General features: G+C 44.3%; 51 protein-coding genes (1 of these 51 running past the window's edge). 20 read left to right on the top strand and 31 right to left on the bottom strand.

Annotated elements, in window-relative coordinates; genetic code table 11:
- From CXF82_RS20210 to CXF82_RS20165, 10 genes are all read right to left on the bottom strand, one after another.
- A protein-coding gene (locus tag CXF82_RS20210; RefSeq protein ID WP_101091261.1) for a DUF2878 domain-containing protein crosses the window boundary here: on the bottom strand, positions 1-407 show its 5' portion. Its footprint begins 109 nt before the window's first position; the window shows 407 of its 516 coding nt (coding positions 1-407); its start codon is at positions 405-407; its stop codon lies off the left edge, out of view.
- Position 408: 1 nt separating this feature from the next.
- Entirely contained in the window at positions 409-1,659 is a 1,251-nt protein-coding gene (locus CXF82_RS20205; RefSeq protein WP_101091260.1) for an SAM-dependent methyltransferase, read from the bottom strand.
- A 2-nt stretch (positions 1,660-1,661) separates the two neighbouring features.
- On the bottom strand, positions 1,662-2,429 hold the full coding sequence (locus tag CXF82_RS20200) for a DUF1365 domain-containing protein (RefSeq protein ID WP_102038422.1): 768 nt from the start codon (positions 2,427-2,429) through the stop codon (positions 1,662-1,664).
- The gene (locus CXF82_RS20195) at positions 2,426-3,703 is read right to left on the bottom strand and encodes an NAD(P)/FAD-dependent oxidoreductase (protein ID WP_102044834.1); all 1,278 of its coding nucleotides are present in this window, start codon (positions 3,701-3,703) and stop codon (positions 2,426-2,428) included. Before CXF82_RS20195 ends, CXF82_RS20200 begins: the two co-directional genes overlap by 4 nt.
- Positions 3,703-4,530: an SDR family NAD(P)-dependent oxidoreductase gene (locus CXF82_RS20190; RefSeq protein ID WP_101091257.1), complete on the bottom strand. Its 828-nt coding sequence runs from the start codon at positions 4,528-4,530 to the stop codon at positions 3,703-3,705. The genes CXF82_RS20195 and CXF82_RS20190 overlap by 1 nt, the downstream gene beginning before the upstream one ends.
- The gene (locus tag CXF82_RS20185) at positions 4,527-5,060 is read right to left on the bottom strand and encodes a nuclear transport factor 2 family protein (RefSeq protein WP_232775039.1); all 534 of its coding nucleotides are present in this window, start codon (positions 5,058-5,060) and stop codon (positions 4,527-4,529) included. The genes CXF82_RS20190 and CXF82_RS20185 overlap by 4 nt, the downstream gene beginning before the upstream one ends.
- Positions 5,057-6,529, bottom strand: coding sequence for a deoxyribodipyrimidine photo-lyase (gene phrB, locus CXF82_RS20180; RefSeq protein WP_102044833.1), 1,473 nt, complete (start codon positions 6,527-6,529; stop codon positions 5,057-5,059). The genes CXF82_RS20185 and phrB overlap by 4 nt, the downstream gene beginning before the upstream one ends.
- Before the next feature lie 2 nt (positions 6,530-6,531).
- Entirely contained in the window at positions 6,532-7,515 is a 984-nt protein-coding gene (locus CXF82_RS20175) for a MerR family transcriptional regulator (RefSeq protein WP_102044832.1), read from the bottom strand.
- Positions 7,516-7,531: 16 nt separating this feature from the next.
- On the bottom strand, positions 7,532-8,488 hold the full coding sequence (locus CXF82_RS20170) for a YbgA family protein (RefSeq protein ID WP_101091254.1): 957 nt from the start codon (positions 8,486-8,488) through the stop codon (positions 7,532-7,534).
- A gap of 201 nt (positions 8,489-8,689) precedes the next feature.
- Positions 8,690-9,607 (bottom strand): polyprenyl-phosphate transporter, encoded by a 918-nt coding sequence (locus CXF82_RS20165; protein ID WP_101091253.1) that lies wholly within the window; start codon positions 9,605-9,607, stop codon positions 8,690-8,692.
- Positions 9,608-9,775: 168 nt separating this feature from the next.
- Here CXF82_RS20165 and CXF82_RS20160 point away from each other — a divergent pair, with 168 nt between their 5' ends.
- Both CXF82_RS20160 and CXF82_RS20155 read left to right on the top strand, forming a co-directional pair.
- A complete protein-coding gene (locus CXF82_RS20160) occupies positions 9,776-10,267 on the top strand; it encodes a hotdog fold domain-containing protein (protein ID WP_101091252.1) in 492 nt (163 codons plus the stop codon).
- Positions 10,268-10,394: 127 nt separating this feature from the next.
- Positions 10,395-10,688, top strand: a complete 294-nt coding sequence (locus CXF82_RS20155; protein WP_101091251.1) for an ArsR/SmtB family transcription factor — start codon at positions 10,395-10,397, stop codon at positions 10,686-10,688.
- A gap of 18 nt (positions 10,689-10,706) precedes the next feature.
- On the opposite strand, the gene CXF82_RS20150 is transcribed toward CXF82_RS20155, so the two are convergent.
- Entirely contained in the window at positions 10,707-11,363 is a 657-nt protein-coding gene (locus tag CXF82_RS20150) for a cupin domain-containing protein (RefSeq protein WP_101091250.1), read from the bottom strand.
- Between the two features lie 33 nt (positions 11,364-11,396).
- Positions 11,397-12,158: an SDR family NAD(P)-dependent oxidoreductase gene (locus tag CXF82_RS20145; RefSeq protein ID WP_101091249.1), complete on the bottom strand. Its 762-nt coding sequence runs from the start codon at positions 12,156-12,158 to the stop codon at positions 11,397-11,399.
- A 113-nt stretch (positions 12,159-12,271) separates the two neighbouring features.
- On the opposite strand from CXF82_RS20145, the gene CXF82_RS20140 reads away from it, so the two are divergent.
- The 3 genes from CXF82_RS20140 (at position 12,272) to CXF82_RS20130 (ending at position 13,813) form a co-directional block, all read left to right on the top strand.
- Positions 12,272-12,607, top strand: a complete 336-nt coding sequence (locus CXF82_RS20140) for a winged helix-turn-helix transcriptional regulator (protein ID WP_102038429.1) — start codon at positions 12,272-12,274, stop codon at positions 12,605-12,607.
- Positions 12,608-12,618: 11 nt separating this feature from the next.
- Positions 12,619-13,242, top strand: a complete 624-nt coding sequence (locus tag CXF82_RS20135) for a DUF1294 domain-containing protein (RefSeq protein ID WP_102044831.1) — start codon at positions 12,619-12,621, stop codon at positions 13,240-13,242.
- 100 nt (positions 13,243-13,342) lie between these two features.
- On the top strand, positions 13,343-13,813 hold the full coding sequence (locus CXF82_RS20130) for a BamJ family beta-barrel-assembly machinery protein (protein ID WP_101091246.1): 471 nt from the start codon (positions 13,343-13,345) through the stop codon (positions 13,811-13,813).
- A gap of 82 nt (positions 13,814-13,895) precedes the next feature.
- Here the strand turns inward: CXF82_RS20130 and CXF82_RS20125 are convergent, their stop codons facing one another.
- Together CXF82_RS20125 and CXF82_RS20120 are read right to left on the bottom strand one after the other, a co-directional pair.
- Positions 13,896-15,113, bottom strand: coding sequence for a M24 family metallopeptidase (locus CXF82_RS20125; protein ID WP_101091245.1), 1,218 nt, complete (start codon positions 15,111-15,113; stop codon positions 13,896-13,898).
- Positions 15,114-15,637: 524 nt separating this feature from the next.
- A complete protein-coding gene (locus CXF82_RS20120) occupies positions 15,638-16,831 on the bottom strand; it encodes an MFS transporter (RefSeq protein WP_102044830.1) in 1,194 nt (397 codons plus the stop codon).
- A 288-nt stretch (positions 16,832-17,119) separates the two neighbouring features.
- Here CXF82_RS20120 and CXF82_RS20115 point away from each other — a divergent pair, with 288 nt between their 5' ends.
- Both CXF82_RS20115 and CXF82_RS20110 read left to right on the top strand, forming a co-directional pair.
- Positions 17,120-18,907, top strand: a complete 1,788-nt coding sequence (locus tag CXF82_RS20115; protein WP_102044829.1) for an aminopeptidase P family protein — start codon at positions 17,120-17,122, stop codon at positions 18,905-18,907.
- Positions 18,908-19,206: 299 nt separating this feature from the next.
- Positions 19,207-20,505: a DEAD/DEAH box helicase gene (locus CXF82_RS20110; protein ID WP_101091242.1), complete on the top strand. Its 1,299-nt coding sequence runs from the start codon at positions 19,207-19,209 to the stop codon at positions 20,503-20,505.
- Positions 20,506-20,682: 177 nt separating this feature from the next.
- On the opposite strand, the gene CXF82_RS20105 is transcribed toward CXF82_RS20110, so the two are convergent.
- The gene (locus CXF82_RS20105) at positions 20,683-21,066 is read right to left on the bottom strand and encodes a VOC family protein (protein WP_101091241.1); all 384 of its coding nucleotides are present in this window, start codon (positions 21,064-21,066) and stop codon (positions 20,683-20,685) included.
- 177 nt (positions 21,067-21,243) lie between these two features.
- The gene (cyaB, locus tag CXF82_RS20100; protein ID WP_102044828.1) at positions 21,244-21,795 is read right to left on the bottom strand and encodes a class IV adenylate cyclase; all 552 of its coding nucleotides are present in this window, start codon (positions 21,793-21,795) and stop codon (positions 21,244-21,246) included.
- Between the two features lie 207 nt (positions 21,796-22,002).
- Between cyaB and CXF82_RS20095 the strand changes: the two genes are divergently transcribed.
- Entirely contained in the window at positions 22,003-22,644 is a 642-nt protein-coding gene (locus tag CXF82_RS20095; RefSeq protein ID WP_374702322.1) for a peroxiredoxin-like family protein, read from the top strand.
- Positions 22,645-22,734: 90 nt separating this feature from the next.
- Positions 22,735-23,382: a DUF2913 family protein gene (locus tag CXF82_RS20090; RefSeq protein ID WP_102044827.1), complete on the top strand. Its 648-nt coding sequence runs from the start codon at positions 22,735-22,737 to the stop codon at positions 23,380-23,382.
- Positions 23,383-23,447: 65 nt separating this feature from the next.
- On the opposite strand, the gene CXF82_RS20085 is transcribed toward CXF82_RS20090, so the two are convergent.
- The 3 genes from CXF82_RS20085 to CXF82_RS20075 all read right to left on the bottom strand — a co-directional run bounded on the left by CXF82_RS20085 (position 23,448) and on the right by CXF82_RS20075 (position 27,384).
- Complete coding sequence (locus CXF82_RS20085) at positions 23,448-25,286, bottom strand: S8 family serine peptidase (RefSeq protein WP_102044826.1); 1,839 nt, start codon at positions 25,284-25,286, stop codon at positions 23,448-23,450.
- Positions 25,287-26,059: 773 nt separating this feature from the next.
- Positions 26,060-26,683, bottom strand: a complete 624-nt coding sequence (locus CXF82_RS20080) for an OB-fold-containig protein (RefSeq protein ID WP_102044825.1) — start codon at positions 26,681-26,683, stop codon at positions 26,060-26,062.
- 152 nt (positions 26,684-26,835) lie between these two features.
- Positions 26,836-27,384, bottom strand: a complete 549-nt coding sequence (locus CXF82_RS20075) for a DsrE family protein (RefSeq protein WP_257982830.1) — start codon at positions 27,382-27,384, stop codon at positions 26,836-26,838.
- Between the two features lie 116 nt (positions 27,385-27,500).
- Between CXF82_RS20075 and CXF82_RS20070 the strand changes: the two genes are divergently transcribed.
- The 4 genes from CXF82_RS20070 to CXF82_RS20055 all read left to right on the top strand — a co-directional run bounded on the left by CXF82_RS20070 (position 27,501) and on the right by CXF82_RS20055 (position 30,385).
- Positions 27,501-28,988 carry a carboxypeptidase M32 gene (locus tag CXF82_RS20070; RefSeq protein WP_102044824.1) on the top strand — a complete coding sequence of 496 codons (1,488 nt, stop codon included), beginning with the start codon at positions 27,501-27,503 and terminating at the stop codon, positions 28,986-28,988.
- 46 nt (positions 28,989-29,034) lie between these two features.
- Positions 29,035-29,514, top strand: coding sequence for a GNAT family N-acetyltransferase (locus CXF82_RS20065; protein WP_102038438.1), 480 nt, complete (start codon positions 29,035-29,037; stop codon positions 29,512-29,514).
- 45 nt (positions 29,515-29,559) lie between these two features.
- Positions 29,560-29,814, top strand: coding sequence for a DUF2960 domain-containing protein (locus CXF82_RS20060; RefSeq protein ID WP_101091745.1), 255 nt, complete (start codon positions 29,560-29,562; stop codon positions 29,812-29,814).
- 61 nt (positions 29,815-29,875) lie between these two features.
- Positions 29,876-30,385: an RDD family protein gene (locus tag CXF82_RS20055; RefSeq protein ID WP_101091752.1), complete on the top strand. Its 510-nt coding sequence runs from the start codon at positions 29,876-29,878 to the stop codon at positions 30,383-30,385.
- 156 nt (positions 30,386-30,541) lie between these two features.
- Here the strand turns inward: CXF82_RS20055 and lptG are convergent, their stop codons facing one another.
- Positions 30,542-31,600 (bottom strand): LPS export ABC transporter permease LptG, encoded by a 1,059-nt coding sequence (lptG, locus tag CXF82_RS20050; RefSeq protein ID WP_102038439.1) that lies wholly within the window; start codon positions 31,598-31,600, stop codon positions 30,542-30,544.
- On the bottom strand, positions 31,597-32,712 hold the full coding sequence (gene lptF / locus CXF82_RS20045; RefSeq protein ID WP_101091743.1) for an LPS export ABC transporter permease LptF: 1,116 nt from the start codon (positions 32,710-32,712) through the stop codon (positions 31,597-31,599). Before lptF ends, lptG begins: the two co-directional genes overlap by 4 nt.
- Positions 32,713-32,935: 223 nt before the next feature.
- Here lptF and pepA point away from each other — a divergent pair, with 223 nt between their 5' ends.
- A complete protein-coding gene (gene pepA / locus CXF82_RS20040) occupies positions 32,936-34,444 on the top strand; it encodes a leucyl aminopeptidase (RefSeq protein ID WP_101091742.1) in 1,509 nt (502 codons plus the stop codon).
- Positions 34,445-35,612: 1,168 nt separating this feature from the next.
- Here pepA and recJ read toward each other — a convergent pair.
- From recJ to brnQ, 4 genes are all read right to left on the bottom strand, one after another.
- Entirely contained in the window at positions 35,613-37,337 is a 1,725-nt protein-coding gene (recJ, locus tag CXF82_RS20035) for a single-stranded-DNA-specific exonuclease RecJ (RefSeq protein WP_101091741.1), read from the bottom strand.
- A gap of 134 nt (positions 37,338-37,471) precedes the next feature.
- Positions 37,472-38,200, bottom strand: a complete 729-nt coding sequence (gene dsbC, locus CXF82_RS20030) for a bifunctional protein-disulfide isomerase/oxidoreductase DsbC (protein WP_101091740.1) — start codon at positions 38,198-38,200, stop codon at positions 37,472-37,474.
- A gap of 208 nt (positions 38,201-38,408) precedes the next feature.
- Positions 38,409-39,311, bottom strand: coding sequence for a site-specific tyrosine recombinase XerD (gene xerD / locus CXF82_RS20025; protein WP_102044823.1), 903 nt, complete (start codon positions 39,309-39,311; stop codon positions 38,409-38,411).
- A 126-nt stretch (positions 39,312-39,437) separates the two neighbouring features.
- Positions 39,438-40,781: a branched-chain amino acid transport system II carrier protein gene (gene brnQ, locus CXF82_RS20020; protein WP_101091738.1), complete on the bottom strand. Its 1,344-nt coding sequence runs from the start codon at positions 40,779-40,781 to the stop codon at positions 39,438-39,440.
- Between the two features lie 497 nt (positions 40,782-41,278).
- Between brnQ and CXF82_RS20015 the strand changes: the two genes are divergently transcribed.
- From CXF82_RS20015 to CXF82_RS19990, 6 genes are all read left to right on the top strand, one after another.
- Positions 41,279-42,010 carry a tRNA1(Val) (adenine(37)-N6)-methyltransferase gene (locus tag CXF82_RS20015; RefSeq protein WP_102038440.1) on the top strand — a complete coding sequence of 244 codons (732 nt, stop codon included), beginning with the start codon at positions 41,279-41,281 and terminating at the stop codon, positions 42,008-42,010.
- Positions 42,011-42,088: 78 nt separating this feature from the next.
- Complete coding sequence (gene srmB, locus CXF82_RS20010) at positions 42,089-43,315, top strand: ATP-dependent RNA helicase SrmB (protein ID WP_101091736.1); 1,227 nt, start codon at positions 42,089-42,091, stop codon at positions 43,313-43,315.
- Between the two features lie 256 nt (positions 43,316-43,571).
- Positions 43,572-44,786, top strand: coding sequence for an efflux RND transporter periplasmic adaptor subunit (locus CXF82_RS20005; protein WP_101091735.1), 1,215 nt, complete (start codon positions 43,572-43,574; stop codon positions 44,784-44,786).
- Positions 44,786-47,944 (top strand): efflux RND transporter permease subunit, encoded by a 3,159-nt coding sequence (locus tag CXF82_RS20000; protein ID WP_102044822.1) that lies wholly within the window; start codon positions 44,786-44,788, stop codon positions 47,942-47,944. The genes CXF82_RS20005 and CXF82_RS20000 overlap by 1 nt, the downstream gene beginning before the upstream one ends.
- Positions 47,945-48,133: 189 nt before the next feature.
- Positions 48,134-48,757 carry a TatD family nuclease-associated radical SAM protein gene (locus CXF82_RS19995; RefSeq protein WP_102038442.1) on the top strand — a complete coding sequence of 208 codons (624 nt, stop codon included), beginning with the start codon at positions 48,134-48,136 and terminating at the stop codon, positions 48,755-48,757.
- 167 nt (positions 48,758-48,924) lie between these two features.
- Positions 48,925-51,144, top strand: coding sequence for a PAS domain-containing protein (locus CXF82_RS19990; protein WP_101091732.1), 2,220 nt, complete (start codon positions 48,925-48,927; stop codon positions 51,142-51,144).
- A 17-nt stretch (positions 51,145-51,161) separates the two neighbouring features.
- Here CXF82_RS19990 and CXF82_RS19985 read toward each other — a convergent pair whose 3' ends face one another.
- The 6 genes from CXF82_RS19985 to CXF82_RS19960 form a co-directional block, all read right to left on the bottom strand.
- The gene (locus tag CXF82_RS19985; protein WP_101091731.1) at positions 51,162-52,616 is read right to left on the bottom strand and encodes a hypothetical protein; all 1,455 of its coding nucleotides are present in this window, start codon (positions 52,614-52,616) and stop codon (positions 51,162-51,164) included.
- Positions 52,617-52,762: 146 nt separating this feature from the next.
- Complete coding sequence (locus CXF82_RS19980; protein WP_101091730.1) at positions 52,763-53,305, bottom strand: hypothetical protein; 543 nt, start codon at positions 53,303-53,305, stop codon at positions 52,763-52,765.
- Entirely contained in the window at positions 53,298-54,026 is a 729-nt protein-coding gene (locus tag CXF82_RS19975; protein WP_145991707.1) for a helix-turn-helix domain-containing protein, read from the bottom strand. Before CXF82_RS19975 ends, CXF82_RS19980 begins: the two co-directional genes overlap by 8 nt.
- 304 nt (positions 54,027-54,330) lie before the next feature.
- Complete coding sequence (locus CXF82_RS19970; RefSeq protein ID WP_101091728.1) at positions 54,331-55,071, bottom strand: DUF481 domain-containing protein; 741 nt, start codon at positions 55,069-55,071, stop codon at positions 54,331-54,333.
- Positions 55,072-55,521: 450 nt separating this feature from the next.
- Complete coding sequence (fba, locus tag CXF82_RS19965; RefSeq protein ID WP_101091727.1) at positions 55,522-56,586, bottom strand: class II fructose-bisphosphate aldolase; 1,065 nt, start codon at positions 56,584-56,586, stop codon at positions 55,522-55,524.
- 233 nt (positions 56,587-56,819) lie between these two features.
- On the bottom strand, positions 56,820-57,671 hold an 852-nt coding region (locus CXF82_RS19960), incomplete at its 5' end, for a phosphoglycerate kinase (RefSeq protein ID WP_102044820.1).

Genomic DNA, 57,671 nt, shown 5'->3' with positions numbered 1-57,671 from the left:
GCATCAAAGCGCGCTCCGGCTAAATAGCTGATACAGCCAAACACGCCTCCGAGTAAAGCATTGATATACCATGGTAGTTTTTGAGTAAACGCCAAACTGTAACCTAGACTGATAGCAAAGTGACACCAAAGTAATATGAGCCAGTAAGGTGTCTCACTAAAATGAAAAACACCGCTAAAGATCAACCCAGAATCAACAGCGATCCCCAACAGCACCACTTTCAGCATTAGCATGAAATCAAGCTGCATCCGGCTTGATAAGATGAAATGAAACAACAACAAACCTAAGCTAAGTCCCAATGCGCTATTTTGGTACAAAATAGATAACCACCACACACATTGGAACATTAGCAAATTAACGACCGTTAAATATTGCGATGCTAACTTATCGACCCAAACCTGAAACATATTAACCCTGTTGCTGCGTAGGGCGATATTGCGGTCTAACCGCGACTAGGTGAACTGCACTGGTGGTGCGTTCAAGGAAGCCACCTTCACAATAACTTAGGTAGAATTTCCACATACGGATAAAATCATCGCCATAACCTAGCGCCTTAATTTTTGGTAACGCAGCGTCGAAATTGTCCTGCCAGTCCTTGACGGTTTTAGCATAGTCCAAGCCCATATCATCCACTGACCAAGTGACAAAATCAGTGTGTTTAGTCAGTTCATTGGTCATGCGCGTTACAGACGGTAAACAGCCGCCAGGGAAAATATAGCGCTGAATAAAATCAACACTCTTGCGATAACTGTTATAGCGCTGATCGACGATGGTGATCGCTTGAATTAATAGGCGTCCATTGGGCTTTAACAGTGCTTGTAGTTTCTTAAAGAATCCGGGTAAGTACTCATGCCCTACCGCCTCAATCATCTCAATAGAAACCACGCGATCATACTCTCCGGTTAAGATCCGGTAGTCGTCTTTAAGCAAGGTGACACTGTCCGTTAACCCTTCCTGTATCACTCGCGCTACTGCATATTCAAACTGGGCATCTGAAATGGTTGTCGTTGTCACTTTCACGCCGTAGTGCTTAGCAGCATAAATGGCGAGGGCTCCCCAACCAGTGCCGACCTCAAGCAGCGTTTGCCCAGCTTTCAAGTCGAGTCGCTCACAAATAGTCTTAAGTTTATGTTGCTGTGCTTCCTCTAATGAAGCGTCAGCATGCGGATACAACGCACTTGAATACAGCATTTCTTTATCAAGAAAGGCTTGGTACATGTCATTGCCTAAGTCGTAATGGGCCAAAATATTCTTCTTTGAGCCTGCTTGTGTATTACGCTTGAACAGATGAGCGACTCTGCTAAAAGGTGTGGTCAACCAAGATAACTTCTGCTCTAATTTATCCAGCAACGGCAAATTTTTGGCAAAGATCTGTACCACCTTGGTGAGATCGGGACTGGTCCAGTCGTTTTGAATGTAGGCTTCACCCGCACCAATAGAACCAGACAACAAGATCTGCCGATAGAAACGGGGATGCTTGACGATTAACGTTGCATGTAGATCTGAATCCTTGCTGCCGAACTCATAGCTATTATCGCCGTCGATCAAACTTAAGTGACCATCGGCTAGCCCTGGTAATACGCTTAGCAATAACTTTCTCGCTAAGCTATCGGGTAAAGCTGCGCTAGTCAGACTTTTCTTGGTTACAGTATTGTCCATTATTATCTCTCCGCTGACTTGTCTGGATGCCCAATAAAAGGCACGCGCTTTATAAATAGTTTCAGTGCTTGCCAATAGATCCCTTGCACTATTTTGAGTGTCATAAAGGGGAACTGCAGCAGCATTGTGCGTAAACTATGGTGGCTCATTTCCCGTCGAAATAGACACAAGTTAACATCAAATAATTTTTGCGTACTTCGGTTCTCAATCCCGACTTTGACAGACGAAGATGGCGGCTCTATGCGCCATATGTATTTCATGTTTAAGTCCATAAAGGGTGACACATGAAACGCCTTATCACTGGGCTGCGGATTATTAAGATCAACAAGGTAGTAATGACGTTGATTCCACGGCGTATTACTGACTTCAGCCAACATGTATCTGACGTCGCTACCTTGGTAGCAAAAGAAACAATTAATCGGGCTAAAATAGATGCCAAAGTGCCTTACCTGACCCACAAAAAGCACTCGTTCACACTCAATATCGCCGCCTAACTCATCGACTTTATTCAACACTCTTGCTTTGAGGTTATCCGCGATAATAGCGGAGTCAGAAGTCTTTACCTGTTCATTTAGATAATCTTTTTGATTAAACATCAGTGGTGCAAAACCTGTGGTTGAAAATAACCAACTCATCTGTTCGATCACGTTCAGCTCGTCAAGATCGAGCACCAACATTGCTATTTCATAATCAAAATTATGTTTGCGTGGACTATAACGTCGATGCTTAACATCTCCTTTATATATACCGCTATTTAGCTGGATATTCATAGGCGTAGCCCAAATGCTTCACACACATCAAATGCGCTGTGAACGCCATCTTCATGAAAGCCGTTATACCAGTAAGCACCAGCAAAATGAGTATGATTAACGCCTGAGATCAATGACTTTTGAGATTGAGCTAGCAAGGTTTGTTCATTAAATACCGGGTGTGAATAATTAAAGCTGCGCACTATTTTGTTTGTATCAATTAGCTCCGACTGGTTCAAGGTGACGCAAAAGGTGGGCGCATCGCTAGGTAGACACTGCAATATGTTCATATTGTAAGTCACTGAGGCTTGCTTCTTGGTATCACCATCTAAGCGATAATTCCAACTTGCCCAAGCGGCCTTACGCTTTGGTAATAAAGACTCATCACAGTGCAAAACCACTTCATTATTTTGATAAGTCAGTTTACTCAATACTTGTTGTTCATCCTCGCTGGCATCACTTAGCATCGCCAACGCTTGATCGCTATGACAGGCTAAGATCACCTCATCGAATTGCAACCACTGATCGTTGACCTTAATTTTCACGCCTGCATCATTGCGTTCAATCGCATTAACAGGGCTATTCAAATGAATAGAGGAGGCAAAAGGGGCGGTTAAGTCAGCAATATAGCTACGAGATCCGCCTTCAAGTACATACCATTGCGGTCTGTCGGCAATATTTAACAAGCCATGATTCTGAAAGAACTGAATAAAGAATCGTAGCGAAAAGGCTTTCACATCCTCTATGCTCGATGACCAAATAGCCGCGCCCATAGGCAGTATGTAATGCAAACTGAAGAACTCACTAAAACGCTCTTTATCGAGTAATTCACCTAATGTTTGATAAGCATAATGGTCGTCTGAGTATGCTTGCTTACATAACTTGTTAAACCGTAAAATCTCTCTAATAAACAGCCAAAAACGAGGGCGGAATAGATTGCGCTTCTGCGCAAAAAGGCTAGACAGGGTGTTGCCATTATATTCAAGTTTAGTCAGCGAGTTGTGTACGCTGAAACTCATTTCTGTGGCTATTGCCTTAACCTCAAGGCGAGCCAGTAACTGTTCGAATCGCGGATAGGTGCGATCATTAAACACGATAAAACCAGTATCGATAGCATAGCGTTTGCCATCCATATCGACATCGACAGTCGCGGTATGCCCACCAATATAATCATTAGCTTCAAAAACAATGACATCGTGCTTCTGCGATAAAATATACCCACACGTAAGACCTGAAATACCCGATCCAACAATGGCAATTTTTTTGCGTTTATTGCGGTTTGCTGCAGATTCCATTAGCGCACCTTCCTATTATCTGTCGGCTTATTTGAATGCGGGTTAGCCTCAGGCTCAGTCACTTGTTCCACAGCTGATGCTTGACTTGGCTGGACCATTTTTTGCCAAATACCGCGGGGCAACAAGGATATAAATTTTAAAATGAGGGTAAAGCGACGTGGAAAGTGTATCTCTTGACGGCCTTTATCAAGACCTTGTCTTATTGCTACTGACGCTTGAATAGGCGTTTGCTGCATTGGCATCGCAAAATTATTTTTATCAGTGAGTGGGGTCTTTACAAACCCAGGGCAAATAACACTCACGCCAATGCCATGAGGCTTTAGATCCAGCGACAAACTACTGGCCAAATATTGCACTGCCGCCTTTGATGCACCATATGCCTCAGCCCTTGGAAATGGCAGATATACCGCACTGGAGCCCATTAAGCCAATACGCCCTCCCGTTTTAATTAAGGGTATAAAAGCCGCTAAACAGTGCCCCATAGAGATCACATTGGTGCGAATGACTCGCTCGAATAACTGGCCGTCAAAATGGATAGCATCATCAACATACTCACAGGTCCCTGCATTCAAGATGACTAAGTCGAGCTGCATTTTATCTGCTTTTATCAAGTCGGCTTGTACGCCGATGGCGTCAGTATCATTAATATCAAATAACAGCTTCTTTGCGCCAGCAAGCGTGGCTAGCCCTTGCTCATTACGGCCACAGGCATAGACTTGCCAGCCTTGCGCTAAATAGTCATGAGCCAGTTGCAAGCCTATGCCTGAACTCGCACCTGTGATCAGCACGCTTTTTTGTGTTTGGGTTGCCTCTGTCAGAGTGGTCATTTAGCCACCTTTGACTTGATAAAACCAATTAATCCACCAACGATAGGCAGCTGTTCATAAAGCATTGCACCGAGATCAAAATAGTCTTGATGATGATGAATTTTATCGGTAAACATCAGTAAACTCATGCCATCAACGCTAATGCCGTTACCCGCATTCAGCTTAGGGTGAACTAAGTTCATGGTCCATTTTAATGCTGCAGCACCGTCATCTCGCACCACTTGATGTATAACAAAATCTATCGATTCAACATTTTGATAAAGCGTTTCAAAGTAACTTGTTAGTGCGGTTAACCCAGCAATTTTATGCAGTGGATCAATAAAACAAATGTCTTCCGAGTAGATATCACCAAGTAACCCTAGGTTGTCTTTATTGAGCTGTTGATAGACAGAGACAAAGCGCTCAATAATCTCTTGAGACAGGATATCGACACTGGCTTGTTGGCTGTCTAATATCGCATTAGCGCTATTATTGACGGCGCTCATTGCGGCGACCGAAACTTCCATGGTTGTATCTGCAGTGATTGTCATCCGAAAATCTCCTTATCTAAATCTATCGCTGCCACTGGGTTGTTACCGCGTTTCATCGCAGCCAACTCTTTTAACGCTCGCTCACGGGCAAGTTTGTGATCGACGATCGGGCAAATATAGTGACTATCTGAAAAAAGTTGCGCTTGGGTCGGTATTTTAAGTTTATGAATTAACTTCAAATCCACACCTTTAAGCTCTGGTAGATAGTTACGAATAAACTCACCAGTAGGATCAAACTTTTCACATTGTGAAATCGGATTAAATACTCTGAAATAGGGTTGAGCGTCACAACCTGTGCCCGCAGACCATTGCCAACCACCATTATTGGCGGCCAAGTCACCATCGATAAGTTTCTGCCTGAAGTAACGTTCGCCCCAGCGCCAATCAATCAGCAGATGTTTAGTCAGAAAGCTCGCGACTACCATCCTTAAACGGTTATGCATCCAACCTGTTTGATTTAGCTGGCGCATCGCCGCATCCACCAGTGGATATCCGGTGCGGCCATCACACCAAGCTTTAAACTCTGTTTCATTATTTCGCCAAACGATATTGTCGGCTAATGGGTTAAAGTTCTGCGCTTTTGAAAGCAGAGGAAAGGCCACCAGCAAGTGACGATAAAACTCTCGCCAGATGATCTCATTTAGCCAGCAACGGCCGGGGCTTTCATCGTGGACTAATGCATCGGGATAATGACTGAGCAGGGCCACAATGCATTGACGTGAACTGAGAATGCCGACAGCGAGATAGGCCGATATTTGGCTGGTGCCATCAATTGCAGGAAAGTCTCTAAACGCCTTATAGTCTGCCGCTTTAGTTAACGCGAATTCTCGTAATTGGGCTAACGCCGCATGTTCTCCAACAGCCCAAGCTTTGCTGCACACTTTTGCACACTGCAGTCGAACGGGCTCAGTCACCCTGATAGGCGCAGCGATTGCATTAGGAGTAACGAGTGTGTGTATTGGCTTAGATCTGGCTATTTCACGCCACTTTTTACCAAACGGGGTAAAGACCTTATACATCTTTCCCGCTAAGTTGAGCACGCTCAATGGGGCTAACAGGCAATGCTGTTGATATAGGCTTAAATTCACCTTTGCGGCGACAGCGAGATCGCGCTGACACTCATTAAACTCAGGCTCACTGCTGGCAAATACACTATCGACCTGCCACTGCTCAACATATTGTTTTAGATATGCTGGAATATCGTCAAAGGTATTAAGGTGATAAACGTCCAACGGGATCCCAAGGGCGGCAAGAGCGACAGCCAATTCATTTAGCTGCCGTTCGATAAAGTCCAACTGAATTGGCGCTACATCATGTTGCAGCCACTGCTGCGGCGTAGCAATAAAAATAGCCCGCAGCAACAGGCCCTTGCTTACTGCATGTTCGCAAGCCGCCATTAATGTTTGGTTATCTTGCACCCGCAGATCGCTTCGAAACCAAACCAGTGTATTTACCTTTTCAGCCGCCATAATTAGTCATCCTTGTTTCCACTTAATCTTGTCTCATTGTTCGGTGTCATTATTTCGATATCGGTATCAACAATGCTATTCGCTACCCCATCCTTAGCCACAATGTCTTTAATACTGAGATGACTTAGGCCCAAGCGTTGATTCACGCTTTTGGCATAGATCCCCACCAGATTGATACTGCCAAAGTTGGATTGCATCAGCAGCTCAAACTCTCGAGTATCGACATTATTAAACTGGGGGTGAGCGATCAGCAGTATCTGTCTCGAGGGTATTCGTTGAGCAATAAACCCCAACTCACTAACCTTGGTAATATTAATCTGTTGATGTTTCACTTTATAGGCACTCAGTTCAGCAGAAAACATCAATGGACTCCAATGGGGTTCCTTGCCAATACAGACCAATAGCGTCATGGCTAAGCTATCTTCTTGTAGCAATGCCAACCGCCGCGCCGAAAAATGGGCTGCCAATTCATTACTGAGCCAAGCTTGAATACTTGCAGCATCCTTTCGCTCTCCCATCGTTGCTTCATGTCCACTTAACCAGGGCCAGTAAAGGCATGTTTTTAAAACGCTAAATGGGTAGAGCGCTGTTAATACGTTTAATTTTTTATGTAAGTCAGTGGCATTAAAATCAATACAGCACTGATTCAGAAAGATGATATTTCCCTGCCAAAAACTCATCTCAACAGCACTCAGCGAGGTATTGTTAGCCAGAGGTTTGGCCGCCGCTTTGATAACTGAAGCCTTAAGAAAGGGTTTTACTTTACTAATAGAGACCCCTTTATTGAGCCAATAAAGGATCTCTTCGATTTGCATTAAGTGTGCGTGGCTATAAAGCCGGTGCCCCTTTACTGTTCGCTTAGGGACAACTAAACCATAACGGCGTTGCCACGCTCTTAATGTCACTGGATTAACCCCAGTACGGTCAGCGGCTTCACCTATAGTGAGCCACTTATCTTCCGCAATGAAAGGCTTAACCTGAGTCATAATTGTGCCCGCTAACTTAGTACGCGTAACGCAGTTTAAGCTCTTCTGGATGCGGATTCAGATAGACTTGATTCTCAATATAAGGCGTTGGAAACTCACGGATATAATGGTTAATCAAGGTCATTGGTACCAAGATGGGTTGCAAACCTTGGTTATACTTTAAGATTGATTCAGCTAGTTCCTCTTTCTGCGCACTCGATAAGTGTTTTTTAAAGTAGCCTTGCATGTGCTGTAGCGCACTGGTGTGATTCTTTCGAGTCGCTTTAATCTTAAGGATCTGCATAAAGCCAGTGAAATACTCTTCAGCAATTTTCTCTAAATCACCGGTCATATCCGCTAGTAACGGTCCCAGCTCGCGATACAGTTTCGGACTATGCGCCATTAGCATGTATTTATAACGCACGTGGAAATTTAAGACATTACTCTTAGTAAAACCAGACGCCTGCAGGCAATGCCAATCATGATATGCGTAAACGCGAGTGAAAAAATTCTCACGAATAACCAGATCATGTAGCCTGCCCTCCTCCTCAACAGGTAATAGAGGGTAACGTTCCATCAACTTACGCGCATAAACGCCAATGCCTGATTTCCAGCCATTATTAGTCCCGAGCTTGTATTCCGTCACACGTTCCATACCGCACGTTGGCGATTTAGCACACAGAATGTACCCCCCCAAAAAGCCAAGTTGTTCCACTTTTTTTGTGCTGAATTCATTTAGTTTATCGGTAACATCAATTGAGCCATCGGCACTTTTAACATAAATAACGTCACCGTCTTTTTCAAGTCGAACCGACTTTCTTGGCGCGCCCATACCTATCGCCATTTCAGGGCATACAGGGACATAATCAAAATGAGGGGCTATCTCTTTGCGGCAATAGCCTGATGCTTTATGTCCGCCGTCGAAACGGACTTTCTCTCCAAGTAAGCAGGCGCTAATCCCGATTTGAATTTTGTCTGAATTAAAATGGCTCATGATATTACTCCCTTAATTTTGAAGTCATTACGCAGCATACTTGTACAAGGATCACTTTTTTGTACAAGTGTGAAATTCAGTATGGCACTCCTTTGAATTTTGGCAATAAAAACGCCAGCTAATTGCTGGCGTTTTTATTGATTAATAAGCAGATTTGAGTTTGTTAGCCTTATTCTTAGCGCTCTTTATTTACAATCCTTCTTAACGTTCTTTATTAGCAAAGCGTTCTAAACCCCATACCACTAAGATACCGGCTAACATGGCGATAACGGCATAGGTAAGCAATGACGCTTGTCCCGTTAGGTGTTCATACTGCAATGGCGATAGGATACGTTCATCCAGCGGCACCATCTCTCCTTTAGAGTTTTCTCGAAAACTGAGCACCTCTTTCCAAGGCCAGATCTTACCTAACGTCCCCAGCATTAACCCGGTTAAAAACACTAACGTTGCGTCATGGTATTTACGTAGCAATAGCGATAACACCCGGCTAAAGCTTAATAACCCAATAACGGCGCCTACAGCAAAGGTGACTATAATGCCTATATCAAAACTCTTCACCGCGCCCATAACCGAGGTATACAACCCCAATAGCAATAAGATAAAGCTCCCTGAGATCCCCGGTAAAATCATCGCTGTAATCGCGATACAGCCACCAAAAAATACATTTAAGTAGGTCATTTCAAGGGCAATAGGCTTTAGCATGGTTATCCCCCATGCGATAACAAAACCTAGGCCAAATAACACCACTCTTGCCGCTGTAACACCTTTGACCTGCTTGAGCATATGTACGACTGAGATAAGGATAAGCCCAAAGAAGAAAGACCAAACAGGAATGGGGTGGTTATGCAGCAGATAAGTAATTAGCCGCGCCAAGGTAAAAATACTGGTTAGGATCCCACCGAAAACACAGACCAAAAAAGGCCCATTGATATGTGAAAAAGCCGCTTTAACACCCTGTTTTCTAATAATTGAAATCAAAGAGGGGCTGATCCTGCCAATACTCTCTAGCAAGGTATCTAAAATACCTGTAATAAAGGCGATAGTACCGCCCGAAACACCCGGTACAACATCTGCTGCGCCCATTGCCATCCCTTTAAGGTAGGTCTTTAAATAATTCACTTTATTCCCTAATTCAATCAAAACTAATTACCCGCAAAATTATACGTCTCAATCCCATACAAAGGGAAATGAAGTTTGCCATTTCCCTTTGTATATAATCTGACGCTAGTAATTGATGTTAATTCAATGTTAATCTCATCCGACCAGTAAAGGTTCACAAGGAAGAAGATGAGCAACTCAGTCCACAACAACAAGCCGACAAAAGTGATGTCACTCTACAGGCGTGTGACCCGATTGCCCTTTGGCAATAAGATATTTTCACTCATGGTCTGCCGAATGGCGCCTTACTTCGGTACAGTTAACCCTTTTATTAGTGAATTAAAAGTGAATAAATGCGTTTGTCTCATTAAAAAACGCAAATCAGTTCAAAATCATATTAAAACGGTACATGTTATAGCGATCTGTAACGGCCTTGAGATGGCGATGGGCACGATGGCCGAAGCCTCTATTCCAAACCATTTACGCTGGATCCCAAAGGGGATGAGTGTTGATTACACCGCTAAAGCGGGTAGCGACATCACCTGTGTGGCAGAAGTTACGCCTGAGCAATGGGCTGTGGGTGATATGTTAGTCGCTGTCACGGCTTACGACACAGAAGGTGTAGTTGTGGTGCGGGGATCGATTAAATTATGGATCTCAGAGAAACCACCGAGAAAATAACGCGCCTTAATCGCCGGCGAATGAAATAACCCTTCATTGGCCGAGTATATCCTGCTATTATTTCGGTAATTACCGAAACATAGACACTTCAATCAAGTGTCTAGCGTAAACCAACTGAATTGAGCTTATGAACATTGACGTCGCGGCCAAAGCACTAAAAGAACTTGGACACCCAACGAGATTGACGTTGTTTCGCTGTCTTGTAAAAGCGGGATATGCAGGCTTACCAGTCGGGCAACTGCAAGAAACATTACAGATCCCTAATTCAACCTTGTCACATCACCTCTCAAGCTTAATGTCTGCGGGACTCGTGAAACAGCAAAGAGAAGGACGAGTGTTGCATTGTATCCCTCAATTTGATTGCTTAGACGGGCTAATTTCATTTCTGCAAGAAGAGTGTTGTACCGACGAGAAATGTTAAGCACTGAACAGTTAACACTTACTCTGCAAGGTAGAGATGCCCCGTTTTGACAAAAATAATGGTGTCCTGTTCAACAAAAGGAAAATGCTCACTCATATGTGGGCTCCGCAACCAAGTGTATTGCGGGTAAGTGCCATGCTCATCGTTAAACTCACCGCTAATAACAAAGATCTCCTCGCCGCCAAAATGACGATGTACTTGAAAACGCTCTCCGGCAGGCCATTTTACCAATGCCACATGTTCATGCTCAAACTCATGCAGAGGCATCACCTGTAAACCGCCCATTCCTTGACGCCAATCATGAGTCTGAGTGCTCACCCTGACGGTCTTTAAATCACGTTTATCAAACTGATTTAACTTAACCAGCAGTACACAGCCATCTTCACTATACGGTGCATGAGCGCTCCCCGGTGGGTTACGAATATAGGTGCCCGCTGGATAATCACCCTCCTCATCAGAGAAAACTCCCTCCAGCACTAAAATCTCTTCACCATAGGGGTGGGAGTGACGCTTAAAGCGAGCACCAGCTTGATATTTAACGATGCTGGTCGTATGGCCACTTTCTGCTGCAGCGCGTTCAAGCGGCTTACGAAATACCGTAGGAGAAGGACTGTCTAACCAGGGTGATTCTTGGGTTTTAATAACCACTTTTTGACTTAAGTCCATATTTAACATCAATAGCTCCTAAACGTTTTATTCAAATAACGATTAATTACGGCCTGCCATAACGCCGCCATCGACATCCCAAATAGCCCCAGTCACCCACGCAGCTTGATCTGATAATAGATGCACAATCGTTTGCGCCACATCAATTGCAGTACCGACTCTACCAATAGGGTGAAAAGCATCGAATCCCGAGATAGCCTCGTCCAACTCTTCAGGCTTAATAAACGCCGCATAGATAGGTGTTTTAACCACGGCTGGCGCAACAGCATTCACACGGATATTGCTATCAGCCAGCTCCATCGCCATATGTTGTGTCAGTGCATGTAATCCAGCTTTGGCCATTGAATATGCTGATGATGGCGTGGCTTTAACCGCTTGCTTAGCCCACATAGACCCTATATTGACGATACTGCCGCCACCGTGCAACTGCATATTACCCGCAACCACTTGCGACACTTGGAACAGAGCTTTATTGAGTTGCATGTAAATATCGTAGTCAGCAGAGGAATGCGCTAAGAAGGGTTTTGGGTTGAAGTAACCTGCCGCATTCACTAAGTAATCTATTTTACGCTCAAGTGTGCTTAACGCTGTGGCTAATCGCTCTACATCGGTCGCCTGCTGCAGGTCAGCTTGTATTGTGCTTACGGTGCCCAAAGCTGATAGCTGCGCGGCGGCAATATTGAGTTTATCTACATTGTTGCCGATGATAATCACATCTGCCCCCTGCTTTAGCAGCAGCCTAGCCGTTGCCAGACCGATGCCGCTTGATCCACCGACTACGATGGCTAGTTTTTTATCATTCATCTTGTTACTCATAAGGCTCACTCATCTGATTTAGTGTGGTAACCTTAAACAATGAATATATGTCTGAATAGTAAGCACAAATTAGTACCATAGGTACTTTTTGGTACATATTTATGAATCTAAAAGAAAAATTAATTTCAAGAAAATCTGGACCAGCTAAAACAGCAAGAATGGTAGAGACGATTGTCGGCTGTAAATGGTCACTAACGGTCTATCAGCTGCTGGAAGATGACATCAATCGTCCTGGCGAGATGGTAAAATCGGTAGAGGGTTTAACCACAAAAGTCTTGAACCAGTGCTTAAAACGCAATATCGAATTTGGTATTTTGCAGAAAGTCAGCTACCCAGAGATCCCACCACGAGTCGAATATAACGTGACCGACTTTGGGCAAAAGTTTGTGCGCATTTTAAAAGACTTAGAGTCACTGCAACTTGAAATAGATAACTAGAAGAGGACACCATGCAACAAGGCGTACTGACCCGATGGGATGATGCAAAAGGCTTTGGTTTTATAACCCAAGCCAACAGCAGTAATGACATTTTTGTACATGTATCCAGTTTCAAATCAAAAGTTCAACGCCCTAAAAACGGCGATATCATTAGTTTCAAGAATACTAAAAATAGTAAGGGCAAGTCGCAAGTCAGTATGGCTAAAATCATAGGGCAAGCCGCGGGCACGACAAAAATGGCTAAGCGTTCCGCTAAATTAAGCATGGTCAGTCTATTTGCTATCACTGCCATCATCAGCGCAATCGTACTTTATCAATTTGGTTTACTGCCGCTAACCGCGCTTATCTACATGCTCGTAATGTCTAGTATGACATTTATTGCCTATGCACTGGATAAACGCGCCGCACGCCAACAGCGCTGGCGTGTTAAGGAAACGACATTACATCTTTTTTCCCTGCTTGGTGGCTGGCCAGGCGCCCTGATTGCGCAGCAACTTCTTAGGCATAAGTCGGCTAAAACCCCGTTTAAAGTGCTGTTATGGCTAACCATACTGCTTAACATTGGCGTTAGCTACATCGTTCTCTTTACGCCACAGGGCGCTGAGCATTTTCAACAGATCCAGCGCATGCTCTAAACGACTGTAGATTTACCTGTGGGTATCGAGTCTATATGATTGCAATCAAGCTGAATTTAACTCAAACAAACTCAACCAAACTCAACCAAAGTGAATTAATATGAAAATGATATTAGCGGTAGTCGTCATTGCCGGCGTGATTTTTTACTTCTTTACCTCAATGAATAACCAAAAAGTGTCAAAAGAAAATATTGAACTAGGCAATGCCTTTCTTGCTGAAAACAAGTTAAAAGAGGGCGTATCAACAACCGCCTCAGGCCTGCAATATCAAGTATTGGCCGCCGGTGATGGCACTGTTCATCCAAAGGCGAGTGATACCGTCACGGTTCACTACCACGGCACACTTATCGATGGCACTGTATTTGATAGTTCAGTTGAGCGTGGCGAACCTATCGACTTTCCACTTAACCGCGTGATTAAGGGTTGGACTGAAGGGGTACAGCTTATGGTTGTTGGTGAGAAAACTCGCTTCTTTATTCCCAGTGAATTGGCCTACGGTAATCGCAGTGCCGGCAAAATTAGCGGCGGTTCAACACTTATCTTTGATGTAGAGCTTATCAGCATCGACTAGATCGCATCATTAGCGGTATAAAGACAATAAAAAGCCCGAATGTGCAAACATTCGAGCTTTTTTTAGCCTCTAAAAAGCGGCCTTACGCTTCGTAACCGAACGGATCATCGATTGAGTGAGCAGGTTTGGTAAACCAAACAGCGCCTTGCTCTGTCATGTAAAAATGGTCTTCATGACGTACACCAAACTCACCCGGTACGCATAACATAGGTTCATTACTAAAACACATACCGACAGCTAATGGAGTGTGATCGTTAAGGACTAAATACGGCCATTCATGAATATCTAAACCAATGCCATGACCAGTACGGTGTGGCAAGCCGGGTACGTTATAACCAGGGCCAAAACCTGCTGCTTCTAAAGTATCGCGCGCTGCACGATCAACACTTGCACATGACACGCCAATGTTAGCGGCATCAAACGCGGCTATTTGCGCATCTTGCTCGTACTGCCATAGCTCACGTTGGCGTGCACTTGGCTCACCATAAACATAGGTACGGGTGATGTCAGAATTATAACCAAATAGCTGACAACCCGTATCAATCAATACTGTATCGTTGAGGTCTAGCGCTTTAGGGGATTTAACCCCATGCGGATAAGCACTGTCTTCACCGAATAATACGATGCAAAAATACGAGCCAGCTGGAATACCGGCTTTAATGTGTGCAGCATTAATAAAAGCTTCAACTTCGGTAGTGGTAATGCCCTCTCGAAGTATGCGTGCGACCGATTTGTGTACTTCTAGTGTTAAGTCTTTAGCACGCTGTAATAAGCTCAGTTCAGGCGCTGATTTAATCATACGGCAACCTGCGGTTACCGCCTTGGCACTGACATAATTGTATTGTGGGTGTGCTTGACGGACTCCGTCAGAGATAAAGAAAGCGGTCGATTCGTCGATGCCCACATCGCCTGCTTCAATGCCCATACCTGCTAATGTATTGCCAAACAATTCAAAAGGGCTTTCATCTTCTAGCCAAGTATTAACCTTGCCTTTAATCGTCATATAACCCAGTAGCGTATCAACCTCAAAAGCAGGCGCAATATACTCAAGTTCACCTTTAGCAGGAATAATGGCACCCACCATACGTTCACTCGCATACCAACGTGTGCCCGTATAGTAGTAAAGGTTTGTACCCGCATTAATATATATTGCTGCAATACCTTCGGCTGCCATAATCGCCTGCGCATTAGCAATGCGTGCCGAATATTCTGCATGAGTAATTGGCGCTGCGCCTTGGGTCATATCAGTCAGCTTGGCTAACTCTTGTTCTGCGGTAGAACCGCCTACACCTATTGTCATTTCATTACCCTTACTTTAAAAATTAAACTCTTATACCTGATTAAAGCCAGCAATAAGCCTAATCAAATATCTGATGAATTACGCATTCAGCTCATTGGCTCGACCGTTACAGCTTTTTATACGGCCTATTTATACGCCATAAGACTACGTCGATATATCTGTCACACTTTCTAGCATAAAATATACAAAACGTCAGTACTAATTAACTGTAATTGATAAATACTTACTAAGTAGCTGTCTTGAAAAACAATAAAAGATAAATATGGGACCATGCTAAAAAGCTAACATTGAAATAATTAGAAGTGATGAGCTGTATTGCAGTAGATGAACCTTTCAAGTGAGTCGTTAATTTCATCAATAAAAAAAGAGCGACAATAGCTCCTCTAACAAGGCTAATGTTTGTATCAACTCCCCCGATAACGTTCGTTAAACGTAAAAATCAAATAAAATCAAATAGAAAGAATCACTTCAGTTGTGTCTCGTTAGCCAACAGAGTGCATTTTACAGCTAAGAACTAACTCAATTTATAAGCGTTCTTTCTGCAACATTCGGCTTTTAGAGAGCTTCCACCAAGCAATTAATAGCAATTGAGCGGCGATAACAGGCAAACAAATTATCAATAGAATTTCCCAGCCAAGTGCATGAATAACCCATCCAGCGCTGAGCGATGCCATTGCCTGAGCACCAAAAATAAAGGTATCGTTAAACGCTTGCACTTTATAACGCTCATCAGTGTTGTAGCAACGAGGCAACAAGGCGGTGCCCGCCACAAATAGAAAGTTCCAACCAATGCCGAGCAATACTAAAGCGGCCCAATAATTCAATAGCTCCCGCCCAAGCAGTGCCGTAATGATCGTGACCACATAAGCCAACAACCCTAACAGCATCATTTTTGATACCCCGATTCGCGCGACTAACACCCCGCTGATAAGCGAGGGGAGATACATCGCGATGATGTGACTTTGAATAACCCACTTGGTATCGGCCAACGAATGATGCTCGATATGATGCATATGCAGTGGCGTTGCCGTCATCACAAAGCTCATCATGGCGTAACCCAGCGTGGCGCCAGCTATCGCTACCCACAGTTTAGGTTGAGTCAAGATAACGGCAAGCGGGCGTCCGGTGGCTTTAGTCGCCTTACGGCTTGAACTGCGTTCGATTTTAGGCTCTCGATAGAAACATAAAATAGTGGCGGCTATCAGGCTAACGATAGTTAAAAATGAAAAAGCCCCCACATAGGCCTGATCTGATATCACGCCACCAAGCACAGCCAACTCAGGCCCTATTATCGCCGCAACAAGACCACCGAGTAATACCCGCGAAGCCGCCTTAGCCGCTAATTGTTCAGACACCGACTCCATTGCCGCAAAGCGATACTGCTGCACCACGGCACCCGCCGATCCCAATAACATACCGCTTAAACAAAATAGGACAAAATCTTGCTTAGATGTTGCATAAGCCGCCAACATTCCTGACGTAGCTGCCATCAATGCTCCAGAGATAAAGATAGGCTTTCGACCAAAACGTTGCATCAACTTAGAGACAGGTAATACCGATAGCGCTACCCCCACCACCATCGACGCAATCGGCAATGTCGCCAGTTCAGGTGATGGTGCAATATCAGCACCAATTATCCCGCCTAACAACATCATCATTGGTGTTGCACTCATCGCAAACGCTTGCGCCAGTGTCAGTACCCATACATTAAATGGCATAACTCGTTCTTATCCTTTCGCTACATCCATACACTGTAACGGACATAGCCGTTAGCGTAAGTGATAATTATCGCTTTTGTTAATAACATAGTCGCACGAATGACCTTGCAACTCACCTCTGTAAACCTTTGATAGACCGGAACGTTCCTATGGAAGGTTACAAGATCGCTAAATGCTGCTGCCCTTGCCGACTCAAGTTGTGATAACCTCCGCGCTAAATAAGTACACATTTAACAGCCTTCAGCCAACCTTACCCTTGCCGCTCAAGTGCTTAATTATGGAGTCATCATGTCTATTACTATTGCCGCCCGCTTAAGTGCTATTCGCCGCGAAATGGCTAAATCTAATCTCGACGCCTTTATTATTCCTCGCGCAGATGAATACTTGGGAGAATATGTTCCCGCTCACAATGAACGGATGTTGTGGACCAGCGGATTCACCGGTTCAGCAGGCATGATCATTGTATTAAAAGACACAGCTGCAATATTTGTTGATGGTCGTTACACCGTGCAGGTTCGCCAACAAGTCGATGCCGAATTATTTGAATACCTCAGTTTGCACGAGACTCCGCAAGCGCAGTGGCTCACAGAGAAGCTTGATGCCAAAGCCAGTGTCGGTTTTGATGCCAGATTGCACACGCTTTCATGGTTCAACAGTACGCAAGCTACCTTGAATAAAGCACAAATCGAATTAGTCGCTGTAAAGGACAATCCAATTGACCTCAACTGGAGCGACAGACCACAGGCTTCAAACGAACCGATCATGGCGTTTAGCGAGCAAAGTGCAGGCCGAAGTAGTTTAGAAAAACGCACCACGATTGGCGCTGCAGTTAAAGTTGAAGGCGCTGACGTTGCCATTATTGCCGCCTTAGATTCATTCTGCTGGTTGCTCAACATTCGTGGTAAAGATGTACCACGCTTACCTGTCGTCCTGGGTACAGCCTTACTGCATGCTAACGGCGATATGGTGTTATTTACCGATGTAACCAAACTACCAAACGGTATCGAGCACCATGTGGGCAGCGGGGTTAGCTTTAAGACAGAAACCGACCTTGAAGCTGAACTGGCTAAACTGTCAGGCAAAAAAGTGCTCGCCAGCCCAGACACCACTAACGCCTGGTTACAGATAACCGCCAAGAACGCAGGCGCTGAGCTTGTTGCCGGTGCAGATCCCGTTGCATTGCCTAAAGCAAAAAAGAATGAGGCTGAATTGAGCGGGATCAAAGCCTGCCACATTCGTGATGGTGTTGCCGTTAGCCGTTTTCTTGCTTGGCTAGATAGCGAAGTCCTCGCTGAGCGTTTATATGATGAAGGTCAGTTAGCCGATAAACTGGAAAGCTTCCGTCTTGAAGACCCGCTTTATCAAGAGCCGAGTTTTGATACTATTTCAGCCACTGGCGCTAACGCCGCAATGTGCCATTACAACCATAACGATGGCACACCTGCACAGATGGAAATTAACAGTATCTATCTGGTCGATTCTGGAGCTCAGTACCTAGACGGCACCACAGATGTTACTCGTACGATTGCCATTGGTGATGTTACCGCTGAGCAGAGAAAAATGGTCACGCTGGTACTTAAAGGGCACATTGCCATCGACCAGTCGAAGTTCCCACAAGGCACCTCCGGACAGCAGCTAGATTCTTTTGCACGTCAATATCTATGGCAGTACGGATTCGACTTTGATCATGGCACTGGTCATGGCGTTGGTCATTACTTAAGTGTCCACGAAGGGCCGCAAGGTATCGGTAAAAATAGAACTCCTGTGCCTTTAGTCGCCGGTATGGTGCTATCTAACGAGCCAGGTTACTACCGTGCTAACGAATTTGGTATTCGTCTCGAAAACCTCGTCACGGTAAGACCATCAGTGGCATTAGCCAACGCTGAACGCGACATGCTTGAGTTTGAAGTACTCACCTTTATCCCCATGGATGCACGCCTCATTGATAAAGACTTACTCACAAGCACTGAGCTCAACTGGTTTAATCAATACCACCAACAGGTGCGTGAAAAGCTCAGCCCGCATATGCACGGTGATGATCTAACTTGGCTAAATAAAGTCACTGCGGCAATCTAAAGTCGCCGTTTATCAATAAAGCAGCGTTTCGACGCTGCTTTTTTGTAAATGCTGTATATTCATCAGGAATTCAAACGATTAACCCTTATCTCCTCAATGCGCTTCGAATTGAGAAACCCAGCCGCGACAAAATGGGCTGTATCGTTCATGCCATCAGCATAATTTGCCAAATGAAGTAATAAAAAAACTGCAGGTTCTAAGCGAAAGTTTGCTATACTCCGCCACCGCCATTTTAATGGTAGACAAGGCGTTAGCGCTGTACGCTAGCGGTTGAATAGTAGATTATAGGACCCCTCATAATGAGATTTGAATCTTTTAGTTTTGCTCCCGAGATTTTACGTGCTATCTCTGAATGTGGTTATGAAAAAATGACTCCTATTCAGCAGCAAGCAATCCCAGCAGTGCGTCGTGGCCTAGATGTATTAGCCAGTGCACAAACCGGTACCGGTAAAACGGCGGCCTTTGCATTACCCATCTTGCAAAAAATGGTTGATAACCCAAGCGACACTCAACGCTCAAATACCCGTGCGCTGATCTTAACCCCAACGCGTGAACTTGCGTCGCAAATTGCCGACAATGTGAATGATTACGCTAAATACTTAGACATTAATGTCGCCACCATATTCGGCGGCGTTAAGATGGAAACCCAAGCGATTAAACTTAAGCGCGGCGTAGACATTATTATCGCTACTCCAGGCCGCTTACTTGAGCATCTCACCGCCTGTAACTTAAGCTTGTCTAATGTCGACTTCTTGGTACTCGATGAAGCTGACCGAATGTTAGATATGGGCTTTAGCGCTGAAATCCAAAAACTGCTACAAGCAGTGAATAGCAAACGTCAAAATATGATGTTTTCAGCGACCTTTTCTGCTCCGGTTAAACGACTCGCTAGCGAGATGATGGTAAAACCAACTATCATTACAGCTGATAAGCAAAACACTACCGCCGATACCGTAAGCCAAGTGGTTTATCCTGTAGAGCAACGCCGTAAGCGTGAGCTACTGTCAGAACTCATTGGTAAGAAAAACTGGAAGCAAGTCTTGGTCTTTACCGCGACTCGTGATGCTGCTGATAAGCTAGAAAAAGAACTTAACCTTGATGGTATTCCTACTGCCGTTGTCCACGGAGAGAAAACCCAAGGTACCCGTCGTCGCTCTTTACGCGAATTTAAAGAGGGCAAAATGCGCGTATTGGTTGCAACTGAAGTTGCCGCTCGTGGACTCGACATTCAAGGTCTTGAATACGTCGTAAACTATGACTTACCCTTCTTGGCTGAAGATTACGTTCACCGTATTGGTCGAACAGGTCGTGCCGGTAAATCAGGTGTGGCGATCTCATTTGTGAGCCGTGAAGAGGAACGTACTCTGCACGACATTGAGAAATTAATTGGTCAGAAGCTACGTCGTGTGACGATCCCAGGATACGAAGTGGGTAGCCGCGACGTGTTGATCAAGCATCTGCAAACTCGCCGTAGTTTCGCGAAAAAACAGCAGCGCAGTGATAACGCAGGCGCTCAGGTGATAGGCGAGAAGAACATGCAAGGTCGCCGAGTTAAGGTCAAAAATGCCTCACCTGCTAAAATTAAAAAGATAAAATAATCTCAGTACGAGCTGTACTAATTTAACATTATTTTATAAACAGAAAGGCACCTATGGGTGCCTTTTTTGATTGTATCATCGTATTGTTGGAATTCAGCTGCGATAGATAATTGTCAGCAGATAATGATGCTTAATCGCTTTGGCTGTCAGCTTAAACAGATTTGTTATAGCGCAGGCTCAACTTGGCAGAAAATGCGTCGTACATATTTTATTTCCGTCTAGGTCTCGCAAGTAAGCAAGATACAATTTACGTTCTCCAGCTCCACGAACGCCAGGAGGCTCTTCTATTGCAATGCCGCCATTTGCCATCCCCACACGATGCCATTCATCAACAACTTCAGGACTGTCCGCGAGAAAACCAATCGTCATACCATTTCCATGACTCGCTTCTTCACCGTCTATTGGTTTCGTCAAACCCAACACACCTGATGGGCTAAAGTACATACAACGCCCTTTCTCATCGATGACACCCTCGCTGTAACCAAGCACCTTCATGATCTCATCATAAAATACTTTTGAACGAGCTACGTCATTTGTACCAATCATTAGATGGCTAAACATACACTTCCTTTTAGGTTACTTTGAAATTTTCAATCTAATTTAGAGGGATCACATATCGATGTCTATGAGTAACGTTGATTTGCTGCTGTACGCGGCAATAACCTGTGCTGAACGCTTTAATGACCAAGCCAATGATACTCTATGCCGAGTGTAGTCTGCATCGTGTTGATTGCTTTGTTATACCATAAGACTTTCTGAGTAAATTTTTCGATATGAACGATGCTCTAAATCCGTCGAACTCAGACCAAACTTGCTTGCTAAAGTAATCAATTCAGACCTATAACTTTCGAGTAAGCTCTCCTCGTCAGTCATAATAGCAAACTCGGCAAAGTCACCTAACCCATCAAGATTATCGACAGTCATATGAAACTTACCAACAAAATAAATACTGCGTGTTTTCTTCATCGCCAAAACAACATGATAGCCCATTGTTTTAAGCATACTTTTTGCTTTATTAGCATCGGTAATATTTGTCGCTTCACAACGGTCGGCTTCAGGTCCTTTAACTATCCAAAGCTTAATTCCTGATGGCTCCATTTCACGAATACAAAGGCTTTTATTTTCCGCTAGAAGCTGCTGTTCAGAAGTATCAAAATAACAATCAGATTCTAGATTATCTTGAAGCATGATTTCATGCTCCATTGAATTCAATGTCACTAAAAATTGAGATTTAGATGCTATGCGATATTTTAACTCGACTTCAAACTTGCCTTCGAAATGTTCTGTCATGGTAATTACTACTTATAAAAATGGATAGATTAACGTATTAATCATCTGATTCTATTTAATTATTTTAGATTTTGATATGACTGTTCTTAAAAAGTAAGGTGCAGCTTGATGTATTTGTGGTTCCTATCGCCTTTCCACAACAATGAAAGTTATTGGCGCTTTTCAAGGTCTAGTGTTATTAAGTTAGTACCCCCTAAACTCAAAGGTATAATAATAATGTTAAAAAAGACCTTCACTGCCCTGTCAATATTGTTGTTTAGTTTACCCCTATTAGCTAAACCTATCGCGACCGACGAATTAAGCGTAATGCCTTTAATGAATGGCCAAACCATTCCGTCTGCATCGCTCAAAGACCTCAATGGGGCTAGCGTCGATATCGCTAAGATCACTGCGGGTAAACCAACAATTATCTTTTTCTACCGTGGTGGCTGGTGCCCTTTTTGCAATTCACAAATGGGTCAACTACAGGCGATAGAGCCACAACTACTCGAAATGGGTTACCAATTAATTGGCATCTCTCCTGATACACCTGAAAAACTCAAAGCATCAATGACCAAGCAAGACCTTACTTACACACTGTTGTCTGATGCCAGTTTAGAGACCACTAAAGCCTTTGGTTTAGCCTACTTTACCAGCGCTAAAACTACTGAACGCTATATGAGTAAAATGAAACTTGAAAATGATCTATGGCAAACTCCACAGGGCGAAAAACGGCTAGTACTGCCGGTCCCTGCCGTTTATATCAGCGATGCTAAAGGATTGGTGCATTTCCAATACGTAAACCCTAACTTTAAAGTTCGTCCTGCGCCTGAACTGATTGTTACAGCAGCAAAACTGGCACTTAAGTAAATCAAAGTACGGCTATATTAAGGCATAGTCGTTTATATTAGGTATAATGCCTCCGCCGTCCTCTATACTCACTTTCACGGCGGAGATCTCATGTCCGATATCAATTATAACCAAGCCATTCTTATTTTTGCTAACGCAGGCCTAGCCGCGCTGGCTGAATCAGCAGACACTAGCAGTAGCCTAAAGACCCCAGCAGGTGAAAGCCATTTCTTATGCAGTTGGATGGTTACCGCGCTTAAAAAACGTAGCTATTCAAAACTGCTCGCTGATGATCTTACTTTTTGGATCCGACAAGCCCGTAGCATGGGCGCGAACGCAGAGCTAAAGTTACTGCTGCAAAAAATTAGCCAGCAGTACACTTATATTGCCGATAAACAGCAGGGTCTAGGCTTATCTTTAAAGGCGATGCTGGCAGAGTTAGAAAGCAGTGATTGGCTGATTATTACCGACCAAGAAGTGACTAAAAAGCTCAAACTTAATAGTGACGGCAACTGCAGCCTTATCATCTCAGATGAACAATTTACCCAACGAATTGATGGCGACGAGCTGATAAAACCTATAACATTTTATGTGCGCGCACCTGAGCAAGCTTTTGCTGAAATTGCCTATAAACATAATCTACTGTTAAGCGCTGGAAACAAAAAGACCTCACTGATTAAGCACCATAAGACTTATCGGATTTGGCCTAAAAACGTGCAACCTGCGCTCACCATATTGCAACCATTAAGTGATTCCTAGTCTCTACAAACTGCATTAAAAAGGCCTGCTAACGCAGGCCTTTTTGTTTTCTAACTAGGGGCTGTTTAGAATGTTACGCTAACATCTACACTACAGGTTGAGGTACCAGTATCACACGCTTTATAAATATATGTTCCGCCACCTTTGCTGCTAATCGTATCCGTATATGTCGCACTACTCACAGAAGTACCAATACTGTTGCCGTCTCGAAAGATATCAACAGTATTGCCAGCTGCGCCACTAAAGCTAAGATCGACATACTTAATGCCTCTTTGCTTATAATGAGTCTCAGTGACACTTAGGCCATCGCCAGTGCCTGGATCTCCACCGCCACCATTATCGCCCCCAGCGCATCCGTTAGCGGTCAAATATGTGTCCGCCGCCGCTGCGTCGATAATACCGTGACCAAAATACACATCATGGCCATTTGCACCACTGTCCATTGCAGATGCATTCAGTGCGGCGCGAATTTCAGTTCCAGTACATTCACTATGGTTAGACCATACTCTCGCTGCAATCCCCGATACGGCAGGCGTTGCCATTGAGGTACCACTCATAAAGCCATAATCTGAGCTGCCAATAGCAATATCAGCAGTACTTGCTGCAATGAGAACGGCTCTGTCTTCAAAAGCTGCGCCAACGGCGGGGATTGTAGTCGCATTGGTGTCACCCAATGTGCCATAAAGCATGCCCGGCTCATTATTAATAATAATGGCGCCGATACCGCCTGAGTTTTCGCAATTAAGCACTTTATCGTGGAAAGAGATAACGCCGCGGTCGATCATACACACCATACCGTTAGCCCCGCCATCTGTTGCTTCGGCAGTGTCCATGAAAAATACACTCCCGTCTATTGAACCCGCGTTCTCCATTGCAGAACTTGAGTATGCAGTACCATCCACGGTCATATTTGAGGCTGTTGCCATACCCGCTGGGTAAGTCGATAAAGTATCAACACCACCTGCTGCAATCTCTACGCAAATACTGGTATCCGTTTTCTGCTTCTTACCTCGGCCAGTTGTACAAGTTGGAAACTGTGAAAAATCAGCGATATCGTTATTGGCATCATTAGCGCCAACCATCATCACCGAAGGATAACCTGCAGGATACGAGCGTACACTGTTGCCATCGTTACCAGCAGCCGCAACTACAAGACCGCCCGCATCAGTGAAAGATTGAAACGCATTCGATTCTGTTGAATTTGAACCGCCACCACCCAAGCTCATACTAATAATGTCGGCACCAGCGGCACTACATACGTTTGCGGCATGAGCGAGATCAGATGAATAACCCCAGCCATCGGCATTGAATACTTTGATAATGTGCATCTCAATGCCGGGTGCCATACCGACAACACCGAAACCATTATCAGCCGCACCAATGGTGCCCGCGACATGAGTACCGTGTGGTCCGCCATTTTCATCCCAGCTTCCTGTACCACTGTCGCTGTCACCATCGATATTATTCCAATCGAAATCATTGTTAGATCGATCTAAACCAGAATCGATAATACACACCTTCTTATTGGTGCTAGCGCTGGCATCGAAAGCAATATCGTTCACGTTAGACTGATCAATTGCGTAGGGAGTGATTTGCTCTGTCATTGGGTTACCAACACTATCACTGAATGACATCAATGAACGACGTTGATCCACCTCGACTAACTTAATATGTGGGTTATTGAGTAAACCTTTCACTTGTGCGAGATCTTTTCCTGAAAATGTTGCCGCAATAAACCCATTACCATCGAGGTTTAACTCGCCACCCATCTTCTTTGCCAATGCTTTAACAACACCCTTTTTGCTATTATCCACTTGAATAACATATCGCTCACCTGCTGTTACTGCCGCTGACGCGCCAACAGAAAGTGCTATTAAGGTCGCTGCAATTTTTGTCAATTTCATAAATGTCGCTCCGAAAGGTTTACAAAGGGCTCTTTAGTGGCCCAATTAATTATTAGATTCTTTAACTACAAACGCTCCACTTGGCAGTGGGAGCCACTAAGCGGGTTTATAAAACCTAGCACAAGGATTTAAATGCAACAACTCATTAACAAAGGTAAAGATTGTCAGTGCGCATTTTATGAATAGAATTTGTAGAACAGATTCATCTACCCAGATGACTTTATTAATAATTTTCAGTCTATTAATGTAAGGATAAATATATTAACTGCAGATAAAGCGTACTTTTAATGACTATAAATTCAACATACTATTTTTGAATTTATACCTATCAAAAAAGTATTAGTCACTTATTTAGCCGTTAAACTTTAAGAGGGGGTGAGGAGGTGAAACACTATCTTGTCACTGCACTATACCCGTTCTACCTGAAGATGCAGGATTCAGTGGGAGTTTAATGGCGTTTAATCAAAGCATTGATTGCAAGTAATGGTCGCTCCCTTGGTAAAATCAATAATCTAGAGTAAGCCCCACTCTTAATATAAAAAGCATACCCATCGTAGAATGGGTATATAAATTAATGCCCGTTTTCGGAGCCATTCAGTTATGAATGCTAAGACGCTGGGAAGGTGGAAGCCATTAACGACTTTGAGTTCTGCCACTGCTCGATATACTCAATTCGCTATTGATTGGATATGCGGGATTAAGAGGCCTTGCGCGAGCTCCACTCTAGGACATGTCATAGGAAGGGGAACTTCCTTTTAAGTTCAACATACTCGTTAAGATTCAAGTTTCGCTGCGCTCCACACTTGTCCCTTTCTTTTCAGCAACACCACTTGCGTGCCTGTCGGAAACTCGACACCATCGCTCTCAGGCTCCACTAACACGTAATGTTGCTGCATATAGTCATCTTTAACCACGGCTTCACTCGGACTACCCAGCACCGCCTTACTCGTCGTCAACGTGCCAACACAGCCATTAAGGTCTTCAACCGATACAGCCAAAGATTCATTCTTTGGCAAAATATCAGCCAATTTTCCACCGAAAAAGTGGCAGCATAACGTCATTAATATCAAAGAAATGGACAACGAGACGAATTGGGGGAGCAAGCTGTTGAACCAGCTCTGAGATAAGTAGTTAAATGAAAAGCCTGCAATCGCAAAGCTTAATAGCGCTAAGACTAACCAAATGAGTAACGGCAGCCGGTTAATGCACAACCAACTAACAAGGCCGCTAACAGCTGCTACATCGGCGTTGCCGTCATTGGGTGTCCAATCATCAAGTAAGCCTAAGAAACTGGCACCAATGACGAGAGATAAGCTTTCTACAATTCCGAGTACAAATACGATACACAGCGAAATGGTATAAGGTAAATTATCTTGGCTTAATAGAATTGAAACCATTAAATCCTCCATGAACACAATTTATCCGCATCATCCTATGCGACGCAGGGCGTCAATGCCCTGTAATGTGGCTTAACTTCATAATTAGTATAAATTATGAAGTGTTTGAGCATATCAAACTTTATCCGATAGCCAAACACAATAATGTACACTTAAAAAGGATTCAAGCTATAGCCTTGTTGGGCAGCAATTGCATGAGCCGTCATGGCAGACAATGCCATATCCACACCCGGTAATAATTGCGCCGAAGAGACATCATAATACGCCGCACTTTGACCACAAACGTAAAAATGAACGCCAAGCTTGGCAAGCTTACTTATTAATTCAGTATTGCCATTGGGCTTTGACTGATGAGATTGATAAAACTTATTATCAGTAAAGTCAGCGACCGCACTGCCGTGCACCACCATCATTAACTCAATATTCTTTAACGGTACTCCCTCACTAACATGCATATTAATAAACCTCGCCAGCGTATCTAGGCTGCGGTTAACCTTACCGGGTTCTGCCGCTGTACTCATATCGAATACCACTTTCATCTGCATATCCTTAGGGATCATCAAACGACTTTCGACTTTTGCAATTTTTCCATACTGAGTCAGTACGGGTCCTGGTTTAAAGGCGTCACTGCCCGCCATAAGATTAAAACTACACAGTAAAAAAAATCCGCTAAGAAAATAAACACTCTGCTGTATTTTCATTTTGTCTCTCCCTCGTCATTAGCTATTTGGTTGATAAAACTCTGCCGTAAATCACGCTTATTTAGCGCTTTATATCGTGCTAGCATAGTTAAATTAATCACTATCAGCTGACTCTTATGAATCAATCTGCACACAAGCACTATGCACTTCTTTGTGAACACTTTCAGAGCATTAGCCATTTTGAACATTTAAGCGCCCTCGGCGATTGGGATCAAGCGGCAATGATGCCTACGGGCGGAGGTGAAGCCAGAGGTGCTGCAATGGCGGAACTAGCCAAACATATCCACTCACTAAAAACGGCGCCGATGCTAGCGCACACCATTGCAGAAGCTGAATTAGAAAACCTTAATTGGCAGCAAAAAGCCAACCTAAGAGAGATCCGTTACCAGTACCAGCAAGCCAATATTGTGCCTGGCAGTCTGGTTGAAGCAAAAACAAAAGCCGCTTACCACTGTGAGCAAGCTTGGCGAGAGCAGCGTAACCAAAACGATTGGCAAGGATTTAAACCCAATCTTGAAAATGTATTAGCACTGTCCAAAGAAGAAGCTCAGATCCGTGCGGCAGCACTCGATATCTCTCCTTATGATGCGCTGCTAGATAAGTTTGAGCCCGATATGACGTCAGCCAGATTAGAGCAGATATTTGGCGGGCTAAAAAGTTGGCTACCGGGCTTAATTGAGCAGGTCCAAGACAAACAGAAACACCAACCTCATTATGCTATCCCCCATACTGCGAGTGCAGCTCAAGCTCTATTCAGTCGAGATGTAATGACCTTACTTGAGTTTGACTTCAACCACGGTAGATTAGACACCAGCAGCCACCCTTTTTGCGGTGGTGTAGCCAGTGATGTGCGCCTAACGACGCGTTACGATGAAGCTGACTTCACCAGTGGATTAATGGGCGTAGTTCATGAAACGGGTCATGCAAAATATGAGCAAGGCTTACCTCTTGAATGGCGTGGGCAACCCGCTGGACTTGCTCGCTCGATGGCGATTCATGAAAGCCAAAGCCTATTCTGTGAGATGCAATTAGGGCGAGGTGCTGCATTTTTAAAGCAGTTACAGCCTACGTTAACACAACGTCTAGATTGCAATCTCAGCCATGAACAACTGCTCAACATCTATTCTCGCGTCACGCCAGGTCATATCCGAGTGGATGCTGATGAAGTGACTTACCCATGTCATATTTTGCTCCGATTTGAAGCAGAGAAAGCCTTAGTCACTAACGAGCTTGCCGTCGCTGACTTGCCTGATTTCTGGTCTGCACAAATGCAATCACTATTGGGAATTAATACCGATGGCGACTATAAAAATGGTTGTATGCAAGACATTCATTGGGCTGTAGGTGAAATGGGTTATTTCCCAAGCTATACGCTAGGCGCGATGTATGCTGCTCAGTTTAGAGTCGCAATGGAGAAGCAATTAGGCTCGATTGAAACACTTATCGACAAGGGAGAGCTTTCATCAATCATGGGTTGGCTCAACAACAATATTTGGTCTAAAGGGAGTTTACTCACAACCGATGAATTGGCACTGCAAGCGACTGGTGAAAACCTCAACCCAGAGCACTTTAAGCAACACTTACTCCAACGCTACAGTGCATAGCGACTGAAGAGTAATGATCCAGCTTACCCGGTAATAGGAAGTGAAAATGAAGTTACGCAATATCGAAAGCGCTGATTGGCCAACAATCCTTGAGATCCAATTAGAGTGTTATCCTCAAATTGAACCTGAATCGCTACAGGTTTTACAGAGTAAATGGCTAGCATCACCACAATCTTGCTTTGGCCTCGAGCTTAACAATCAAGTAGTGGGTTATTGCTTGGCACACCCTTGGGTGGCTAACAACCCACCTTCACTAGAACAGCAGTTGAGTGCTATCAAAGCCGCTAACACGCTTTATTTGCACGATATAGCCTTGTCAGCTAACGCCCAAGGCAAAGGGGCTGGAGGCTTGATATTGGGCAAGTTGAAACAGTTTGCGCTACAACAGGGTTATGCGACTATCAGCCTCGTCGCCGTTCAAGGTGCAGATCGTTATTGGCAACAACAAGGGTTTGAAACCCACGCTATTGATAAAGATCTCAGCGGCTATCCAAGCGACGCCTGTTATATGATTTATACCTTATAGCGTAGATTTGTTATCATATAGCCAATTTCAAAAGAGAAGATAACCATGGCCACTAGAATCACCTATAAGTTCAAGGGTAAAGCGAAAGAGATAAACTTTGCTTATGACAAATTTCACGACATATACGAAGCTGTCGCGGCTGAAGAAGGCATCGATTTAACCCGTTACCTGATGATGGCACAACAAGTTGAAACCACGTCTAAGGGTTCATCTGCGGTAAGAGATTTCCGTAACAAAGAGTTTATCCGCTTCGGTTTTACCGATATCTATTACATCAAAGATGATCCAAAAGCGCGTTAAACTAATAGATGCTTTCTTTTCGATACCAACAAATAAAGTGATATAAATGACTGCGACTTCAATGCCCAATAGCGAACACGCTAACTTTCCAAGAGCGGGATTTTTTAAGCGTTTTGGCGCGATAATGTATGATTTACTTCTTGCTGTAGCAGTCTACATGGTTGCTGGTGCGCTAGGTTTTGGTATCTTCACTGCACTAGTCTCTGCCGGTTTCATCGACATGGCAGGACAAGAAATGGTGTCTGATCTTTTAAATGACACTCCGTTGTATAAAGGGATTTATCAATTCTGGATTGCACTATGTGTTGGTGTGTTCTACATCAGCTTTTGGAGTTATGGTGGCCAAACGCTCGGCATGCGTGCTTGGAGACTTAAGGTCCAACATCCTAACGGCCAGAACCTCAGCATGGTGACAGCTGCCGCGAGACTCGTGTGGTCATTACTTGGGATCGGTAATTTATGGATCTTGATTAATGGCGATAAACTAGCGCTTCAAGACATGATGACCCGTTCAGAAGTCGTTGAGCTATCGAAAGAAGCAAATCAGATGCGTAATTGGCGCGGCGTTTAACGTAAGCCCTAGCTGCTAACGCTAAAACCAAAAAAGCCAATCATCGCCCTTGTAAAAGACGCTTTATTGGCTTTTTTATTACTCTTTTTATTAGCGCTTTATGACATAAGCAGGTAATTAAAGGCTCTTATCAAGAGTGTTATGAGTGTTAGCTTATCACTTGCGAATATAATACAAGGCGGCGGCACTAAAGATGACCGCTGGCATCCCTGCGCTAATGAATGCAGGCAAGCCATAAACAATGCTTAACGGCCCAAAGACCTCACTGCAAATATAAAAGCTAAACCCAGCAACAACCCCTAACAAGACGCGTGCGCCCATGGTAACTGTTCTAAGCGGGCCAAATACAAAAGACAACGCCACCAACATCATTACCGCTATCGTGACCGGCTGCATTAACTTACGCCACAACGCCAGCTCATAACGAGCCGATGCTTGATTGTTATTCTTTAGATAATCTAAGTAGTCCACCAAACCTTCAATAGATAACGACTCGGGCTTAACAGACACCACACTTAACTTTTCTGGCGTAAGTGACGATATCCACTTATCTTCTGCTAAGTTGGTTAACACCACTTGGTTGTTCTTAAGCGAGGTTCTTCTGACTTCATACAGCTGCCAATACTTATCTTTATACTCTGCTTTTTCTGCGTGCACAGTACTCGTAAGGTTGGTGGTGTCACTAAATTCGTAAAGAGTAATATCGCGTAAATGATTGGTATCGACAACGCCGCCAATATTAACGAACAAGTCACCGTCTTTAGCCCAAACACCTCGATTAGATTCGATTAGGCTGCCGCCAGATAACTTGGTACGTTGAATCTCTTTCGCGCGCTGCTCTGCAACGGGGGCCACAAATTCTGACAGTAGCATCACCAAAATCATCAACGGAATCGCGGTTTTCATAGCAGACATGGCGATTTGTAAGCGCGACAAGCCAGATGACTGCATGACCACTAATTCAGAATTAGATGCCAACATTCCCATGCCAATCAATGCACCCAGCAGCACTGCCATGGGGAAAAACATTTCGATATCGCGTGGGATCAAGAACAACACATAGATACCAGCATCTATCATGCTGTAAGTCCCTCGACCGACTAATCTTAGCTGGTCGACCCACTTAATAATCCCTGATAGTCCAGTCAAGATCAGTAGTGATAAGGCGGAGCTGCTAATAAGGACCTTGGCGATATAGAGATCTATAATTCTCATGTGCTTGACGCCTTTTTACGCTTAAACACATTAGACAGTTTTGCCCCCGAAGGTCGCTCTTTTCCGAGCAACAGTAAGCCAATGGCCAGCGCCGAAGCATGGATCCACCACATCCCTAAGAACGCAGGGATAACCCCATCTTCTAATGACTTACGACCAGCAACCATTAATCCAAAGTATCCCAAATACAGCAAAATAGCAGGGAACATCTTGGCAAACTTACCTTGGCGGTTATTCACCCGCGCCATAGGGACAGCAATCAATGTCATCAATGGGATGGCTAAAGGTATCGCTAAACGCCAATGAAATTCAGCCGTGGCTTCAGGCGAATCGATATCCATCAATTCACCAATGGGCAATGCCGACAGTTTACGCCTACGCTCACCGCCCTCCTGCTCCTTGATTTGCATCTGATAACCACCAAATTCAACCACTTGATAGTCAACACGCTTGGGGCTTCCTTGGTATTGCACCCCATCTTCTAACTGTAATCTTTGTCCACCCGTTGCGTCTTCAACAACTTTACCCGAACGTGCAACCACAACGTTGGCTAAACCTGTTTCATCATCAGGGTCTGGCAGCTGCGCCACGAACACCTTATCGAGCTTATTATCTCGACCAATACGTTCAACGAATAATACTGCACGGCCATTGGGACTGGTCTGGAATCGACCTTGTGTTAATGCCGCAAGACCCGCTTCTGACTGTGCATGTTCCAATACTTGGTTTTGCTGCTCTTCCGCCCAAGGAGTGACATATATCGACAAAAAGCCAGTAAAGACCATATTCATCAAGGCAAGCAGCAAGGTTATCCGGGTGATGTACCATTCACTGATACCAACGCCATGTAAAATAACCATCTCATTTTCAGAATACATACGGCCATGAGCCAGTAAAATACCTAAAAATAGACTAAGGGGGAGTACTAACACCGTCAGGAACGGCATGTTGAGCCCTAGCAATGTCATCACTAAGGAAGCAGGAAATTCGCCATCTGAGGCATCAGCGAGCACTCGCACGAAATGTTGGCTAATAAAAATAGCTAACAGCACCAAAAGTACCGCTATTTGTGCCTTTAAAACTTCTCGAATCAGGTATCTAAATACAATCACAGGGAGGATCCGGTCTCTAAACTTTGAATTATGCTGGTATCAATACAACTTTCATGTAAACTGTCTACTTTTAGTAGTTTTGTAACCAACAATCACATAACATGGCTAGAGAAAACACCTGAAAAATCTATTCTAGGGTGCGCCATGTTCAGGCCCTTTTTGGGCACAAGCAGACATTATCTAATAAATAATAAAATTTGTCTTTAAGAATCTAGGAGAACCCATGGAGTTTAGCGTAAAGAGCGGTAGCCCAGAAAAACAACGCTCAGCTTGTATCGTCGTAGGTGTATACGAGCCAAGACGCTTGTCCGGTATCGCCGAACAGCTAGATAAAATCAGTGAAGGCTACATTAGCAACCTACTTCGTCGTGGCGACTTAGAAGGTAAGCCTGGACAGATGTTGTTACTGCATCATGTGCCTAATGTGCTTAGCGAACGTGTGCTTTTGGTCGGTTGTGGTAAAGAGCGTGAACTAGATGAACGCCAATACAAACAAATTATCACTAAGACCATCAATACCTTGAATGAAACGGGTTCAATGGAAGCCGTTTGCTTTCTAACTGAATTACACGTCAAAGGACGCGATACGTACTGGAAAGTACGTGAAGCCGTCGAAAGCACACAAAACAGTCTATATAGCTTTGATGCGCTAAAAACCCGTAAAGGCGAGACTCGTCGTCCATTGCGCAAATTAGTGTTTAACGTACCGACTCGACGTGAATTGACCGTTGGTGAACGTGCGATTCAACACGGTATGGCCGTTTCTGCTGGTATGCATCTTTGCCGCGACGTAGCAAACATGCCACCAAACATCTGTAACCCAGCTTACCTTGCATCGCAAGCTCGCCAAATGGCTGAAGCCACTGAAAACCTAACAGTAACAACTGTGGGTGAAGAGCAGATGGAAAAGCTAGGAATGAATTCATACCTAGCAGTGGGCCGTGGTAGTGATAACGAATCTGTTATGACCATCATGGAGTACAAGGGCGCTGTCGATAATACACAGAAGCCAATTGTACTTGTTGGTAAAGGACTCACCTTCGACTCAGGTGGTATTTCACTTAAACCAGGCGAAGGCATGGACGAGATGAAATACGACATGGGCGGCGCTGCTGGCGTTATCGGTGCAATGAAAGCCTTGTGTGACATGCAGCTTCCTATCAATGTGATTGGTATTCTAGCGGGCTGTGAAAACATGCCTTCAAGCAATGCATATCGTCCTGGTGATATTTTGACGACAATGTCAGGCCAAACTGTTGAAGTATTAAATACCGATGCAGAAGGTCGCTTGGTGTTATGTGACGTATTAACCTACGTTGAGCGATTTGATCCTGAATTGGTTGTCGACACTGCAACTTTAACCGGCGCATGTGTTATTGCATTGGGTAAGCACGCATCAGGCCTGTTCTCTGGCCATAACCCACTAGCACATGAGCTACTTAATGCTGGTGAGCAAAGTGGTGACAGAGCGTGGCGTATGCCTTTGTGGGATGAGTACCAAGAGCACTTAGAAAGCCCATTTGCGGATATGACAAACTTGGGTGGACGTCCTGCAGGATCAATTACTGCAGCTTGCTTCCTATCTCGTTTCGCTAAGAAGTATAACTGGGCGCACTTAGATGTTGCCGGTACTGCATGGAATAGTGGCGCTAACAAAGGATCTACGGGTCGTCCTGTACCCTTGCTTACTCAGTTCTTGATCAACCGCGCAGGCGTTGACCAAGGCGAGTAATTTGCTTAAGCAATAAGTTAAGACTCTTATCCAGAAACAGTATTGGATAAGACAACAAAAAAGCCAGTTGTTTATACAACTGGCTTTTTTAATGCTTTGTGTCACTGAACAATACAAAATGAAACTCATTTTTGGACAGAAATTAGTTAGCTTCTGGCAAAAGTGGTTCCAATAACCTGCGGTCAGCGCATGTGAGGCTCGCTGCAAGTACGTCCATGTAAGCTCAACGATGGCATCCATGCCATCAAAGGCCTCAGCCGCATCTACACTGGTTTCGAAAAGCACAACGCTCCAGCTCCTGCATTTTCAATTTTAAAACAGAAATCTAACCCCCTAACTACTTAGGCAGCGAATAACACCATCTTCCCCGTTGGAAATTTTCGCTTTTCAGACAATTTCGCCGGGGCGCTGAGGGATTGTCAAGGGGCGCAAGCGCTTTGCCCCTTGGCTCTGGTGTGGGCGAAGCACCACGACGTTGACTTGGATTTTGAAAAACAATAACGGATAGATCAGCCAAATCGTTTTGGGGCAGAAGTGCGTTACCTTCAGACAAAGGTGGTTCCAATGATCTGCGGTCAGCGCATGTGCAGACGCTACTGAGACTCGCCGTGAACACATCCCTGTGGGCTCAACGAAAACGTCCTGTTTTCGAAGGCCTCAGCCGCATCTACACTGGGTTATGAAAGCGAAATACTTCGCCATTTAAGTTTTCAATTTAAAGACACAAGCCTTAAATTAAACGATATTATCAAACAGAATAAACTGTGATCACAGAATCCAATCTCCCCCGTTGGAAATTTTGCTGTTTAAATTTCGCCGGGGCGCTGAGGGATTGACTCTTATGACATCAAGAGCGGGCGCAAGCGCTTTGACCCTTGGCTCGGGTGTGGGCGAAGCGCCACGACCTTGGTCAAGCGCAGCTTGATAGGTATTGCTTATCTAGACTAACGACATACTGGCAAGCATTGTGGCATTTCCGTGTTAGGAAATGCCTTACCGCGGCGGTATAAATTAAAACACCAATTATCCAGTGTAGATACGGCCGTGACCGTCCATGACATGGACGTCATGGCCGAGCTTCCAAGGATGGACTTGCAGCGTGTCACGGCAGTGTCTGCACATATGCCCGCTGCAGGCGATTAGGTTCACCTTTATTCAAAGGTAAACACTACTTTGGCGCGATCTGCTCCACCATCAACTGCAGGGTTTGATTACCTCTAAACTCGTTCACATCTAATTTATACACGATCTCAGCATGCCCGATACTGGCATCAGGCCAAGTCTTCAAATCAACATTAAAGGCAATAGCATCAAGCATGATGCGGCCACACTCCGTCTCTAACACCAACTTTAAGTGCTTCTCGCCCACAATACGCTGCTGAATAATTCTAAAATGACCGTCGAACAAAGGTTCAGGAAATGATTGCCCCCAAGGGCCAGCATTACGCAGCTCAGTGGCCAACTCTAATTTAAACTGCTCTGGGATCAGTTCGCCATCGGACACCAACTCCCCAGTTAATAACTCGGGGGCTAGCACCTCACGTATCGCTTTATCATAGGCATCAGCAAACAGTGAAAACTGCCCGGCTTTAATCGACAAGCCTGCCGCCATTGCGTGGCCACCAAACTTTAAAATCAATCCGGGGTGACGACTGTTAATAAGCTCTAAAAGATCACGCATATGCAGGCCTTTAATTGAGCGAGCAGACCCTTTTATCTCACCGTCGCCAGCATCAGCAAAAGCGATAACCGGACGGTGATACTTATCTTTAATCCGCGAGGCGAGAATACCAATGACGCCCTGATGCCAATCGGCTTGGAATAGCGCAATGCCCCAAGGCAATTCACTTTCGTTAAGCTCGACACTTTCAAGACTCTTAAGCGCTTCTTGCTGCATTCCAGTCTCAAGATCGCGCCGCTCTGCATTTAAGCCATCAAGCTCCGATGCCATTCTTCTGGCCAGCACGATGTCTTCACATAACAGGGTTTCAACCCCGAGTGCCATTTCGTCCAAGCGCCCTGCGGCATTCAATCTAGGGCCCACAGCAAAACCAAAATCAGAGGCTACAATGCGTGACGGTGTGCGTTTAGCTACCTCTAATAGCGCGGTGATCCCAACGCGACAGCGGCCAGCTTTTACCCGCTGCAATCCAGCTTCCACTAAAATGCGATTATTAGTATCCAACGCCACAACATCGGCGACCGTGCCTAAAGCGACAATATCCAATAACAATCCAAGGTTAGGTTCGCTAATACCTTGCTGTTGATACCAATCTCGCTTTCTCAGCTCGGCCCGAAGCACCGACATCAAGTAAAATGCAACTCCAACACCGGCGATTGATTTACTGGCAAATTGGCAACCGTCCTGATTGGGATTAACAATGGCGTCAGCTTCTGGCAAAGAATGACCCGGTAGATGATGATCGGTAATGACCACCGTCATGCCGAGCGCTTTCGCCGCTTTTACCCCCTCAATAGAGGAGATACCATTATCAACAGTAATGATCATCTCAGCGTTTTTCTGGGCAGCAACCGCTACTATTTCAGGGCTGAGACCATAGCCATAATCGAATCGATTCGGGATTAGGTAATCAATATTTTTCGCGCCCATCATTTTAAGCGCAAGCATACAAACACTGGTGGAGGTGGCACCATCGGCATCAAAGTCACCCATAATCAGGATCGACTTTTGCGCCGCCATTGCGTCAGCAACCAGCTCTGCTGCGTGATCAATCCCCAACATCGTATTGGGTCTCAACAGCTTGCCTAAGCTAAGCTCGCACTCATTAGCGCTAACACCGCGGCTAGCATAAATCTGCTTTAACAATGGGGAATATGAATCAGGTAAGTGGCTATCATCCACTTTTGCGCGGCGAACAATCTTATGGATCACAGGGCTAACTACCTCAATAAAATGACTGAACCAGCATAACAAAGACTGTTAAAGAAGGCTTTAGAATGAACATAAAAAAGGTGAGCTTAAGCTCACCTTTTTCCATACATAACGTTAGTGCTTGCGCTGCAAGATTACTGCGCCGCTTCTAGCGTTCTTAATAGATCTTTAGGTGGCTGGTACCCTGGAACAAGGCTGCCATCTTCAAGGATGATAGCGGGAGTACCATTGATACCAAATGATTGACCCAGGTTATATTGCTCAGCAATTTTCGCATCACACTTTGCATTTAGTACACGCTTACCGGCTTTAGCATCGCTCATCGCTTTTAGCGGATCAGCTGAACACCAAACGGCTTCCATCTCATCAGCATTAGCCGATGGCACGCCAGCACGCGGGAATGCTAAGTATCTAATCGTGATACCAAGATCATTGTATTCATCCATTTGATTATGCAGCTTACGGCAATAACCACAGCTCACATCAGTAAACACAGTCACAACATGCTTTTCATTTTTGGCTTTATAGACCAACATATTCTTTTCGAGTGGCTTCATCATCTCGATACGCGGGCCAGCCATTGCAGCTTCCGTTAGGTTTTTCATGCCTTTGTCTAAATCGTAAAGTGTGCCATGCATCAGCATAGTGCCATCTTTACTGATGTAGAGCACACCGCGGTTGGTTAAGGCTTCATATAACCCAGGAATAGGTGACTCTTTAAACGACATGACATCGACACTTAATGCCTCTGACAACTTCTTTTCTAAAGCGGCGGTATCATCATTTTTGGTGGTAGACCCGGCAAGGGCAGCAGGGGCGATTATCATTGCAATGATCAAAGAAAATGCTCGGGTGAACTTCATTGGATATCCTATTCTACGTAACGGTCAATTTAAGGGTGTAAAGATTAGACCTTGTCTGGGGCTGAAAAGTTACAGTCTCATGCTAGTTAAAGCAAATATTTTGCTGTAACTAAATCATACAGACGTGAAACTTATCAAATTATTGGCAAATCTCTGAGTTAGAAAGTGTCATTATTACGGCTTGATCCTCACCAATAATCTACAACTCTTAAGCTCTAGGGTGATGTTCGCTATGCAAGCTGGCTAAGCGAGCCGTTGCTACGTGAGTATAGATTTGTGTGGTCGATAGATCACTATGACCTAGGAGTAACTGTACCACTCTTAAATCCGCACCATGATTGAGTAAATGAGTGGCAAAGGCATGCCTTAGAGTATGCGGTGAGATAGCCGTGGCGATGTTAGCCCTTAATGCATAAAGCTTAATTCGATGCCAAAACGTTTGCCGTGTCATCTGTTGCGCCCGCTTAGACGGGAACAGCACATCACTTTGTTTACCTTTAAGCAACTCGGTTCTGGCATATTTCAGATAGCTTTCAACCTCTGTGACGGCTAATTCGCCCAAAGGCACTAAGCGCTCTTTGCCCCCTTTACCCACAATGCGCACCAGCCCTTGACGCAGACTAATTTGCTCCATAGTTAATCCAACCAATTCAGACACGCGCAGTCCCGTGGCGTACAAAAGTTCAAGCATCGCTTTGTCACGGCACTCAATTGGATCTTCTTCATTGGGTTCCGATAATAATCGATCGATATCATCTTCACTCAAAGAATCCGGCAGTTTACGCGCTAACTTCGGAGATTCTAGCAGCGCCATCGGATCACTACTTATCTGTTTGTTGATCACCAGATAACCATAAAATCCTCGCAGACTACTCATCATCCGCGCGCTACTACTTTTAGCGAATCCTTTATCAAAACGGACAGCAAGGTAGTCACGCACATCGAGCTGACCGCTGCCAATAAGATCTCCAGCATGAAGCTGAACATAGCGGTCAAAATGGCGCAAATCGGTTCGGTAAGCGTCCAACGTATTGTCACTTAAGCCTTTGGTTGACCACAAGTGGTCAAGGAAAAGATCGATTACGGGATCGGGGATGTAGTCAGCTGGCACCCAAACTCTCTTAGATTATGTTGCGATTAGATAAAAAAACGGCGATGAACTAATAATTCATCGCCGTTATCTTATGATATCAAGCCTGTGTTTGCCATCTCACTCAAGCAGACTACCGTTAATGATTTAGCTTACAGCCACTGCTGCTTGCTCTTTCTTCATCATCAAACAGGCAAATATCGTCATTGCAGTAGGTAATAACCAAGCCATACCTTCAGTATGCAAAGGCATAAAGTTAAACGCACTAACATCAACACCTGCCGCTTTAATACCATCGATAATACCGAAGAAAAGCGCAACGCTAAGCACGATTCGATGAGCCGCTTCAGGTTTAGCAAAACGTTCGGTTAAGAAGGTGACCGCCACTAAAGCAATTGCGACGGGGTAAACCGTCATCAATACTGGGATGCTAATACTAATAAGCTGTGCCAGCCCGACGTTAGCAATCGTCGCGCAAATCACGCTCAAGATAACCACAAAACGGCGGTATGAGATCTTAGGTAATAACTCATTAAAAAATTCGCTACAAGCACTAATCAGTCCAACAGCGGTGGTTAAACAGGCCAATGTCACAACCGTGGACAATAGCACTAAGCCCGTTGTACCAAACTCATGAGTCACATAGTTAGTTAAAATTACCCCGCCATTTTCAGCACCCGCCGCTAAATCGCCCGCGGTAGCGCCCAAATAGAATAAAGCAATATAAACAAACGCTAAGCCACCTGCAGCAATGAGAGCGGCTTTAATTAAGTAGCCCGTCTGCGCTTTAGGATCTGTTATCCCTTTCTTACGCAGAATATCGATAATTAAAATACCAAAGATCAGCGACGCCAAGGTATCCATGGTGTTATAGCCTTCCAATACGCCCTTCGTTAACGGGTGAGTTTGGTACTCACCGACAGCGGCAGCAACCGGACTTCCTGGTAAAAAGATAACCGAGGCCGCTAAACCGACAAGCAACAATATAAGGATAGGCGTTAATACCTTGCCGACATTATCCAGCAGTTTTCCTGGGTACAGTGCAAATACCATGGAAATACTGAAGAACATTAATGTGTAAAGAAGTTGCGCGACGTTTAGGGTAATACCAGCAATCATAAAGGTCGCTTCGGCATTGTCTAAGAAAGGTTTAAAACCAACTTCAAAAGCAACTAAACCGGTTCTTGGCGCGGCGAAAGCAGGGCCTATAATGATAAAAATAGCGACGGCAAGTGCGGTGGCAGCAATGGGAGGTAATAAGCTCATAATTTTACCGTTGGCTTTAGCAACAGCAATCAGCGTAATAAGAGGCAGTCCGACTGCGGTGACAAGAAAGCCAAACATGGCTAAGGTCATATTTTCGCCAGCCAAAAAACCCGCTAACGGAGGGAAGATAAGATTTCCCGCCCCTAAAAAGAACGCGAAGGTCATGAAACCCAACCCTAACGTATCTGCAATACTCATTTGATTATTTTGCACTTTATGCCCCATCTTTATTTTTTATTGTTAACAATTTCATCTCATCACGCCTTTACAGCACCACTTTAGGATGACAACTATTAATGTGTAATATTTGGTTTACACAAGCCAGTGGTAAATACGACCTAAGCTTGGCTACTTTATGAACAACAGCGAAAAAGCGGTCACTGTAATTGCTATAAAACTGGTTTACAGTCCCTAAAAAGAGGCTTTGTCCTCTCTTGGGGGCGCATACTATTATCAGACTCACAACCATTTAACAAGAATCGCGGCCGAATAATTGCCACTCTCGATACAAATAATAACGCCCTGTTAACACTTAATTTTCATCACTTACATTCAACCCATTTATCATCTAAGCAAGAAACATCCACCAGTTCGCCTATCAAATGCTTAAAAACGAGTAAACACAGGCCCTCGCCGTGGACTAAAACAGCAATGTCTATCTTGATTGTGCTTAGGATGATTTAGCGTACAATTCTGTCACTGACCCGCATTTTGTAACTTACATGCCTTTTAGCTTTAAACAGTTTCATATCGACGACAGCCGCTGCGGCATGCCTGTCAGCACCGATGGGGTTCTTCTCGGCGCATGGGCACCATTAACGAATGCCAAAACCATATTGGATATCGGTACTGGAAGCGGTTTGCTGAGTTTAATGGCTGCTCAACGCAGCCAAGCGCAAATAACCGCTATCGAGCTGGATCTAAGCGCAGCGCTCGATTGCCAGCACAACTTCAATCACAGCCCTTGGGCCGAAAGGTTAACCCTGCTAACAAGTTCCATTCAACAGTACTGCACTGAGGCGATAGAACTGCGTTTTGATCACATCATTTGCAACCCCCCCTATTTTGACAATGGCCCACAATCGAGTAGCCAGCTAAGAGCCACAGCGCGTCACACTGACAGTCTGAGTTTTGATGAACTGTTAAGGGCGATCAGCTCTTTGCTCTGTCCAATAACAGGCCAAGCGAGCCTTATCTTGCCAACCACTGAAGCCACTCAACTACTCAACCGACTCCATAAATACCCGCTAGCCCTTAGACACTCGGTGACCGTCGCCAGTGTTGAAGGCAAGCTACCCAATAGACAGTTGTTGCTCCTAGTCGTATCAAATGACACAAATACGCTAATTGATCAGGAGGTTAATTCAATCTCAACCTTAGCGATTCGTCAGAGAAATGGTCAGTACACCGATGAGTTTGTTCAATTCACAAAAAGTTTTTATTTAAAGCTGTAGCGATCGGCGATCTAATCGTTTCAAGTCGCTCGTGAAACCTTTATAATGTGCGGCTATTATTTATTGAGATGCCAACGCATGCTATTTGAAGATCTCCAGCTTGACCCTCGTTTGTTAGAGTCACTAAAAGCAATGGGCCACAACAAGCCCACTACGATACAACAACAAACAATTCCAGTTGCCATGGAGCAAAGAGATATTCTTGCTCGTGCGCCAACAGGAACAGGGAAAACAGCGAGCTTCCTATTACCTGCTATGCAGCACCTGCTCGACTTTCCACGTCGATTCGGTGGCCAAGCTCGCGTATTAATTCTGACTCCAACACGAGAGCTTGCCAGTCAAATTCATCGCTATGCATCTCATTTAGGCACTGGCTTAAACTTCGATACCTGCATCATTACCGGCGGCGTTCCTTACGCGGCTCAGGAAGATGCATTAAAAGGCAATGTCGACATTTTAGTCGCCACACCAGGCCGCTTAATGGAATACCTTGATAAAGGGTTATTCAATGCCGAAGAGGTTGAAGTTTTAATTATCGATGAAGCCGACCGTATGCTGGATATGGGCTTCTCTGCCGCAGTGGAAACACTCGCTATCGAGTCTGTTGGCCGTAAACAAACCATGTTGTTCTCTGCCACGCTTGAAGGTAGCGACGTAGGTCGTTTCTCACATCAGTTATTAAACAACCCTGCCAAGGTTGAAGCAGAAGCTCCTCGCAGCGAAAAAGCCAAGATCCACCAATGGGTCCATATCGCTGACGATAAAGCCCATAAATTTGCGATGTTATGCGCTATTCTGAAACAAGAAGAAGTGCAGCGCACTATCGTGTTTGTTAAAACACGTGAATCGGTTGCCAGTCTTGAAGGCTTATTACAGAAACAAGGCATCACCTGCAGCTTTATGCGCGGTGATATGGAGCAAAAAGCACGTTTTCAAGCCTTAGGACGTTTCACTAAAGGTGAAGTTAACGTACTACTTGCCACTGATGTCGCTGCACGTGGTATTGATGTAGATGACATCACCCATGTCATCAACTTTGATATGCCACGTTCAGCAGACACCTATGTTCACCGTATTGGTCGTACTGGCCGTGCTGGCGCAAAAGGAACGGCGATATCACTCGTTGAAGCCCATGACGTTCGTATTGTTGGCAAGATTGAACGCTATATTGATCAGCCATTAAAGCGTCGTTTTGTGAAAGATCTTCGCCCTAATAACAAAGAGGCTAAGCCTCCAGGGAAGAAGAAAGTACAAGACACTGGCAAGACTTATAGTAAGAAAAACAAGAAGAAGAAAAAGAAGTAAACCTCGCTTACTTACTCTTTTAAAAGGATCACTTAATGTGATCCTTTTCTGTTTCTAGCCGAAAAAATCTCACCCAACAACCTCCCCCAAAAATCTTAATGTCCATTATTTATGCATTAGCGCCTTAAAAAACCACACATGTTAGGGTTAACGCCATAAATTGAAACATTTTATATACAAAAAACAATATCGTGTTCGCGCTGAGTCTGGTAATTTACGTCAAAGGAAAGGTATTACATGGAAAAGCGAAATTATAATGATAAAAAAAGTAATCAGAAGGGCTTCCCCACTATTTATTCTTGTTTTCTTTATTGTGGCTGCGCAAGTACTTATCAGCACTAAAGAAGCACCTGAACAAAAAGCAGATGAAGCGCCCATCCCAATTGTTGATGTTATGGAAGTTCAACAACAAACAGTGTCGCTCAATCTGCCCTCTTACGGTATCGTCAGTCCTAAATATAAAACCCAATTGGTCACTGAAGTTCAGGGCCGAATGCTTAACATATCCAACAAATTCGTTGCCGGTGGTGTCGTTAAAAAAGGCGAAGAACTCGCCGTTATTGAGCCTTCAGATTATGAAGCCGACCTAATGCAAGCTCAAGCTTCTGTAGCACAGGCCAAGGCAGCACTTGAAGAGGAACGCGCAAAGGGCGAAGTGGCTAAAAATGACTGGAAAGGATACGACGGCGGCATTCCCCCTGAATTAGGCCTGCGTCTGCCGCAGTTAAAGCAAGAGCAAGCCAATGTTAAGTTTCAACAAGCCGCACTCGCTAGAGCAGAGCGAAACCTTGAGCGTACCGTTATTCGCGCGCCTTTTGATGGCATCATCAAGGCGCGAAATGTGGACCTTGGGCAGTATGTCACCTTAGGCACTAACTTAGGCGAACTTTACGACACTCAAATAGCAGAGATCCGCTTACCACTTTCAAATAATGATTTAGCCTATTTAGAATCAGTCGAAAACCCCGATACAGAAGTCACTTTAAGTGCCGATCTTGCGGGTAAGATTGTGACTTGGACAGGCAAGATTATTCGCAGCGAAGGCGTTATCGACGCAGAAAACCGCATGGTTTATTTGGTCGCTGAAGTGAAAGATCCCTACCTTAGAGGCACTAGAGTTGATGGTCAACTGCCACTCAAATACGGCAGTTTTGTCAGCGCCGTCATTAAAGGTCGCACTGTTGAAGGTATAGTGAAGTTGCCACGTTATCTGGTACGTCATGGAACCGTTACCCTCATTAAAAAAGATAACAGCGTTGAGATCAGAGCCGTCAACGTCGTCCGCACCGATCTAGAAAATGTCTACATCAAAGATAGCTTAGCCAGCGGAGAGCGCATTTCAGTAACTAACCTGACCAATGTTGAAGATGGCCAATTAGTCAAAGTCTTAGGCGAAGAGAACAGCTCGATTTTAGAGGGTTCTGATGAGCCGGCACCTCAAGAAAAACTCGCTAGTAAAGGTGAACAATAATGGCTGCTGAAAAAGGGATGATCGCTTGGTTCGCTAGAAACAATGTCGCATCCAATCTATTAATGTGGGTCTTGTTGATAGGCGGTCTATTTAGCACGGTTATTATTAATAAAGAGATTTTCCCGACCTTTGAGCTTAACTACCTCAACATCTCAGTCGCCTACCCAGGCGCAGCACCACAAGAAATCGAGGAAGGCATTAATATCAAGATCGAGGAAGCGATCCAAGATATTAACGGCATAAAGAAAGTCACATCGGTTGCCAGCGAAGGGGTGGGGTCAGTTACCATTGAAGTGGAAGATAGCTACGATCCACAAGATATCCTCGATGAAGCCAAGCTACGAATTGACGCTATATCCACCTTCCCCGTCAACATTGAAAAGCCCAACATTACCCGTCTTAAACCTGAGAACAATGTCATTTGGATCTCGGTCTATGGTGACCAATCTCTTAGAGAGATGAAAGAGCTGGCCAAGACCATTCGTGATGAAGTCGCTGCACTGCCCGCGATAACGCGAGCCCAGGTGACTGGCGTACGTGAATACGAAATTGCGATTGAATTATCGGAAGATAAACTGCGAGAGTACGGACTCACCTTCTCTCAAGTAGCACAAGCAGTACAGAACTCATCAATCGATCTGCCTGGCGGTTCAATTCGCGCTAAAGATGGCGATATTTTACTGCGTACAAAAGGACAAGCTTACACAGGTGACGATTTCGCTCAAATTGTGGTGAGTAGTCGTCCCGACGGCAGCCGCGTAATGCTGCCACAAGTGGCGACTATCAACGACGGTTTTGAAGAGAGACTCGAATACACTCGCTTCAATGGTCAGCCCGCGGCAATTATTGAAATATTGAGCGTTGATAATCAAAACGCGTTAGATATCTCTGCACAGGTAAAAGAATACATTGAGCAGAAACGCGAGTTCTTACCGACCGGCGCTAAACTCGATACTTGGGGTGACTTAACCCACTACCTAAAAGGTCGATTGAACATGATGCTGTCAAACATGTTTTATGGTGCCTTATTAGTGTTTGTTATTCTGGCGCTATTTTTGGAAATTAAGCTGGCGTTCTGGGTAATGGTAGGTCTACCGGTTTGTTTCTTGGGCGCCATGTTGGTCATGCCATTAGAGCCATTCTCACTGTCGATTAACTTATTAACACTATTTGCCTTTATTCTAGTGCTAGGGATCGTGGTGGACGATGCCATTGTCATTGGCGAAAGTGCCTATAGTGAAATAGAGCGATACGGGCATTCACTTGATAATGTGGTTAGAGGTGCCAAGAAAGTCGCGATGCCTGCGACATTCGGTGTACTCACCACCATCGCGGCCTTTGTGCCAATGTTGATGGTGTCGGGTCCACAGGGGATCATCTGGAAATCTATCGGCATGGTGGTTATCCTCTGTTTAATGTTCTCGCTATTGGAATCGAAACTGATTTTACCCGCACATTTAGCCCATATGAAACCACCCAAGCCACGTGATCAATTGGGCAGGTTAGGCCGTTTTAAAGCGGGTTTAAATGACAAGGTGCAGTACTTTATCCATAACAATTATCGCTCATTTTTAGAGCGCTGCATTGTAAATCGATATAACACCGTCGCCATCTTTACCGGTGTACTCATCCTGTCTATCGCACTGGTGGTTAGTGGTCAGGTACGTTGGGTGTTCTTCCCCAGTATTCCGTCAGACTTTATCCAAGTTCAGCTGCAAATGGATGAAGGTAGCTCAGAAGAAAATACCCTGCAAGTGGTTCAAGAAGTAGAGGAAGCACTCTACCGCATGAACGATGATATGGAAGGTGAACTCGGCTACCCGGTAGTAAAACACAGCTTTATTAATATGAGTTCTCGTACTTCTGCATTTATTTTTGCCGAGCTCACCAAGGGCGAAGAGCGCACTGTTGATGGCGAAACCATCGCTTCAGCTTGGCGTGAACAACTGCCTGAACTGCTTGCCGTTAAGAAACTCAATATTAATGCCAGCACCAATGACACTGGTGGCGATATTGCCTTTAGACTCACCTCAAGTAATCTTGAGCAATTGTCGCTTGCCTCTGCAGAACTGAAACAAAAGCTGCGAAGCTACGAAGGTGTTTACGACATTGCCGACAACTTCTCCTCTGGTAGCCAAGAGATCAAACTAAAGATCAAACCAGAAGCGGAAGCGCTTGGACTGACGCTGTCAGATCTAGCTCGCCAAGTTAGATACGGTTTCTACGGTTATGAAGCGCAGCGGATCTTGCGTAACAAAGAAGAAGTTAAAGTGATGGTGCGCTACCCACTTGAACAACGCCGCACAGTGGGTCATCTCGAGAATATGCTGATCCGTACACCAACCGGTGCAGCGGTGCCTTTTGGAACTGTTGCCCAAATTGAGCTAGGTGATTCGTACTCCTCCATTACTCGAGTGGATAGCAGAAGAGCGATAACGATTACCGCCAATGCTGATACCAACAAAGTGGAACCCTCCAAGGTTGTGTCAGAAATTCAAGAGGATTTCTTGCCGATACTGGCAAAAAAATATCCGAATATCTCGACTGCACTCGATGGTGGTAGCGCCGATGAACAAAGTGCACTTGTTAGCTTGATGCAAGGATTCTTCTTTGCGCTATTTACTATCTATGCACTCATGGCCATTCCGCTAAAGTCATATAGCCAACCTCTTATCATCATGTCGGTGATTCCGTTTGGTATGATTGGCGCGCTATTTGGTCACTTTATCCTCGGTCTAAACATGAGTATTTTGAGCTTGTGTGGCATTGTTGCTCTTGCGGGAGTGGTGGTGAACGATTCATTGATTTTGGTCGATTTCGTTAACCGTGCGCGCGCAGAAGGCCATTCGATAGTGCAATCAGCTGTCGACTCTGGTTGTTACCGATTCAGGGCAATTATCTTAACCTCACTGACAACATTTGTCGGCTTAGTGCCTATTTTGTTAGAGAAGAGCTTACAGGCTCAAATCGTTATCCCGATGGCCGCCTCTCTTGCATTTGGTATTTTGTTCTCAACCGTAGTGACGCTAATTTTGGTGCCTTTACTGTACATAATCCTTGATGATATCAAACGCACTTCTAGTAGATTCTATCAGTGGTGGTGGCAACCAAAAGCTGACGCTGACGCTGACCAGTCACCAGAGCAGGTATCAAACTAGAGACACTTTATTATTGTACTGAATAAAAGGAGGCCAATGGCCTCCTTTTTTACACCTCCAACATTAGCGACCACTAAATATGTATCAATCGATGTTCAGTGGAGAAAAATAGAAATACTCGATCCAGCAAACAGAATAAGTACAGTGCATTCGCTAAGCTGAATCCCCTTTTGCTAGCGACCCAAAATAATGACAACGACTGCACCGACACAAACTGAAGCCACCCTTGTTTATGATATCCGTACAAGTCGCTATTTGAACATTACCGGCAGATGCACTTTACGTTGCCAATTCTGTCCAAAACATAATGGCAGCAAACAGGTACACCAATATCAACTAGGGCTCGATCGTCAACCTAGTGCTGAAGAAGTGATTGCACTGCTTGGCGATACCTCTAAATTCGATGAATATGTTTTTTGCGGATACGGAGAGCCAACGCTTAATTTGCCAACATTATTAAACGTAGCGAAAGAGATAAAAGCACGAGGAGGCAAGGTAAGAGTCAACACGGATGGATTAGGCAATCTATTCCACAAGCGCAACATTCTACCTGAGCTAGCAGAATGTATTGATAGCCTGTCAATATCGCTTAATGCCGATACCGCCGCCAGCTACCAAGCGCATTGCCAACCTAAATTGAAAGGCGCTTATCCCGCGGTACTCGAATTTATAGAACAAGCCCCACGTTATATTGCCGACGTACAGGTTTCAGCCATTAACGGATTAGCCGGCGTCGACATTGATGCCTGTCGAGAATTAGTCGAAGCAGCAGGCGCTACGTTTAAGCAAAGGGAGTTAGACGTCGTAGGTTAAAGGCACATTTAACGACTCAGCGACTATTCTATCGAGTCCGTTAAACATAACTTCAGCCTCAGCCTAGAGCAGAGGCAAAGTAACGGTGCACCAAGGCTGAATTAATTACATATATAGCCGAATTGGTATAACATGGCGTTTATAATAACCATCAGAATTAGCGATTGATGTTAACCCGAAAATTACCTCTACTTATCAATGCTCAAGGGATCCAGTGGTCCCAACAACGAATTTTGGCAGCGGCAAGTCAAATCGGCATATTAATAATATCGGTTATTATTTTTACAAATATTATCATCACTTTAGGTGAGAGACGTTTACAAGAAGACTGGGCGACACAACGCTACAGCGAGCTACAAGCTGTTGGTACTCTGATTGCTGACAAAGTCTCTTTCCAGCAATTTAGAACACAGATGTTTGCCACCTCAGAACTATTAAATCGTTACATGAAACTCCCGAGTGAGCCAAACCTAGCCAAGTTACAAGATAATTGGCACATCATTGTTGATAACATCCCTGAACTGCTCGGTATTGCGTTATATGACCCACAAGGTCAACTCAAATTTGCCACCGATGAAGAGTTTGGCCATCACGCACTGCCACCGTCTTTACTGGGAAATTCGCGTAATATGGGCGGCAACGAGATCTACACCTCCCCGCTCGAATTTAGCCCAGTTAATGGCAAATTAGAGCCCTATTTGTATCAGCTTGCTTGGCTGGAGAATCCAGACCAAACCGTTAGAGGTTATTTGGTCGCCTATAACTCAATGTCACGCATGTTGCAAAATATTAAGCCTGCTTATTCCAGTCAACAAGCACCGTTAATGATGCTCGACACACAAGGTTTGCTCTACTCCGGTGTGATCGAATCACCCACTATTGGTCGACTACCTGAAACGATGGGCGGCAGCCTTAAGCAATCTTACCCTGCACTTTGGCGAAAGATAGCCGCAAGTAATTTCGGCCAATTCCACGGTGACGATGCCACATTTGTTTACCTTAAAGTCGAGTTGACCACTCAGTATGAGACTCGCCGTGAATACTTTTTGCTGTCCTACGTTAAAAACGATGACATTGCAGCCAAGTTTGAACAGTGGCGTAATATCCTCATGGGGGGCGCAACCCTATTCACCTTGTTAGCCTGTTTTGTCATTTACCTAACCCATGCCTATCGTATGGTTCATCGCTCTCGTGACTTCTGTATTGATCTCGCCAATCGACTATTTAACACCGATTCTGGTTACATCATTGTCAATGATGCGGGTCGAGTGCTCAGTGCCAACCCTATGGCCGCTAAGTTACTCTCTCTTCAAATAGATGAACTGTCTGACCGTAGCTTACAACGCATATTACACATGGACGATGATCAATTTCATGCCCTGTCAGAACAGTTAATAGCTAACCATGAGTGGCAAGGCGAGCTTGATAGCGATGCTTCAGAGTGCGCTAGATTGTCAGTAAGACTTCGACTTGAAATTGATATGAATAACGGTCAAAACTACACCTTGGTCACTTTTGAAGATGTCGGGGAGCTAAAACATAGCCAAGAGGAAGCAAAGTTAAATCAATTGCTCAATGATAATCCAATAGCCACGGTTCTCTCAGATGCTAAAGGTGTCATCATTAAATCTAATCAGGCATTTAATACGCTGATGCAGGTTAAAGATAGCCGTAAGCTACAAATTACCGATCTGCTCAATGAGGAGTTTAAACAAAAGTGGCCGCAAATATCACAGCAATTGATGATTAAAGGCACTTGGCAAGGTCAGATATTCTCATCAAACAATCGTGCTAATGACGCCTGCATGTTGGCAACATTGAAGAGCCATTTAGACAGTTCAAACGATATTGAATATATTGTCTGTACCTTTGAGCGGGCTAAATCACGACTCCATGCTAATGACCCAAAAAGTTTAGTGCCACATCGCAGTACCATATTTAGCGATCGCCGTGATCTTGAACGTTACTTTAATGATATGAGCCAAGCGAAAAAAGACTTCTCAAGTCTTATGTTGCTCGATATTGCCGCCGAAGGCATGCTCAGCCACATGAGTGATAGTGGCCAACTAGAAAGTCGGCAAAAAGAGGTCGAAATACAGTTATTAAGGGAGCTACCAAACCGATACCAAATGTCTCGCTGGCAGCTTGGTAAGCTCATTATCATGTTACCCGATACAGATTCAGACCAAGCGCATTACTTTGCGATTGATACCCTTGCCAAGCTCAAAGACAATGGGCTAGGAGAAGGTATCTGCATCGGGATAGCTGCCTACCAAGGTGGGCAGGAGCTCGAACAGTTCTTGAGTAATGCGGAAGTCGCCCTTAAACGGGCCAAACAAACTGATGAGCAAAATATCTGCCAAGCATTTACCCGTCAGATGTTTTAAGCGGCTAAATGGATCCTTTAGCTGGGGTGAGTCTCAGCATGTTCGGCTGCAGCATCGGGTGCTAGCAGCTCATCCTCATACGGTGCTTCATCCATATTTCTCATCCCAGAAGGAAGGTCACTTTCTGTGATTTCAATAATGGTAGAGCGATTCATGGTTATCTTATAACGTGCATACTGAGGTTCATCACGCCCCTCTTTTAACACAAGAATAAGGTTAACTTGATATCGCCGCTCCACAGATTCATTACTAATCTTACCCTCATGTTCCTTATAGATTTTTGCTTTACCACGTTCCAAATTTCGAGCAAAGGGCACTAAGCTAAAGTTGACCTGTTCTTGGATCCTTGAGTACCCCGCTAAAAAACCTTTAGCCGATACTCGAGTATGAATACCGTAATGCAAAATCTCTGCATCCACTTTATTTTGACTATGGCGCCTTTTTAAGATCTCGGAAACCTTAATTGGCAGCTCGTTTTTTCGCATAAAGTCGAGCCACATTAGTTGCTTAGCAATAGGTAACTTACTAGTGGTATCTTGCAGTAAACGACTCCAGCGAGGACGGCCGCGCTGTATTAAGCGCCACAATGCATTACGAATGTCGTCTTTAAAGATCTCTCTGAAACCATAAATCACTGCAAGAGTGAGCACTAAGGCAATGGTTAAACCACTAAATACACCTTGGGCTTTTATAATCAATGTTGAAACCACCAACATAACCATCGCCGTCGCAATACCCGTAGTCATCTTTTTAAGGCCTACCCCTAACGGTTTAAGCTCCTCTTTTAGCACCACCCCTTGTTGTATTAACCGACGTAGTAGGTGCATTTTATTAGCGATACGATTGGGATCTTTTATGGTCTTAGAGGAGTTATATTTATGGGCGTCTCGGTATTGTGATTCCGCTCGACACAAGGCCACGACACTTTCCGTTATCTCGTTAAAATCACTGCTTCTAGGCGCATGAGCCAGTAATTTCAATAACCGTTGTTCACACAACCACGACAAATAATTATCGGCATTTTCGAAATAAGACTTCCACTTTTCATCACTGGGTTCATTTCGCCTAAAACGCTTGAGTAGATGAATAACCTGCTCACTTAACTCTTCAAGCGAGACGTAAAACTGCTCTAAATCTTCAACTTGAGAAAGTTCTTTACTGTCCGTTTCAATGGCAACTGCAAATTGATAAGCAAATAAATTGAGGTAAAGTCTGAACTCCTCTACCGTGCGCTTTTTTTGACTCACAAAACGACTTTGCACTAGCGGCAGGTGTAACCCAGATGAGTAATATGAACGTCGGCCAGTAATAGAAGAATGATAGTAGTCATCTTCATTCAAGCTTTGGGAGTTAATTCCCATCTCTTTAGGCAGGAAAAAATACAGATCTAAACGACGGTTGTCGCCGACTTCCATCTGGTGCAGAAATTTAATTGATAGTGATTCTTCTTGCTTAACTCTAACTTTAGCCACAAATATCCTTTAAATGCATTTCAAAACAAATACATCGGACTGATAATTATAGTCTAATACGTATCGGGAAAGTTAAACTCAGTTAGATTTTTTAAAAGAAAAATCATAACAATGAATAAAACTTCACCATTAAAGTTCATGCCAAATTACTGTATTTCACATGCCCAAAGCGCATTACGTTCACTGATTTGAATAATGACAGAACCCTGAGATTTATCCATCTCTAACACTTTAATGTAGAACGGCTGCCCATTACGTTCATCACCATCATTGATAGATTTTTTGACGATATCAATTGTTTCCCCCATATAATCACTTATCTTTTCTAGAAATTTATCATGTTTTAAATCAGCATCTTGCAGTCTTATTTCATAAGTTAAAATGGGGGCTGAAATGTGTACAAGCTCACCATAGGATGTCATTTCAGCTTGTTCACTACCATGATGAGTGTAGACAATGTGGAACTCAATTTGTTGACCCACTCGATGAACATCAAACTTTAAACCACCCGATAAGAACATCGATTGCTTGGCATCATAAACATCTGAATGACAGACCAAACTAATATCTTCATTGGGCTCAACCAAATAGTCCAATGCCATACACAGCCCCAGAATAAAGATCAAGGTGACCAGTATTGGCGTTGAACTAAAACCTATAAATAACGCTTTGGTTAGACTTCTATTCACAAAAACCTGCCGTTTTTAGCCAAGAGTCGTTGATAAAATCCCAGTTTCCTTCGATGTTCAATACTTTAAAGTTCCTAAACGCCTCGCCTTTATCGACGTTATCTTGCATCACGAAATTAAGCATGTTCCCAGTTGGGGATGAGGCTACATAGATTTGATGCCAGCTCACCTTGTTACAACGCTCTATTTTCATTGCGATATTTTTAAACCGTGCTTCAAAGGTGAATAGCGCTTCATTTGATGAGTAGATCGGTACTAACACTGACTTTTTGTCATCGAGTAATAGTTTCTCAGGTAGGGAAAAGCGGATACAGGGCGTCGTTTCAAAATGCGTTGCTAAGAACACCACGAGCATGACACCAAGCAGCAAAAGCATAGAGAATTGTTTAATCGGCAGTGCTTCATAGGGGCTATTCTGCATCTGCACTTTCGCTTTGGTATGCAGTAGATAACCTTGATTAGTGACAACCTCAATTATCGAGGCGGTATCACTGCCTAAAAATGCTTTTATGTGCGTTATCGCCAGTGCGATGTCTTGCATCGTCACAACCAGCGGGAGTAAATTGAAACACAAAGATTCAGTCGATACGACTTGACCTCTAGATGACATCAAATCACGCATCACTAGAAATTCAATATTCGATAAAGGGTGCGTTTGAGCAGTCTCAGTGTTCACCAACTGCTTTAACTCAATATCAAATCTGACTGGACCTATAAACACATTAACCACTCTGACAATTTCAATGGTTGTCAGTTTACTGTTTATCGGCCTTTACGTCCGTGATCAATCAGTGCTAGGAGAGTGTCAATTACACTTTCGTGAACTCCACCACACTAAGTTTATTTAACAATCACAATCACTTAATACAAGCTGTAACTTTTGTTGCGTGAAGGTGTGCCACGATACAAGCAAGCACAAACAACCTATGCATTGTAAACACAAAAAAGTACATTATAAAAAAAGACACCTATGGAATAGGTGTCTTTTAACAGATAAATCTCAAACGTTATTTACTGCGTTATCACTAGAAAGCGTATAACAATGTCATGTTTGTTTCGGTATCTGTGCTTTTCTTATCGTCTAACGGCTCGCTGTTATATCGAACAATAACCGCAAATTTCATTGCTAATGCGCCAATAACGTTCGCTGTAATCGCTGTTTCTGAACGTCCTTCTAAGCTATCGCCATAATCAGCAATAAATTGCTGACTAAACTTAGAGGTTTCACTAATATCGTAGCTAAAGTTCATTGCACCGTGTGCCACTACGCTATCTTCATTATCGTAACCCAGTAAGGCCGACTGCTCGTCATCAAGCTGCTTATAAATGTAACCAGGACCGACTTCAGCACTAAGGTACATATTGCCACTGTCGATAAATTTATGACCGTAACCAGTAGAAGCAATGGCTTTGAAATCATAACCCGTAAAAGGGTCAACTTCATAATTACCGGTGATATACATATAGTTCTTTTCATCGAACTTATAATCACCTTGAACGCCAGCGTAATAACGTTTAGCCGTCACTTCACTGGTATCTTCTTTATAAAGGCCTTCAAATAGGTATTGGTTTTCCCAATTACCAAGCTCTTGCATCAACTTTAAACGCGCTTTTACTGATGAAGTATCAGTATTACCCGTTGTTAACGTCGCGCCTAATTCAGCTTCACCAGCGAAGGTCTTATCGCCTTCTACAAAGTCAGCCCCAGCATGTGCAGCAAAAGGAGCCGCCATGACGACAGCCATTGCCGTTAGTAATGTTTTCATTTTGTAACCACTCCGTTCACTCAATACCCTAAAATTCGCCGCGATATTAACATTTAGCGCTGTAAATTGAAAACCTACCGCATCATTATCTAACTGTTTTATCACTCAATCTAGATTGCTAGAATCTGCACTCAGCGATTTTAAAAATCAAACACTGAAATATTCTTATATTTATCCAAACAACTTAGGGACTGTATTATTGCTGACAGCCACAAACCGTTTTAACCCCAGAACAGATAAATTAGCCATGTGAAACACCAATTTATCAGTCCTCATCTGCTGACAATACCGAATTATCGGCTGAGTTTCAGCTCAATAAGTATTGATGCTAAAGAAGTTCAAATTGGGCTGTGACAATGGCAGATATCACCTCTTTTTAATAAAAAAATACCTGCACTAGGCAGGTATTTTTATCTAAGACGCTTATTTAAGCGCCATTAGCAGTAATGCTTACTTAATCTGCGGATCAAGTTCGCCAGACTGATAAGCTTTATACATCGCTTGCAGCGACTTAGGCTTGATCTTAGAGCCCATACCAGCACAACCAAAGGCTTCGTAACGAGTAGTACAGATGTCTGCCATTGCTTCCATAGACGCCTTCAAGAATTTACGTGGATCAAATTCTGTTGGGTTTTCAGCAAGGAACTTACGTACTGCGCCCGTTGATGCTAGACGCAAATCAGTATCGATATTAACTTTACGTACGCCGTGCTTGATACCTTCAACGATCTCTTCTAGCGGTACGCCGTAAGTTTCAGGAATAGCACCACCATACTGGTTAATAATTTCTAACCATTCTTGTGGCACTGAAGATGAACCGTGCATCACTAGGTGAGTATTGGGAATACGTGCATGGATCTCTTTGATACGGTCAATACGTAGCACGTCACCGGTAGGTTTACGGCTAAACTTGTATGCACCATGGCTAGTACCAATCGCGATAGCGAGTGCATCTACGTGAGTGTCAGCAACAAAACGAGCCGCTTCTTCAGGTGTCGTTAGCATTTGATCCATGCTTAAGATACCCACAGCGCCAATACCATCTTCTTCGCCAGCTTCACCGGTTTCTAAGCTACCTAGACAACCGATTTCACCTTCAACAGAAACACCACATGCGTGTGCAAATGCCACGGTACGGCGAGTCACGTCAACGTTGTAATCGTAAGATGCAGGTGTTTTACCATCCGCCATCAAAGAACCGTCCATCATTACTGATGACATGCCCAATTGGATTGAACGCTGACAAATATCAGGATCGGTACCATGATCTTGGTGAATACAGACAGGGATATCTGGGTACTGCTCAAGTGCTGCAGCCATTAGATATTTAAGGAACTGCGGACGAGCATACTTACGTGCTCCCGCTGACGCCTGAACAATAACAGGGCTGTCTGTCGCTTCAGCTGCTTGCATGATTGCACGCATCTGTTCTAAGTTGTTAACATTAAACGCAGGTACGCCATATCCATGCTCTGCTGCGTGATCTAACATTTGACGTAGGGAAATTAAAGCCATTTTTTACTCCAATAATAGGGTGATTTGACTCACCGAGGTCGCTATCGTTTGGATTGATTTTTATGCGATTAAGTCATCAGCATTCTTGCTTTAAACTCAACTGCGGTTACTGGTATTTATTATAGTTTTTATATTGCTGATTTTGATGACAGCATTACTGGCGGCTAGTTTACTCTCGACTAAAATCGATTAAAACCCCTACCAGTAACCCATCTAACAAAAACTGTGTTTTCTTACTTACCACGGCTCTCTAGCATTGCCACAGCAGGAAGTTCTTTGCCTTCTAAAAACTCAAGGAAAGCACCGCCACCGGTTGAGATATAAGACACTTTATCTGCGATACCATACTTATCAACGGCCGCTAAAGTATCGCCACCACCGGCGATAGAGAAGGCATTAGATTCAGCAATCGCTTGAGCGATACGCTTAGTGCCTTCACCGAATTGGTCAAATTCAAACACGCCCACCGGGCCATTCCAAACAACCGTGCCCGCATTTTTGATAATTTCAGCTAACGCCGCTGCGCTATCTGGACCAATATCAAAAATCATATCGGTATCTAGCACTTCGCTAACATCTTTAAGTGTCGCTGTTGCTGTCGGGCTGAACTCACTTGCAACGACCACATCAGTCGGCACTGGAATGTCACCGCCACGGCTTTGGGCGTTAGCCACTAAGCGCTTAGCTTCATCAATCAAGTTAGCTTCGTATAGGGACTTACCCACTTTATGACCGGCTGCAGCAACGAAAGTATTAGCAATACCGCCACCCACAACGAGCTGATCAACTTTAGTTGATAAGCTTTCTAGTACCGTCAGCTTAGTTGACACCTTTGAACCACCCACAATCGCCACCATTGGGCGCGCTGGGTTATCAAGTGCTTTGCCTAAGGCAGTAAGCTCACCCGCGAGTAAAGGGCCAGCACATGCAATGGGAGCATGTAAACCAACACCGTGAGTCGATGCTTGTGCTCTATGCGCGGTGCCAAAAGCATCCATAACGTATACATCACAAAGGGCCGCCATTTTCTTAGCTAATGCTTCGTCGTTTTTCTTCTCGCCAACGTTGAAACGAACGTTTTCAAA

It is taken from the genome of Shewanella sp. GutDb-MelDb (assembly GCF_002836075.1).
Lineage (GTDB): Bacteria > Pseudomonadota > Gammaproteobacteria > Enterobacterales > Shewanellaceae > Shewanella.
The sequence above is the reverse complement of the archived record's forward strand: the minus strand, read 5'-3'. Positions and strand labels throughout refer to the sequence as shown.

What these genes read in the sequence shown, in the direction of transcription:
- CXF82_RS20205 (WP_101091260.1), bottom strand. Translation starts at nt 1,659, where the DNA reads ATGGACAATACTGTAACCAAGAAAAGTCTGACTAGCGCAGCTTTACCC.
- CXF82_RS20200 (WP_102038422.1), bottom strand. Translation starts at nt 2,429, where the DNA reads ATGAATATCCAGCTAAATAGCGGTATATATAAAGGAGATGTTAAGCAT.
- CXF82_RS20195 (WP_102044834.1), bottom strand. Translation starts at nt 3,703, where the DNA reads ATGGAATCTGCAGCAAACCGCAATAAACGCAAAAAAATTGCCATTGTT.
- CXF82_RS20190 (WP_101091257.1), bottom strand. Translation starts at nt 4,530, where the DNA reads ATGACCACTCTGACAGAGGCAACCCAAACACAAAAAAGCGTGCTGATC.
- CXF82_RS20185 (WP_232775039.1), bottom strand. Translation starts at nt 5,060, where the DNA reads ATGACAATCACTGCAGATACAACCATGGAAGTTTCGGTCGCCGCAATG.
- phrB (WP_102044833.1), bottom strand. Translation starts at nt 6,529, where the DNA reads ATGGCGGCTGAAAAGGTAAATACACTGGTTTGGTTTCGAAGCGATCTG.
- CXF82_RS20175 (WP_102044832.1), bottom strand. Translation starts at nt 7,515, where the DNA reads ATGACTCAGGTTAAGCCTTTCATTGCGGAAGATAAGTGGCTCACTATA.
- CXF82_RS20170 (WP_101091254.1), bottom strand. Translation starts at nt 8,488, where the DNA reads ATGAGCCATTTTAATTCAGACAAAATTCAAATCGGGATTAGCGCCTGC.
- CXF82_RS20160 (WP_101091252.1), top strand. Translation starts at nt 9,776, where the DNA reads ATGAGCAACTCAGTCCACAACAACAAGCCGACAAAAGTGATGTCACTC.
- CXF82_RS20155 (WP_101091251.1), top strand. Translation starts at nt 10,395, where the DNA reads ATGAACATTGACGTCGCGGCCAAAGCACTAAAAGAACTTGGACACCCA.
- CXF82_RS20150 (WP_101091250.1), bottom strand. Translation starts at nt 11,363, where the DNA reads ATGTTAAATATGGACTTAAGTCAAAAAGTGGTTATTAAAACCCAAGAA.
- CXF82_RS20145 (WP_101091249.1), bottom strand. Translation starts at nt 12,158, where the DNA reads ATGAATGATAAAAAACTAGCCATCGTAGTCGGTGGATCAAGCGGCATC.
- CXF82_RS20140 (WP_102038429.1), top strand. Translation starts at nt 12,272, where the DNA reads ATGAATCTAAAAGAAAAATTAATTTCAAGAAAATCTGGACCAGCTAAA.
- CXF82_RS20135 (WP_102044831.1), top strand. Translation starts at nt 12,619, where the DNA reads ATGCAACAAGGCGTACTGACCCGATGGGATGATGCAAAAGGCTTTGGT.
- CXF82_RS20130 (WP_101091246.1), top strand. Translation starts at nt 13,343, where the DNA reads ATGAAAATGATATTAGCGGTAGTCGTCATTGCCGGCGTGATTTTTTAC.
- CXF82_RS20125 (WP_101091245.1), bottom strand. Translation starts at nt 15,113, where the DNA reads ATGACAATAGGTGTAGGCGGTTCTACCGCAGAACAAGAGTTAGCCAAG.
- CXF82_RS20120 (WP_102044830.1), bottom strand. Translation starts at nt 16,831, where the DNA reads ATGCCATTTAATGTATGGGTACTGACACTGGCGCAAGCGTTTGCGATG.
- CXF82_RS20115 (WP_102044829.1), top strand. Translation starts at nt 17,120, where the DNA reads ATGTCTATTACTATTGCCGCCCGCTTAAGTGCTATTCGCCGCGAAATG.
- CXF82_RS20110 (WP_101091242.1), top strand. Translation starts at nt 19,207, where the DNA reads ATGAGATTTGAATCTTTTAGTTTTGCTCCCGAGATTTTACGTGCTATC.
- CXF82_RS20105 (WP_101091241.1), bottom strand. Translation starts at nt 21,066, where the DNA reads ATGTTTAGCCATCTAATGATTGGTACAAATGACGTAGCTCGTTCAAAA.
- cyaB (WP_102044828.1), bottom strand. Translation starts at nt 21,795, where the DNA reads ATGACAGAACATTTCGAAGGCAAGTTTGAAGTCGAGTTAAAATATCGC.
- CXF82_RS20090 (WP_102044827.1), top strand. Translation starts at nt 22,735, where the DNA reads ATGTCCGATATCAATTATAACCAAGCCATTCTTATTTTTGCTAACGCA.
- CXF82_RS20085 (WP_102044826.1), bottom strand. Translation starts at nt 25,286, where the DNA reads ATGAAATTGACAAAAATTGCAGCGACCTTAATAGCACTTTCTGTTGGC.
- CXF82_RS20080 (WP_102044825.1), bottom strand. Translation starts at nt 26,683, where the DNA reads ATGGTTTCAATTCTATTAAGCCAAGATAATTTACCTTATACCATTTCG.
- CXF82_RS20075 (WP_257982830.1), bottom strand. Translation starts at nt 27,384, where the DNA reads ATGAAAATACAGCAGAGTGTTTATTTTCTTAGCGGATTTTTTTTACTG.
- CXF82_RS20070 (WP_102044824.1), top strand. Translation starts at nt 27,501, where the DNA reads ATGAATCAATCTGCACACAAGCACTATGCACTTCTTTGTGAACACTTT.
- CXF82_RS20065 (WP_102038438.1), top strand. Translation starts at nt 29,035, where the DNA reads ATGAAGTTACGCAATATCGAAAGCGCTGATTGGCCAACAATCCTTGAG.
- CXF82_RS20060 (WP_101091745.1), top strand. Translation starts at nt 29,560, where the DNA reads ATGGCCACTAGAATCACCTATAAGTTCAAGGGTAAAGCGAAAGAGATA.
- CXF82_RS20055 (WP_101091752.1), top strand. Translation starts at nt 29,876, where the DNA reads ATGCCCAATAGCGAACACGCTAACTTTCCAAGAGCGGGATTTTTTAAG.
- lptG (WP_102038439.1), bottom strand. Translation starts at nt 31,600, where the DNA reads ATGAGAATTATAGATCTCTATATCGCCAAGGTCCTTATTAGCAGCTCC.
- pepA (WP_101091742.1), top strand. Translation starts at nt 32,936, where the DNA reads ATGGAGTTTAGCGTAAAGAGCGGTAGCCCAGAAAAACAACGCTCAGCT.
- dsbC (WP_101091740.1), bottom strand. Translation starts at nt 38,200, where the DNA reads ATGAAGTTCACCCGAGCATTTTCTTTGATCATTGCAATGATAATCGCC.
- brnQ (WP_101091738.1), bottom strand. Translation starts at nt 40,781, where the DNA reads ATGGGGCATAAAGTGCAAAATAATCAAATGAGTATTGCAGATACGTTA.
- CXF82_RS20015 (WP_102038440.1), top strand. Translation starts at nt 41,279, where the DNA reads ATGCCTTTTAGCTTTAAACAGTTTCATATCGACGACAGCCGCTGCGGC.
- srmB (WP_101091736.1), top strand. Translation starts at nt 42,089, where the DNA reads ATGCTATTTGAAGATCTCCAGCTTGACCCTCGTTTGTTAGAGTCACTA.
- CXF82_RS20005 (WP_101091735.1), top strand. Translation starts at nt 43,572, where the DNA reads ATGATAAAAAAAGTAATCAGAAGGGCTTCCCCACTATTTATTCTTGTT.
- CXF82_RS20000 (WP_102044822.1), top strand. Translation starts at nt 44,786, where the DNA reads ATGGCTGCTGAAAAAGGGATGATCGCTTGGTTCGCTAGAAACAATGTC.
- CXF82_RS19995 (WP_102038442.1), top strand. Translation starts at nt 48,134, where the DNA reads ATGACAACGACTGCACCGACACAAACTGAAGCCACCCTTGTTTATGAT.
- CXF82_RS19990 (WP_101091732.1), top strand. Translation starts at nt 48,925, where the DNA reads ATGTTAACCCGAAAATTACCTCTACTTATCAATGCTCAAGGGATCCAG.
- CXF82_RS19970 (WP_101091728.1), bottom strand. Translation starts at nt 55,071, where the DNA reads ATGAAAACATTACTAACGGCAATGGCTGTCGTCATGGCGGCTCCTTTT.
- fba (WP_101091727.1), bottom strand. Translation starts at nt 56,586, where the DNA reads ATGGCTTTAATTTCCCTACGTCAAATGTTAGATCACGCAGCAGAGCAT.